This is a genomic window from Enterococcus sp. C57, assembly GCF_040887305.1.
GTDB classification, from domain to species: Bacteria; Bacillota; Bacilli; order Lactobacillales; family Enterococcaceae; genus Enterococcus_B; species Enterococcus_B hirae.
Window position 1 is genome coordinate 115,343 of sequence record NZ_JBFOFP010000006.1, and the last position, 57,671, is coordinate 173,013.

54 protein-coding genes, 1 pseudogene and 2 riboswitches (1 of these 57 cut by a window edge) are annotated in these 57,671 nt (G+C 37.2%); of the genes and pseudogenes, 42 read left to right on the forward strand and 13 right to left on the reverse strand.

Going from position 1 to position 57,671, the window contains the following annotated elements; translation table 11 throughout:
- Positions 1–67 precede the first annotated feature (67 nt).
- The 5 genes from opp3b to AB5M32_RS08880 are packed head-to-tail and all read left to right on the forward strand — an operon-like array spanning position 68 to position 5,087.
- Positions 68–1,009, forward strand: coding sequence for an oligopeptide ABC transporter permease (gene opp3b / locus AB5M32_RS08860; RefSeq protein ID WP_010720787.1), 942 nt, complete (start codon positions 68–70; stop codon positions 1,007–1,009).
- Positions 1,010–2,053: an ABC transporter permease gene (locus tag AB5M32_RS08865; RefSeq protein ID WP_010737155.1), complete on the forward strand. Its 1,044-nt coding sequence runs from the start codon at positions 1,010–1,012 to the stop codon at positions 2,051–2,053.
- Positions 2,054–2,058: 5 nt separating this feature from the next.
- Positions 2,059–3,135: an ABC transporter ATP-binding protein gene (locus AB5M32_RS08870; RefSeq protein ID WP_010720785.1), complete on the forward strand. Its 1,077-nt coding sequence runs from the start codon at positions 2,059–2,061 to the stop codon at positions 3,133–3,135.
- The gene (locus AB5M32_RS08875) at positions 3,110–4,066 is read left to right on the forward strand and encodes an ABC transporter ATP-binding protein (RefSeq protein WP_178285690.1); all 957 of its coding nucleotides are present in this window, start codon (positions 3,110–3,112) and stop codon (positions 4,064–4,066) included. Before AB5M32_RS08870 ends, AB5M32_RS08875 begins: the two co-directional genes overlap by 26 nt.
- A 13-nt stretch (positions 4,067–4,079) precedes the next feature.
- Entirely contained in the window at positions 4,080–5,087 is a 1,008-nt protein-coding gene (locus AB5M32_RS08880) for an RNA-guided endonuclease TnpB family protein (RefSeq protein ID WP_053766318.1), read from the forward strand.
- Between the two features lie 311 nt (positions 5,088–5,398).
- On the opposite strand, the gene AB5M32_RS08885 is transcribed toward AB5M32_RS08880, so the two are convergent.
- Positions 5,399–6,220 carry an NUDIX hydrolase gene (locus AB5M32_RS08885; protein WP_010737158.1) on the reverse strand — a complete coding sequence of 274 codons (822 nt, stop codon included), beginning with the start codon at positions 6,218–6,220 and terminating at the stop codon, positions 5,399–5,401.
- A gap of 102 nt (positions 6,221–6,322) precedes the next feature.
- Positions 6,323–6,601, reverse strand: a complete 279-nt coding sequence (locus tag AB5M32_RS08890; protein ID WP_010720781.1) for a hypothetical protein — start codon at positions 6,599–6,601, stop codon at positions 6,323–6,325.
- A 432-nt stretch (positions 6,602–7,033) separates the two neighbouring features.
- On the opposite strand from AB5M32_RS08890, the gene metG reads away from it, so the two are divergent.
- Positions 7,034–9,043: a methionine--tRNA ligase gene (metG, locus tag AB5M32_RS08895; protein WP_010720780.1), complete on the forward strand. Its 2,010-nt coding sequence runs from the start codon at positions 7,034–7,036 to the stop codon at positions 9,041–9,043.
- A 23-nt stretch (positions 9,044–9,066) separates the two neighbouring features.
- Here metG and AB5M32_RS08900 read toward each other — a convergent pair whose 3' ends face one another.
- The gene (locus AB5M32_RS08900) at positions 9,067–9,234 is read right to left on the reverse strand and encodes a hypothetical protein (RefSeq protein WP_178285691.1); all 168 of its coding nucleotides are present in this window, start codon (positions 9,232–9,234) and stop codon (positions 9,067–9,069) included.
- Between the two features lie 379 nt (positions 9,235–9,613).
- Here AB5M32_RS08900 and AB5M32_RS08905 point away from each other — a divergent pair, with 379 nt between their 5' ends.
- The 3 genes and pseudogenes from AB5M32_RS08905 (at position 9,614) to AB5M32_RS08915 (ending at position 10,612) form a co-directional block, all read left to right on the forward strand.
- Entirely contained in the window at positions 9,614–10,207 is a 594-nt protein-coding gene (locus tag AB5M32_RS08905) for a type IV toxin-antitoxin system AbiEi family antitoxin domain-containing protein (RefSeq protein ID WP_010737159.1), read from the forward strand.
- A 12-nt stretch (positions 10,208–10,219) separates the two neighbouring features.
- Positions 10,220–10,447, forward strand: a pseudogene (locus tag AB5M32_RS08910) (nucleotidyl transferase AbiEii/AbiGii toxin family protein); the annotation flags it as partial.
- Positions 10,421–10,612 (forward strand): P-loop NTPase fold protein, encoded by a 192-nt coding sequence (locus AB5M32_RS08915; protein WP_256736467.1) that lies wholly within the window; start codon positions 10,421–10,423, stop codon positions 10,610–10,612. The pseudogene AB5M32_RS08910 and the gene AB5M32_RS08915, both read left to right, overlap by 27 nt.
- A gap of 72 nt (positions 10,613–10,684) precedes the next feature.
- Here AB5M32_RS08915 and AB5M32_RS08920 read toward each other — a convergent pair whose 3' ends face one another.
- A complete protein-coding gene (locus AB5M32_RS08920; RefSeq protein WP_256736297.1) occupies positions 10,685–11,311 on the reverse strand; it encodes a helix-turn-helix domain-containing protein in 627 nt (208 codons plus the stop codon).
- A gap of 344 nt (positions 11,312–11,655) precedes the next feature.
- Positions 11,656–11,789, forward strand: a riboswitch (FMN riboswitch).
- A gap of 109 nt (positions 11,790–11,898) precedes the next feature.
- Here AB5M32_RS08920 and ribD point away from each other — a divergent pair.
- Genes ribD through ribE (AB5M32_RS08940) form a run of 4 tightly spaced genes read left to right on the forward strand, consistent with a single transcriptional unit; the run spans position 11,899 to position 15,229 of the window.
- Positions 11,899–12,972, forward strand: coding sequence for a bifunctional diaminohydroxyphosphoribosylaminopyrimidine deaminase/5-amino-6-(5-phosphoribosylamino)uracil reductase RibD (gene ribD / locus AB5M32_RS08925; protein ID WP_178285693.1), 1,074 nt, complete (start codon positions 11,899–11,901; stop codon positions 12,970–12,972).
- On the forward strand, positions 12,957–13,577 hold the full coding sequence (gene ribE, locus AB5M32_RS08930) for a riboflavin synthase (RefSeq protein WP_088762121.1): 621 nt from the start codon (positions 12,957–12,959) through the stop codon (positions 13,575–13,577). Before ribD ends, ribE (AB5M32_RS08930) begins: the two co-directional genes overlap by 16 nt.
- Complete coding sequence (gene ribA / locus AB5M32_RS08935) at positions 13,574–14,749, forward strand: GTP cyclohydrolase II (protein ID WP_178285694.1); 1,176 nt, start codon at positions 13,574–13,576, stop codon at positions 14,747–14,749. The genes ribE (AB5M32_RS08930) and ribA overlap by 4 nt, the downstream gene beginning before the upstream one ends.
- Positions 14,750–14,767: 18 nt before the next feature.
- Positions 14,768–15,229 carry a 6,7-dimethyl-8-ribityllumazine synthase gene (gene ribE, locus AB5M32_RS08940; RefSeq protein ID WP_178285695.1) on the forward strand — a complete coding sequence of 154 codons (462 nt, stop codon included), beginning with the start codon at positions 14,768–14,770 and terminating at the stop codon, positions 15,227–15,229.
- Between the two features lie 178 nt (positions 15,230–15,407).
- Here ribE (AB5M32_RS08940) and AB5M32_RS08945 read toward each other — a convergent pair whose 3' ends face one another.
- Positions 15,408–15,995, reverse strand: coding sequence for a hypothetical protein (locus tag AB5M32_RS08945; protein ID WP_096708764.1), 588 nt, complete (start codon positions 15,993–15,995; stop codon positions 15,408–15,410).
- 172 nt (positions 15,996–16,167) lie between these two features.
- Here AB5M32_RS08945 and AB5M32_RS08950 point away from each other — a divergent pair, with 172 nt between their 5' ends.
- From AB5M32_RS08950 to AB5M32_RS08975, 6 genes are all read left to right on the forward strand, one after another.
- Complete coding sequence (locus AB5M32_RS08950; RefSeq protein ID WP_010720771.1) at positions 16,168–17,487, forward strand: APC family permease; 1,320 nt, start codon at positions 16,168–16,170, stop codon at positions 17,485–17,487.
- Positions 17,488–17,649: 162 nt separating this feature from the next.
- On the forward strand, positions 17,650–18,426 hold the full coding sequence (locus tag AB5M32_RS08955) for a TatD family hydrolase (protein ID WP_178285696.1): 777 nt from the start codon (positions 17,650–17,652) through the stop codon (positions 18,424–18,426).
- The gene (rnmV, locus tag AB5M32_RS08960) at positions 18,419–18,985 is read left to right on the forward strand and encodes a ribonuclease M5 (RefSeq protein WP_010720769.1); all 567 of its coding nucleotides are present in this window, start codon (positions 18,419–18,421) and stop codon (positions 18,983–18,985) included. Before AB5M32_RS08955 ends, rnmV begins: the two co-directional genes overlap by 8 nt.
- Positions 18,978–19,868: a 16S rRNA (adenine(1518)-N(6)/adenine(1519)-N(6))-dimethyltransferase RsmA gene (rsmA, locus tag AB5M32_RS08965; RefSeq protein WP_096709995.1), complete on the forward strand. Its 891-nt coding sequence runs from the start codon at positions 18,978–18,980 to the stop codon at positions 19,866–19,868. Before rnmV ends, rsmA begins: the two co-directional genes overlap by 8 nt.
- Before the next feature lie 328 nt (positions 19,869–20,196).
- On the forward strand, positions 20,197–20,661 hold the full coding sequence (locus AB5M32_RS08970) for a hypothetical protein (RefSeq protein WP_178285697.1): 465 nt from the start codon (positions 20,197–20,199) through the stop codon (positions 20,659–20,661).
- Between the two features lie 707 nt (positions 20,662–21,368).
- Positions 21,369–21,995, forward strand: coding sequence for a hypothetical protein (locus AB5M32_RS08975; RefSeq protein ID WP_010720766.1), 627 nt, complete (start codon positions 21,369–21,371; stop codon positions 21,993–21,995).
- A 171-nt stretch (positions 21,996–22,166) separates the two neighbouring features.
- Here the strand turns inward: AB5M32_RS08975 and AB5M32_RS08980 are convergent, their stop codons facing one another.
- Positions 22,167–23,276, reverse strand: a complete 1,110-nt coding sequence (locus AB5M32_RS08980; protein WP_178285698.1) for an ABC transporter ATP-binding protein — start codon at positions 23,274–23,276, stop codon at positions 22,167–22,169.
- Between the two features lie 175 nt (positions 23,277–23,451).
- Here AB5M32_RS08980 and mgsA point away from each other — a divergent pair, with 175 nt between their 5' ends.
- Complete coding sequence (mgsA, locus tag AB5M32_RS08985) at positions 23,452–23,877, forward strand: methylglyoxal synthase (protein WP_014834468.1); 426 nt, start codon at positions 23,452–23,454, stop codon at positions 23,875–23,877.
- Between the two features lie 155 nt (positions 23,878–24,032).
- Positions 24,033–24,131, forward strand: a riboswitch (THF riboswitch).
- Positions 24,132–24,168: 37 nt separating this feature from the next.
- A complete protein-coding gene (locus AB5M32_RS08990) occupies positions 24,169–24,705 on the forward strand; it encodes a folate family ECF transporter S component (RefSeq protein ID WP_178285699.1) in 537 nt (178 codons plus the stop codon).
- A 330-nt stretch (positions 24,706–25,035) separates the two neighbouring features.
- Here AB5M32_RS08990 and AB5M32_RS08995 read toward each other — a convergent pair whose 3' ends face one another.
- Together AB5M32_RS08995 and AB5M32_RS09000 are read right to left on the reverse strand one after the other, a co-directional pair.
- Positions 25,036–25,467 carry a thioredoxin family protein gene (locus tag AB5M32_RS08995; protein ID WP_094940096.1) on the reverse strand — a complete coding sequence of 144 codons (432 nt, stop codon included), beginning with the start codon at positions 25,465–25,467 and terminating at the stop codon, positions 25,036–25,038.
- A 13-nt stretch (positions 25,468–25,480) separates the two neighbouring features.
- A complete protein-coding gene (locus AB5M32_RS09000) occupies positions 25,481–26,323 on the reverse strand; it encodes a hypothetical protein (protein WP_178285700.1) in 843 nt (280 codons plus the stop codon).
- 298 nt (positions 26,324–26,621) lie between these two features.
- Between AB5M32_RS09000 and AB5M32_RS09005 the strand changes: the two genes are divergently transcribed.
- A complete protein-coding gene (locus AB5M32_RS09005) occupies positions 26,622–27,512 on the forward strand; it encodes a helix-turn-helix domain-containing protein (protein WP_081128522.1) in 891 nt (296 codons plus the stop codon).
- Positions 27,513–27,795: 283 nt separating this feature from the next.
- On the opposite strand, the gene AB5M32_RS09010 is transcribed toward AB5M32_RS09005, so the two are convergent.
- Complete coding sequence (locus AB5M32_RS09010; RefSeq protein WP_178285701.1) at positions 27,796–29,562, reverse strand: ABC transporter ATP-binding protein; 1,767 nt, start codon at positions 29,560–29,562, stop codon at positions 27,796–27,798.
- A 1-nt stretch (position 29,563) separates the two neighbouring features.
- Complete coding sequence (locus AB5M32_RS09015) at positions 29,564–31,279, reverse strand: ABC transporter ATP-binding protein (RefSeq protein WP_178285702.1); 1,716 nt, start codon at positions 31,277–31,279, stop codon at positions 29,564–29,566.
- A 386-nt stretch (positions 31,280–31,665) separates the two neighbouring features.
- Here AB5M32_RS09015 and AB5M32_RS09020 point away from each other — a divergent pair, with 386 nt between their 5' ends.
- The 7 genes from AB5M32_RS09020 to AB5M32_RS09050 all read left to right on the forward strand — a co-directional run bounded on the left by AB5M32_RS09020 (position 31,666) and on the right by AB5M32_RS09050 (position 39,098).
- Positions 31,666–34,434 (forward strand): sigma 54-interacting transcriptional regulator, encoded by a 2,769-nt coding sequence (locus tag AB5M32_RS09020; protein ID WP_178285703.1) that lies wholly within the window; start codon positions 31,666–31,668, stop codon positions 34,432–34,434.
- A gap of 76 nt (positions 34,435–34,510) precedes the next feature.
- Positions 34,511–34,930 carry a PTS sugar transporter subunit IIA gene (locus AB5M32_RS09025; protein WP_010720759.1) on the forward strand — a complete coding sequence of 140 codons (420 nt, stop codon included), beginning with the start codon at positions 34,511–34,513 and terminating at the stop codon, positions 34,928–34,930.
- Positions 34,931–34,942: 12 nt separating this feature from the next.
- A complete protein-coding gene (locus AB5M32_RS09030) occupies positions 34,943–35,413 on the forward strand; it encodes a PTS sugar transporter subunit IIB (RefSeq protein ID WP_010720758.1) in 471 nt (156 codons plus the stop codon).
- A 17-nt stretch (positions 35,414–35,430) separates the two neighbouring features.
- On the forward strand, positions 35,431–36,210 hold the full coding sequence (locus tag AB5M32_RS09035; RefSeq protein WP_010720757.1) for a PTS mannose/fructose/sorbose/N-acetylgalactosamine transporter subunit IIC: 780 nt from the start codon (positions 35,431–35,433) through the stop codon (positions 36,208–36,210).
- Positions 36,197–37,018, forward strand: a complete 822-nt coding sequence (locus AB5M32_RS09040) for a PTS system mannose/fructose/sorbose family transporter subunit IID (protein WP_010720756.1) — start codon at positions 36,197–36,199, stop codon at positions 37,016–37,018. The genes AB5M32_RS09035 and AB5M32_RS09040 overlap by 14 nt, the downstream gene beginning before the upstream one ends.
- A gap of 16 nt (positions 37,019–37,034) precedes the next feature.
- Positions 37,035–38,084: an SIS domain-containing protein gene (locus tag AB5M32_RS09045; RefSeq protein WP_178285704.1), complete on the forward strand. Its 1,050-nt coding sequence runs from the start codon at positions 37,035–37,037 to the stop codon at positions 38,082–38,084.
- 12 nt (positions 38,085–38,096) lie between these two features.
- Positions 38,097–39,098 carry an SIS domain-containing protein gene (locus AB5M32_RS09050; protein ID WP_010737180.1) on the forward strand — a complete coding sequence of 334 codons (1,002 nt, stop codon included), beginning with the start codon at positions 38,097–38,099 and terminating at the stop codon, positions 39,096–39,098.
- A 170-nt stretch (positions 39,099–39,268) separates the two neighbouring features.
- Here AB5M32_RS09050 and AB5M32_RS09055 read toward each other — a convergent pair whose 3' ends face one another.
- From AB5M32_RS09055 to AB5M32_RS09065, 3 genes are all read right to left on the reverse strand, one after another.
- The gene (locus tag AB5M32_RS09055) at positions 39,269–39,913 is read right to left on the reverse strand and encodes a lytic polysaccharide monooxygenase (protein ID WP_010720753.1); all 645 of its coding nucleotides are present in this window, start codon (positions 39,911–39,913) and stop codon (positions 39,269–39,271) included.
- A 326-nt stretch (positions 39,914–40,239) separates the two neighbouring features.
- A complete protein-coding gene (locus AB5M32_RS09060; protein ID WP_010737182.1) occupies positions 40,240–40,887 on the reverse strand; it encodes a lytic polysaccharide monooxygenase in 648 nt (215 codons plus the stop codon).
- A 133-nt stretch (positions 40,888–41,020) separates the two neighbouring features.
- Positions 41,021–41,893 (reverse strand): helix-turn-helix domain-containing protein, encoded by an 873-nt coding sequence (locus AB5M32_RS09065; protein WP_178285705.1) that lies wholly within the window; start codon positions 41,891–41,893, stop codon positions 41,021–41,023.
- A 217-nt stretch (positions 41,894–42,110) separates the two neighbouring features.
- Between AB5M32_RS09065 and AB5M32_RS09070 the strand changes: the two genes are divergently transcribed.
- The 13 genes from AB5M32_RS09070 to AB5M32_RS09130 form a co-directional block, all read left to right on the forward strand.
- Entirely contained in the window at positions 42,111–43,844 is a 1,734-nt protein-coding gene (locus AB5M32_RS09070; protein ID WP_178285706.1) for a glycosyl hydrolase family 18 protein, read from the forward strand.
- 560 nt (positions 43,845–44,404) lie between these two features.
- On the forward strand, positions 44,405–45,424 hold the full coding sequence (locus tag AB5M32_RS09075; protein ID WP_094940103.1) for an NAD(P)H-dependent glycerol-3-phosphate dehydrogenase: 1,020 nt from the start codon (positions 44,405–44,407) through the stop codon (positions 45,422–45,424).
- 31 nt (positions 45,425–45,455) lie between these two features.
- Positions 45,456–46,325: a UTP--glucose-1-phosphate uridylyltransferase GalU gene (galU, locus tag AB5M32_RS09080; RefSeq protein WP_034700586.1), complete on the forward strand. Its 870-nt coding sequence runs from the start codon at positions 45,456–45,458 to the stop codon at positions 46,323–46,325.
- A 169-nt stretch (positions 46,326–46,494) separates the two neighbouring features.
- Complete coding sequence (locus AB5M32_RS09085) at positions 46,495–46,851, forward strand: hypothetical protein (protein WP_178285707.1); 357 nt, start codon at positions 46,495–46,497, stop codon at positions 46,849–46,851.
- Positions 46,852–47,632: 781 nt separating this feature from the next.
- A complete protein-coding gene (locus tag AB5M32_RS09090) occupies positions 47,633–48,232 on the forward strand; it encodes an SIS domain-containing protein (RefSeq protein ID WP_010737187.1) in 600 nt (199 codons plus the stop codon).
- Positions 48,233–48,912: 680 nt separating this feature from the next.
- Positions 48,913–50,652, forward strand: a complete 1,740-nt coding sequence (gene yfcC / locus AB5M32_RS09095) for a putative basic amino acid antiporter YfcC (RefSeq protein ID WP_178285708.1) — start codon at positions 48,913–48,915, stop codon at positions 50,650–50,652.
- Between the two features lie 235 nt (positions 50,653–50,887).
- Positions 50,888–52,072, forward strand: coding sequence for a beta-aspartyl-peptidase (gene iadA / locus AB5M32_RS09100; RefSeq protein ID WP_178285709.1), 1,185 nt, complete (start codon positions 50,888–50,890; stop codon positions 52,070–52,072).
- Between the two features lie 88 nt (positions 52,073–52,160).
- Positions 52,161–52,385 carry a CsbD family protein gene (locus tag AB5M32_RS09105; protein WP_010720743.1) on the forward strand — a complete coding sequence of 75 codons (225 nt, stop codon included), beginning with the start codon at positions 52,161–52,163 and terminating at the stop codon, positions 52,383–52,385.
- A 758-nt stretch (positions 52,386–53,143) separates the two neighbouring features.
- Entirely contained in the window at positions 53,144–54,823 is a 1,680-nt protein-coding gene (locus AB5M32_RS09110; RefSeq protein WP_034700583.1) for a ribonuclease J, read from the forward strand.
- A 154-nt stretch (positions 54,824–54,977) separates the two neighbouring features.
- Positions 54,978–55,451, forward strand: a complete 474-nt coding sequence (locus AB5M32_RS09115; protein ID WP_034700582.1) for a YbaK/EbsC family protein — start codon at positions 54,978–54,980, stop codon at positions 55,449–55,451.
- A gap of 153 nt (positions 55,452–55,604) precedes the next feature.
- The gene (locus AB5M32_RS09120) at positions 55,605–56,285 is read left to right on the forward strand and encodes a metal-dependent hydrolase (protein WP_178285710.1); all 681 of its coding nucleotides are present in this window, start codon (positions 55,605–55,607) and stop codon (positions 56,283–56,285) included.
- Between the two features lie 9 nt (positions 56,286–56,294).
- Positions 56,295–57,626, forward strand: a complete 1,332-nt coding sequence (locus AB5M32_RS09125; protein ID WP_178285711.1) for a DRTGG domain-containing protein — start codon at positions 56,295–56,297, stop codon at positions 57,624–57,626.
- A gap of 14 nt (positions 57,627–57,640) precedes the next feature.
- Positions 57,641–57,671 carry the 5' end (the start) of a bifunctional oligoribonuclease/PAP phosphatase NrnA gene (locus tag AB5M32_RS09130; RefSeq protein ID WP_010720738.1) on the forward strand. Its footprint extends 920 nt past the window's final position, so only the first 31 of its 951 coding nucleotides appear in the window; the start codon lies at positions 57,641–57,643; the stop codon falls past the right edge of the window.

The following is a 57,671-nucleotide window of genomic DNA, read 5'->3' on the forward strand; positions in this document are numbered from 1 at the left end:
CTTTGGTTCATTCATTAATAATGTAGCGAAACATTTGTCAGAAGTCAAAAGCTAGGGGGAAACATTAGTGAATAGTTATCTAAAATATGTATTGAAACGTGTCTTCTTTATGGCCATTACGCTTTGGTTGATTGCCACAATCACGTTCTTCTTAATGCAATTATTACCAGGAACACCTTATACCAACCAAGAGCGTTTGAGTCCTGAAACGATCGCTATGTTGAATCAACAAGTTGGACTGGATAAACCTGTGATCGTCCAATATGGTATTTACTTGTCAAATTTACTTCAAGGAGATTTCGGTATCTCGTTCCAATTTAAAAATCAGCCTGTTGCTCATTTATTAGCTGGTAGAGTAGGACCTTCATTACAACTAGGACTACAAGCGATTATTTTTGGAACAGTGATCGGTACGATCTTAGGAACGATTTCAGCAATGAAGCAAAACACTTGGGCAGACACTTCTTCCACGTTGGTTGCTATTTTGGGTCGCTCGATCCCTAACTTTGTTTTTGCAGTCTTATTACAATATATTTTTGCGATCCGCTTGCATGTACTGCCGATTGCTAAATGGGACGGCTTCATTTATACGATCCTTCCAACCATTGCATTGGCTATGTCACCTTTAGCCGATTCAGCTCGTTTTATCCGAACAGAAATGGTCGAAGTATTACACAGCGATTACGTGGAATTAGCGAGAGCCAAAGGATTAAGCCGTTGGGAGATCGCCTTTAAACATGGTCTTCGTAATAGTTTGATCCCATTAATGACATTGTTAGGACCGTTAGCAGTTGCTTTGATGACTGGTTCGTTAGTAGTCGAAAACATTTTTGCCATCCCCGGTATTGGTGAGCAATTCGTTAAATCGATCACGACGAATGATTACCCAACGATCATGGCAGTAACGATCCTTTACTCATTTATGTTGATCTTTGTGATTTTAGTCGTTGACCTGCTGTATGGTTTAGTTGATCCAAGAATCCGTGTTTCAGAAGGGAGTCGAAGCTAGATGGAACTGATACCAAAACGTTATGAAACAATAGCAGATATTCCTGCAGATAAATTTCTTCCGCTACAAAAAAACACTGAAGAAGAACGAGAACAAATTGCAGCTCCATCGCTAAATTTCATTCAAGATTCTTGGCGACGTTTAAAGAAAAACAAAGCCGCAGTCGTTTCGATGATTTTACTATCAGTGATCATTTTGATCTCGATCGTTACGATCTTTGTTTCGCCACACAACCCAACGGCACAAAATATTGATTACATCAATCTACCCCCACGTATTCCAGGGTTAAATATCGATGGATTGAATGGAAAAGCGATGGTTGGTGGTGAGTTAGTCGATAAATATGCCCAAGCAAATGTTCCAGCAAATGTGAATTTCTTTTTAGGAACGGATGGTCTAGGACGTGATGTATTAAGTCGGCTATTCATGGGAACACGAATTTCCTTACTGATCGCTTTTATTGCTGCATTATTAGATGTGACGATCGGTGTTGCTTATGGGCTGATTTCTGGTCTGCTAGGCGGACGAATCGACAACGGAATGCAACGTTTCTTAGAGATCTTATCTGGGATTCCTAATCTGGTAGTCATGATTTTAATGTTGGTTGTTTTTGAACCAGGTATTTTTTCCATCGTGGCAGCAATGGCGATCACGAACTGGATTCCGATGGCTCGTATCGTTCGAGCGCAAACCCTGAAACTGAAAGATCAAGAATATGTGTTAGCTGGTATGACATTAGGTGAATCGAAATTGAAAATTGCCTTCAAACATATTTTACCGAACATTTCCAGTGTAATCATTATTCAAATGATGTTTAGTATTCCATCGGCAATTTTCTTTGAAGCCTTTTTAAGTTTCATTGGTTTGGGGCTAACGCCACCATCTGCTTCATTGGGAACAATGCTGAGTGATGGCTATAAAACTTTCTTGTACCTGCCATATCTATTATGGATCCCTGCGGCAACGTTATCTGTTATCATGATCGGCTTCAATTTACTAGCGGACGGATTACGTGATGCCTTTGACCCTAAAATGAAAGAGTGAGGAATATGACAAAAGTTCTTGAAGTTAAAAATTTGCAAATCTCATTTGATACGTACGCTGGGAAAGTCCGAGCGATCCGTGGTGTCAATTTTCATTTAAACAAAGGCGAGACTCTAGCAATTGTTGGAGAATCTGGTAGTGGGAAATCAGTCACTACCAGAAGTATCATGAGATTGTTATCAAGTAATGCTACGATCGATTCGGGCGAGATTTTATTCAAAGGAAAAAATATTGTCGATCAATCAGAAAAAGCCATGCAAAAAATTCGTGGGAAAGAAATCGCAATGATTTTCCAAGATCCAATGACTTCTCTCGATCCTACGATGACGATTGGGAAACAAGTGGCTGAATCCTTGCGAAAACACAATAAAGTTTCGAAAAAAGAAGGACAAAAAGCAGCATTGGAATTACTAAACTTAGTCGGGATTCCTGAGGCTGAAAAACGGATCAACAGTTATCCTCACCAATTTTCAGGAGGACAACGGCAACGGATCGTCATTGCGATTGCGTTGATCTGTTACCCGGAGATCTTGATCGCTGATGAACCAACAACTGCATTAGATGTTACGATTCAAGCCCAGATTTTAGAACTGCTAAAAGAAATCCAAACGAAAATCGATACCTCGATTATCTTCATCACACATGACTTAGGTGTAGTAGCAAATGTAGCGGATCGGGTAGCGGTGATGTATGGCGGAAAGATCATTGAAGTCGGTACCTCGGAAGAAATTTTTTATCATCCGCAACATCCTTACACTTGGGGCTTGTTAGGTTCGATGCCGACCTTAGATAGTGCGAATGAACGACTTTATGCGATCCCGGGTTCACCACCTGATTTATTGAACCCACCTAAAGGCGATGCCTTTTATCCACGGAATGAATATGCCTTGCAGATTGATGCAGAAGAAGAACCACCATTTTTTGAATTATCAAAAACACATCAAGCAGCAACTTGGCTTTTAGCACCTCAAGCACCAAAAGTAGAGCCACCTGAAGAAATCAAACGTCGTTGGGCGATTTTTGAAGAAAAGCAAAAAGCGAATGGAGGGATGACGAATGCCAAAAAAACTGCTAGAGGTTAATGGTCTAAAACAATATTTCAATATTGGAAAGAAAAATGAAGTTCACGCAGTCAATGATATTAGCTTTCATATTTATGAAGGGGAAACCTTTGGCTTAGTTGGTGAATCCGGTAGTGGTAAATCAACTACTGGGCGGACAGTCATTCGCTTAAATGAACCGACCGATGGCGAGATTTTCTTTGACGGAAAAGATGTCACCAAGCTAAAAGGAAAACAAGAAATGGCTAAGTTTCGCCGGGAGGTTCAGATGATCTTTCAAGACCCTTATGCATCATTGAATCCCCGAATGAAAGTTCGTGACATCATTGCAGAAGGGATCGATGTCAATGGATTGGTCAAGTCTCCTGAAGAACGTTCAGAAAAAGTGGATGAGCTTCTTCGAACGGTAGGATTGAATCCAAGCCATGGTACACGTTACCCTCATGAATTTTCAGGAGGACAACGACAACGGATCGGTATTGCACGTGCTTTAGCAGTTAACCCTCGTTTTATTATTTGTGATGAGCCGATTTCGGCTTTAGACGTATCGATTCAAGCGCAAGTGGTCAATTTATTACAGGATCTGCAAAAACAACAACAACTAACGTACTTATTCATTGCTCATGATTTATCCATGGTCAAACATATCAGTGATCGGATCGGTGTTATGCACAACGGTCGTTTATTGGAAATGGGAACAAGTGATGAGATTTACCATCATGGCGTTCATCCTTATACGGAAAGTTTATTATCTGCAATTCCACTACCAGATCCCGATCATGAAAGACAGCGGAAAAGAATCAAGTATCAACCAGAACCAGAAGATGGGCAAAAACGGACATTAAGAGAAATTGCCCCAGAGCATTTTGTCTATGCGACAGAGCAAGAAGTGGTTTATTACGCAAAAAAATTGAAACGACAAAAAGAAGCGAGCTTACTTGTGACGTCTTAGGAGGTAAGTGCTGATGCTAAAAGCCTTTAAATTCCGAATTTATCCCACGGCTTCACAAAAGCAATGGTTTGTTCAAAATTTTGGCTGTGTTCGTTTTACGTATAACCACTTACTAAAAGCCCGTCAGGAAAGCTACGCTAAAACAGGTGTCATCGATTATACACTGACTCCTGCTTCTTTAAAAAAGCAATATGATTTTTTAAAAAAAGCAGACAGCTTAGCGCTTGCGAATGCACAACTAAATCTAGATCGTGCGTTTCGTAATTATTTTAAAAAACGTGCCAGTTTTCCAAAATTGAAAAATAAAAAAAGTATGTGGCAGTCTTATACAACAAATAATCAAAAAGGCACAATTTATTTGAAAGATAAGTATCTAAAACTGCCAAAACAGAAAGAACTCATTCAGGTAAACCTCCATCGACCAATCGAAGGAGAGATTCGTTCAGCGACGATCTCCTCACGTTATAATGAAGCTTTTTATGTTTCTTTACTCTGTGAGGTTTCAGCGAAAGAAATAACAGAGTCTCGTCGTTGGATCGGTGTGGCTTATGATCCGCAAAAACTAATCGAGACATCCTCTCCAGTTGATGTACCATTACCATTGTTGAAAAAAACTGAAAAAGAAATGCAGCTGGCTAAGAGAAAATTAGGGATTAAGGGACGGGCAGCTCAGAAACGAAAAGCTCGTTTGGAACGATCGAAGAACTATCAAAAACAAAAGCGTAAAGTAATGGATCTTTATTTAAAACAAAAATTTCAAAAAGAAAATTATTTGGAACAGTTATCTGGCAAATTGATTCGTTATTATGACTATTTGTTTGTAGAAGCTGTCCCTAATGAAACTTTCTTGTCAGACTTCTCACTTCAAGATTGGTATAAATTAGTGACTAAGCTGAGGTATAAAGCAAACTGGTATAATAAAACGTTGATTTTGATCAATATGAATGAACAAACCGATCCTTTAGTGAGTAAAAAAAGTCTAGAACTAGAAAAAATCGGGAAACAAGTGATTTTTGAATAAATGAACTGGTAGGAGCGCTAGGGATCGCCTTGTTGATAAAAAACACTTGCTGTTTTTGTTTCTAGGAATTTTCTTCTCAAGAAAAGCTCACTAATTATGATAAACCAAACAAGGAGGTAATGACCTTTCTGGCTAACCTCTAAAATAAGCCGAAGAATACCAAAAGCATTGCTTTTGTGTAATTCTTCGGCTTATTTATGAGAAGTATTTATCCATCAGATGGTCATTAATGGGTGACTGATCAGGTATTTGCTGATTGCAGAAAAATCCAATAAAAATCTTTGGTATTTCAGCTTTCTGAAATCTTCATCTTATTCATAGTTTCCAGGTTTCAACTGATAAATCTTGGATGGACGCCCGATTCCTACTGGTCGTTCACCAATTTCATCAAAGTATTGCAGCATCGCTTTTTTGAAATTTGAATGATCAATCATTTTAAAATCGATCCCTAAAAATTTGGCAAATACTTTTCGGGCTTCTGTGATCGTAAAATCTTTACCTAATACTTGTAAGACTTGTGGTTCATGTTCCATTTTATTTGTCACTCGATTAAATGCTTTCGTAATGATCTCACTATGGTCAAATGCTAAAGTATCTTTGCCAGAAGATTCACTTGTCAGTAAATCTAAAGAAATAGCAACTTCATCACTCGTTAGATGGATTTTGTTTCCTTGGCGTGTCAAGGTAAACCATCGGACTTCTTCTGCATCGTCACCAGCAATCAACGGTTCTTCACCAATAAAAGCCAAGTAACTGACAGTCACGACCCAGCCTCGAGGGTCTCGGTTCGGTGTGCTGAAGGTGTGTAGCTGCTCAATATTTTCCTGAGAAATCACGACACCCGTTTCCTCTTTGGTTTCACGTAAGACACTTTCACCAGTGGATTCATTCTTTTGGACAAAACCACCTGGTAAAGCCCATGAATTTCGGTAGGGATGCCCTTTTCTTTGGATCAGTAAAATTTTTAACTGGTCTTCTTCCTTGTTGTAACACATCAACACGATATCAACAGTCAAAGAAGGTTTGTCATATTCTGGGCGTTCTTGCTTTTGATACCAGTCAAGAAAATCAGCTTCACTTGCTTCATGTTCATAATATAACTTTTCCTCTTCTTTAGAAGCAAATTGTTTCATCTTTTAACCTCCTGATGACGTTCTTGTTTAAATATACTTTTATCTTATTTTAGCAGACTCCAAAAAAAAACCAAAGTTTTCCTTGGAGAAAGACTTCTATACTTAGATAGGGAATAAAAACGGTAGGAGTAAATTGAACAAGAAGAAAAGTAAATAGATCAGTAACAGTTTTCTATTTTCTTCACGAAGCGTTACATACCCACAAAAAATGATATAAAAATTGAGAACAAAACGAAAAACTTGGGTAAATAAAAGAAACTGATTCAAGCTTCCTTGGAGGTTAAAATAACCATATAATCGTATATAAAAATAGCTGAACAGCCAGTGTAACACTGAAAGCAGTGCAATACTGATTGTAAAATAAAGATGTTTTTTTTGCATAAAATTTCAGCCTTTCTTGGACAATGAACTGTCTATTAGTCGTAAACATAAACAGCCTATTTCAGATCCACTTGCTTTTGGGTTGTTATAAAAAGGTTTATTTAGAAGGGAGAACGATGTTTTCTTCCTATTAAGCAGCTATTAAGTCGAAGCTATGTTTCGTCAAAATAAAACAACAGAACTGCTACAAGATTCCGTGACATTGTGAGAGATAACCTACATGTAAACATGCTGCTTACTAAAAACGAAACTTACTGATTCCTAGGTTTCTTCTCACACACTATTAATTATTATAGCATGTTTTACTAGGAAAATAATAAAGAGGAAAGGCATTTGTTAGAGGGTAGCGAAAAAATCGTCGCAGTCTTTTTGATTTATGGTATACTAGCAAGGAAATGAATTCGCATCATGCGATAAAGGAGGAAGAGCCCCATGGCAGAAAAGGAAACTTTTTATATTACGACGCCAATCTATTATCCAAGTGGCAAACTGCATATTGGTAATTCGTATACAACGATTGCCTGTGATGCAGTTGCACGTTATAAGCGATTGATGGGCTTTGATGTGTTTTATCTAACTGGGGTGGATGAACACGGTCAAAAAATAGAAAAAAAAGCAGCAGAATTAGGTGTTGAACCACAAGCCTATGTCGATAAGATGGCTGCGGATGTGAAAAAACTTTGGAAAACGCTGGATATCAGTTATGACAAATTCATTCGAACAACGGATGATTATCATAAAGCGGCTGTTCAAAAAATCTTTGATCGTCTAGTTGAACAAGGCGATATTTATCTTGGCGAATATGAAGGTTGGTATTCTGTTTCGGATGAAGAATTTTTCACTGAAACACAATTAGCAGAAGTTTATAAAGACGAAGAAGGAAATGTAATCGGTGGGAAAGCTCCGAGTGGGCATGAAGTCGAATTAGTCAAAGAAGAATCTTATTTCTTCCGTATGAGCAAATATGCTGATCGTCTTTTAGAATATTACCAAGAACATCCTGAATTTATCCAACCAGAATCTCGTAAGAAAGAAATGATCAATAACTTTATCAAACCAGGGTTAGAAGATCTTGCTGTTTCCAGAACGACATTTAGTTGGGGAATCCCTGTGAAAGACGACCCTAAACATGTCGTTTATGTTTGGATCGATGCGTTATCCAACTATATTACTGCATTAGGTTACGGCTCTGATGATGATAGCTTATTCCAAAAATATTGGCCGGCAGATGTCCATATGGTTGGAAAAGAAATTGTCCGTTTCCATACGATCTATTGGCCAATCATGTTGATGGCATTAGATTTACCGTTACCGAAAAAAGTCTTTGGTCACGGTTGGTTGTTGATGAAAGACGGAAAAATGTCTAAGTCAAAAGGAAACGTGGTTTATCCAGAGATGCTAGTTGAACGTTATGGTCTCGATGCGTTACGTTACTATTTACTTCGTGCTGTTCCATTTGGTTCAGATGGCGTATTTACACCAGAAGATTTTGTTTCTCGGGTCAACTATGACTTGGCGAACGATCTTGGAAACCTATTGAATCGTACCGTTGCAATGATCAATAAATATTGTGATGGGATCGTTCCTGACTATGCTTCTTTAGTGACGCCTTTTGATAGTGAATTATCAACAACAGCTGCAAATGTCGTCGGACGATATCATGATGCGATGGAAAAAATGGAGTTCAATACGGCATTAGCTGAAATTTGGGTCTTGATTTCTCGTGCAAATAAATATATCGATGAAACAGAGCCATGGGTTTTAGTCAAAGACGAGGACAAGAAAAAAGAATTAGCGAGTGTAATGATCCATCTAGCAGAATCATTACGGATCACTGCGATCTTATTGCAACCGATCATGACAGAAACGCCAATTAAAATCTTTAATCAATTAGGACTAGACCCAGAAACGATGAATCTTCAAGGCTTGCACTTTGGCGAATTTCCTTCTGGAACAAAAGTAGTTGCTAAAGGTACACCAATTTTCCCACGGTTGGACATGGAAGAAGAAATCAGCTATATCCAAGCGAAAATGTCTGAAGGAACACAAACGAATGAAGAATCAGTGAAATGGGACCCCGAAGAAACTGAGCTTGTTTCAACTAAAGACAAACAAATCAAATTTGATGTATTTGAAAAAGTGGAATTAAAAGTAGCTGAAGTCATCAACTGTCAAAAAGTTGAAGGAGCAGATAAGCTATTGCAATTCCGTTTAGATGCGGGAGATAACCAAGACCGTCAAATTTTATCAGGTATCGCTGAATTTTATCCTGATCCAAGTGAATTGATCGGCAAAAAACTAGTGATCGTAGCGAATTTGAAACCACGTAAGATGCGTGGACAAATCAGTCAAGGGATGATTCTTTCTGCAGAAGCACCAGATGGCACGTTACAAGTAGTCGAAGCGCCAAAATCAATGCCAAATGGTTCAGAAATTGGGTAAGATGAACATCCATATGATTTAGGTCAATAATCAGTAAGCGTGAATGGTGAGCCAATCATCATAAAAAGTAATGTAGTCAAATGATGTTGGTAAAGAATAATCTTAGAATAATTTGGACAGAAAGAAGAAATACTTCTTTCTGTCTTTTTTATTTGGTTGGTTTTATCCTGACGAATCATAAATCGTCGCAATAATTTTCCTTCTAACAAATGATCCTAGAGGGGACGACAAATGACAATGCGGATATTCTTCGGGCGTGAATTGAAGAGTATCTTTGCCAATCAATTAAATTTGCCATTATATTTTTTTGTTAAATCATTTACCTCGAAATAGATAGTTAGGTTTAGAATATTTAAAGTCCTTCGATAAGCTGAGTATAAGCCATTTTGAGTCCTCCTATGAATTGATTCGTCAAATTAATTCTAAAGGATTCCAGGTGTCTTTTTTACCCTTTTACATCATAAAAAAGATGTTGGCGAATTTCATCGACATCAAAGTTCATCTTGTTACAATTAAACTACCATGATATAATTTAAGTAGTGTATTTGCAACGAAAGAAGAGGTAAGTAAATGCAAGATAAATTGAAAGAATTGTTGGCTATTCGCGATGGAAATTTATCTATGAAGGAAGCCAGAAAATTTGGAATCGCAGCAACTACTGTACAAAGATTGGTGAATAAAGGAAAATTGATCAAAGTTGATCGTGGTTATTATGTAGAGGATGGTCATGGAATAGATGATTTATTTTGGCTTCAGCAACGATTTTCCAGGGGAATCTTTTCTCATGAAACGACTTTAGATATTTACCAGCTTTCTACGAATATGCCGAAATTCATTCATTTAACTTTTCCCCATGGATACAATGTTGATCGTTCAATTACAAAAGAGCAGCAGTTACAATTTCATTTCGTGAAGAAAGAAGTTTATGAGCTAGGAAAAGTAGAGGGAACTTCCTTCCAAGGGAATCCTATTACTATGTATGATAAAGAGCGTACACTTTGTGATATTTGGAATCCGAGATATGAAATTGAATACGAAATGAAATTAGCAGCATTAAAAGAGTACATGGAAGATCCATTGAGAGATCCGAGCAAATTAAGAGATTATATGACAAAACTACATGTAGAAAAAGAAATGAAATACCACATGCAAAGCTTATATTAATGGAGGGGAAAGATGACACCGACACAATTTGCATCAAAAACCAGAAATTTAGCAAAGAGTACAGGGCTAAATGCACAGTTAGTACAACGGCATTTTATGATGGATCGTTTAATTGAACAAATTTCTGAATCAAAGTACAAAAATGACTTCATTTTGAAAGGTGGCTTTTTATTAGGATCAAAATATGGAATCGATAGAAGGACAACAATTGATATCGACACGACATTTAGAAATAGCAAATTTTTTTTAAATGGAACTTGGGGATCTGGAAAAACTGAATTTTTAAATAGGGTAAGCAATCAAGCAGAAGAAAAAAATTTTATATTTTTAAAATTGTGGGAGTTGAAAGATGAGATTGTCGATAGTCATTCAAGAATGTCGTTTTGGACACACCGACATTTTTGAATGACTATTGACAGTATTTATCAAAATTAGGACTTATTAACTTGATTTTAAACTGACGAAATTAATAATAAATTAATTAGGAGAATAAGCGATAGAAATATTTTTTAAGCGAGGGTATTCGATTAAATCGATAGTAAACACTCCATCGTATGGGATAAGTTTATTTGATTTCAAAGATTTATTTTTTGTTTTATAGAGGCTAACTGTCATTTCGTCAGCACCACTTTCTACATAATACCCAGCTTCATTTCCTGTGATATGTAAAATAATTTTTAATTGATGGTCTTCAAGAAAAACTTCCTTTATTTCATGTTTCTTTAAGGTGAAAATTTCAGAATTTTTTGGAAGAACATCCTTAACAAAACTTATCGTAGGTTTTTTTGGATATAAAAGAAAAATGATAGTCCCAATAGCCACTAATAGTAATCCAGCCAAAATAACAGAGATCTTTTTTATCTTTTTTTTCTTTGTTAAATCATTATCCACGGCTTCCATTATTTTTTGATCTTCATTCAAAAGATAATCAAGAGATACACCTAAAACATTAGATATATCAATAATTGTTTGAATATCGGGATAATTTCTACCAATTTCCCAATTTGAAATCGCTGAACGACTTACATTTAACTGTTCAGCCAAATCCGCTTGGGTCAAATTCATTTTCTTCCTTTCTTGTTTTAACAGTTTTCCAAATTCCATAAAAACCTCCTATATTTCTTTTTCCTTTTTAATTATATTTAAACATAAAAAGAGGTACAATTAGTCAGAAATTGTGGAATATGACTATTATCATGATGTCACAGATTGTGACTTCATACAATCGAGATAACCAAGTTTTTGTAAACGATTTCAAAAGACGGAAAATAACAAAGCTGATATTTATGTAAAATGAATCAATTTTTAGGAGACTATTTTATAAATATGTAATACTTGTTCTAATCATATGATTAGCATTAAATAAACGAAGACGTCCATACGCCATTTTCTCTCTATTTTTTAGGTTGACACAATTAAGTTTTAAGAATATACTCTAAACGAATTGAATATTTCTTCGGGGCAGGGTGTAATTCCCGACCGACGGTGACGAGTTTACTCGAAGTCCGTGACCCACATTTTTGTGGTTGAGCCAGTGAGAATCTGGCACCGACAGTTAAAGTCTGGATGGGAGAAGAAAAATCGACTGAAGATCGGTTTTATTTGTATTAAAATCGATTATCTTTAGGTTTATTTAGTTATGCCCTGTGATTAATTTCGCAGGGCTTTTTTTGTTGAAAGGGGGAATTGATATGCACCAGTCTTTCATGATGGCTGCGATTGAAGAGGCAAAAAAAGGAAAGGGAAATACCTTTACCAATCCATTAGTTGGAGCAGCGATTGTAAAAGAAGGAAAGCTACTCTCACTAGGTGCCCATTTACAATATGGCGAGTCCCACGCTGAAGTAAATGCTATTCAAAATTGTGATTCCCCCGAAGAACTGTTTAATTCAACTCTATATGTTACCTTAGAACCTTGTAACCACCAAGGGAAACAGCCGCCTTGTACGCAAGCTATTATTCAGTCTGGTATCTCAACGGTAGTCATAGGTCAACTTGACCCAAATCCTTTAGTAGCAGGAAAAGGGAAAGAATTTCTACAAAAGCATGGGATCAAAGTAATTGTAGGTGTGGAAGAAGAGAAATGTAGAGCACTGAACCCTTTTTATAACCATTTTTTTGAAAGGGATCGTCCCTATATCACATTAAAACAAGCTATTACACTAGATGGAAAGATTTCTTTAAAGGAAGGTTCGCGGTACTCAATAACAGGTACAGAGGCAATCTCAAGAGTACGGAAAGAGCGAGGAGAACATCAAGGAATCGTAGTGGGAAGCGAAACCGTTCTAGTTGATAACCCTATTTTGTTGCCTGATATCGTAACTAACTTTCCACCAGTGCGCATTGTTTTGGATCGTAGAGGGCGGATTCTTAAAAATCCTAAACTCAATCTTTTTCAAACGACAACAAATCCAGTCTGGATATTTACGGAAAACCCTAAGCTAAAGGAGCTGTTTCCCCATGTAACTATTTTTTATACGCCTAAGTTTTCTTTTACCTTCTTTATTGAGACCATGAGAAAAAGAGGTGTTCAGTCGCTGTATATAGAAGGTGGAGCGAAAATTCATGATGCTTTTTTAGCAGAAAATCTCTGGGATGAAGTCATCAGTTATATTGCGCCCAAACTTTTTGGTGGAAACAGTCCGATGTCCTTTCATAGTGAACGTTTAGTTTCTAAAGAACAACAATTAGTATTTTTGGAAGTTGAACAGCTTGGAAAAGACATTCGAGTTAGGGGGAAACGAAAGCAATGTTCACAGGATTAATCGCCGAGCAAGGAAAAGTCAAAGAAATTAGACGAAACCAACAAATGATCCAACTCACTTTCCAAGCTTCAAACAGTATACTAAGTGATTACAAAATTGGAGATAGCATGGCAGTCAATGGCGTGTGTTTAACTGCTATTGAGGTTTCAAGCACATTTTTTAAAGCTGAAATAATGCCTGAAACTTTTAAACGGACTACTTTCTCCACCGTAAAAGTTGGAGAGAGGGTAAATCTAGAACGAGCAGTTTTGATGACACAACGCTTTGAAGGACATTTTATTTCGGGACATATTGATACTGTTACAAGATTGATCAAGAAAATAGAGAATCAAAACGCATTAATTTTGACGTTTGCTTATCCAACCAAATATGCAGGTGAAATCATTCCGCAAGGATCAATTGCAATTAATGGAGTAAGTTTAACGGTTACGGAAACAACAACAGCAAGCTTTTCTGTTAGCCTGATTCCACATTCTAAATCCTTAACAAATCTGGGGAATTTAGGTGTAGGACATCTTGTGAATATAGAAACGGATATCGTTGGGAAATATGTAAAGGCACAGAGAAATAAATTTGAGATGTACAAGGAGAAGGACTTATTATGAGGAATATTACTGAAGCAATAAAGACCTTGAAAAAGGGCGGATTAATCATTGTAGCTGATGATGAAGATAGAGAATCAGAAGGAGATTTGGTTGGTTTAGCCGAATATGTGACACCTGAGGCAGTAAATTTCATGACCAAATTTGGTCGAGGATTAATCTGTGCGCCAATATCGAAGAAGATTGCGCAACACTTATCTTTAGAAGAAATGACAACTCATAATACTGATGCGTTTGGTACAGCTTTTACGATTAGTGTGGATCATAAACATACGAAGACTGGTATTTCAGTATTTGATCGAGCTACTTCCATTAAAGCATTGGCTGATCCTCATTCGAAAACAAGTGATTTTCTTAGACCAGGACATATTTTTCCTTTGATTAGTGTAGATGGTGGAACGCTTATACGTCGAGGACACACCGAAGCTGCAATTGATTTAGCCAAATTAGCTAATAGTGTAGAGGCTGCTTATATTTGTGAGATTCTGAAAGAAGATGGAACGATGGCAAGAATGAAAGATCTGACCCGTTTATCTGAAGAATGGCAATTACCCTTAATTACGATTGATGAGTTGGTAAATTATTTAGAAGAAAATAGTCATATAACCGTAAATTTACCAACAGATTATGGTGATTTCAAATTGACTATTTATGAAGACGGAGAAAAACGGGAGCATCTATTGTTAACAAAGGGAGATATTCAAAATAGTCAGTTTCCTACATTAGTCCGAGTTCATTCGGAATGTCTAACTGGTGATGTCTTTGGTTCTCAGCGTTGCGATTGTGGGGAACAGTTACATGAAGCGATGAGAATGATCGAGGAAGAGGGGACTGGAGCTATTCTTTATCTTCGTCAAGAAGGCCGCGGAATCGGATTGAGGAATAAGTTAAAAGCGTATCAATTGCAGGAAAAAGGATTGGATACTTATGAAGCAAATACTGAATTGGGCTTTGCTCCGGATGAACGGGATTATCACTTTGCAGCAGAAATTTTAAAATCAATTGGTGTAACGTCCATTCGTTTACTTACAAACAATCCCGATAAAGTAATAGAGTTACAACAGGATGGAATTACGATTGTCGATAGGGTACCAATTGAAACCGTTCCGAAAAAGGAAAACCAAGCCTATTTAAAAACAAAAAAAGATAAGTTTCACCATTACTTATCAGTATAAAAATAAAGGAGCAAGAAAATGACAATTTTTGAAGGAAATTATTCTCCAAAGGATCTTCGAGTAGGAATTGTAGTCGCGCGTTTTAATGAATTTATCAATCAAAAATTATTACAAGGAGCATTGGATAATTTAAAAAGGCACGGTGTGAAAGAAGAACAAATTGATATTTATTGGGTACCAGGAGCTTTTGAAATTCCTTTTATTACCAAAAAGCTCAGCAAAAAGGACAGTTACGATGGGTTGATTACGTTGGGGACAGTTATCAGAGGTGCAACTACTCATTATGAATTGGTTTCCAATGAGGTAGCCAAAGGAGTCGCACATATTAACCTAGAGTCCAATATTCCAGTGATGTTCGGGGTATTAACCACGGAATCCATTGAACAAGCCATTGAACGAGCAGGGACGAAAGCAGGGAATAAAGGCAGTGAAGCTGCGCAAGGGTTAATTGAGATGATTTCTCTTTCACAACAAATTTAAGAATTCCTATTTTTTAGAGTATGATGAGTTTACTGTGTAAATAGCATTCTTCAGTTTACTAAATGTAACAAACGTAAATATTAATCTTAGTATGTTTTGCTTGAAATAGATACATTAAAGCGACCACCTAAAGTTAGAGCCAAAATCTAACTTTAGGTGGTCGCTATACAAATTGACACTATTTTTTTGAGGGTATTTTTTTGAATCGCTCTTTTAAACGAGTTGGTAACAAGAAACTTAAAAGAGTAAAAGGTATCGATACAATGTACCAAAAAATCGTTCGGCCAATCCCATAGCGTTGGTAAAGTTTTTGCAACATCAAATGGAGTAGCACTAACCCAGCGAATAAACTACTATAAAGGAACCAAGGATTATCGAGATGTGAGAGCGTCCTTAACGACATGATCATTGCAGGGTAAAAATAAAAGAAACCAGCAACTAAAGTGACTCGCCAATTTTTGGTGAAAGTACTGAGATTCAATAGAAAGAAAAGCGCAGATAAAATGATACCTAGAGGAGGAAAAAGGCTGATTAAAAAAGCATAAATGGCTCCCCATAGAATCATTCCGGGACCTTTGATCAGTGCAACTAGCAGAATCAAGCTAAACAACAAAAGCAACTGTTGAGTGAAAGTAGCAAGAATGAATGTCCCGAACAAAATCAGCGTGAACCAATGCCAAAGTGATTGTTGTTGTGATTTTCTGGAAATGGCAAAATGATCCTTTAGGAAAGATGCCAGTTTTGGGTAAGAACGATTAAATTCCATAATTGGTCCTCCTTTATCTAACCTACATTAATTATAATTGAGGTGAATGGAGGATTCATAGGTCTAAGGTGGTATCTTTCAATAAATTTACTGAAAAAAATGATGGTAAAACAAAATATTCTCCGTTATACTGAAAATTATATTAAAAACTGCGGGGAAAAGGGGAATGTGAATGAAAGGCAAGTTAAAACGAGAGATCAACTTATTTGGCGCATTAGCAACTGTTATGGGAACTGTAATTGGGGCAGGAGTTTTCTTTAAAACAGCGGCTGTTACGGCAAGTACACAATCGACTAGTTTGACCTTATTGGCATGGCTATTAGGAGGATTTTTAACGATCTGTGCTGGTCTAACGGTAGCTGAGTTGGCAACTGCGATCCCAGAAACGGGTGGTGCAGTCAAATATATTGAAGCCGCTTATGGAAAATTACCGAGCTTTTTACTGGGTTGGTCCCAAAGCTTGATTTATTTTCCAGCGAATATTGCGGCGCTTTCGATTATTTTTGCGACACAAATGACGAACTTATTACAAATATCTACGGATTATCTTCTATTAATTGCGATTATTACTGCTATTTCTGTTACTGGTTTGAATTTACTAGGAACAAAAGTGGGTACGACTGTCCAGTCTGCGACACTGATTATCAAATTGATTCCATTAGCTGTCATCGTTATTTGGGGACTGTTGACACCAGGTAGTGGAACGATCCAACTATTCCCATTCGAAGCAGGGAAAGATGTGTCTTTTGCAGAAGGCTTAAGTAGTGCTTTACTAGCAACTTTATTCGCTTATGATGGCTGGCTTGGTGTCGGCGCAATGGCGGGGGAAATGAAACGTCCCGAAAAAGATTTACCTAAAGCAATTATTTTAGGGTTAAGTTTTGTAACAGTGGTTTACTTATTGATCAACTTTGTTTTCTTAAAAACTCTGCCAATTGATCAGATTGCAGGTAACCTTAATGCAGCATCTGATGCATCAGCGGTTATTTTTGGAAATATCGGTGGAAAGATCGTGACGATCGGTATCTTGATTTCTGTTTATGGGGCACTGAATGGGTACACGTTGACCGGAATCCGTATTCCTTATGCGATGGCTTTGGAAGGTGAGTTACCTTTTAGTAAACAGTTAACGAAATTATCAAAAAAATTCACAGTGCCATATGTTCCAGCACTTTTTCAATTAGTGATTGCGTGCATTATGATGAGTTTAGGTTCATTCGACTTTTTAACTGATATGCTAATTTTTGTTATGTGGCTGTTTAGCTTATTGATATTTATCGGTGTATTTGTTTTAAGAAAAAAACAACCAGACTTACCAAGACCATACAAAGTACCTTTGTATCCCGTGATTCCATTGATTGCAATCTTTGGCGCTGTCTTTATTTTAGGGATGACTTTATTTACTCAAACAGCTTTGGCAATGATCGGGATCGTTGTCACATTACTAGGTATCCCAGTGTATTATTACAAGAAAAAACAAGACGAGCGTTAATTTAATAGTCATGTAAAAGGACTTAAGAGAGGAAACTTGCTTAAGTCCTTTTATTTACAACTAGAAATTTGCATTTCAATAAATTTGACCTGATTTTTGTCTTTCCTACTTCTGCCATAGCCACTTATATGCTAAAGTAATGAAGAAAAGGAGCGATAAAAAATGATATTTGATTCTCATACCCATTTGAATGCGGAACAATTTAATGATGATATTCCTGAAACTATTGAACGGGCCAAAGAGTTGGGCGTGACAAAAATGGCGGTAGTAGGTTTCGATACCCCAACGATCGAAAAATCATTACAGCTTAGTCACGATTATTCAAACATATATAGTATTATTGGTTGGCATCCTACTGAAGCAGGAAGTTATACTAAAGACATTGAGAAAAAATTACAAGAGCAATTAACGATGCCGAAAGTGGTAGCGTTAGGTGAAATCGGCTTAGATTATTACTGGATGGAAGATCCGAAAGAAGTGCAAGCTGAAGTTTTTCGTAGACAAATTGCGATTGCGAAAGAAATGAATCTGCCGATCAGTATCCATACCAGAGAAGCGTTAGCAGATACTTATCAAATTTTAAAAGAAGAAGATATTCGTGATATTGGTGGAATCATGCACAGTTTTAGTGGCGATTTTGAATGGGCCAAACGATTTCTTGATTTAGGAATGCACATTTCATTTAGTGGGGTCGTGACTTTCAAAAAAGCGCAAGATGTTCAAGAAGCAGCCGCACATGTTCCACTCGATCGATTGCTAGTAGAAACGGATGCGCCTTACTTAGCTCCAGTACCTTATCGTGGGAAACGAAACGAGCCAGGTTATACCCGTTATACAGTTGAAAAAATAGCCGAATTACGCAATCTTCCGGTAGAAGAAGTGGCGCTCCAAACTTGGAAAAATGCTCATCGTCTATTTAGGATCGCTGAAAATGACTAAATTAAAAATCCAAGAAATTGTAGTCGTTGAGGGAAAAGACGATACTAGAAGACTCCAAGAAGTAGTCGACGTCGACACGATCGAAACGATTGGTTCAGCGATCAATGATGAAATACTCATGCAGATTGAACATGCGCAGGAAACACGTGGTGTAATCATCTTTACTGATCCTGATTTTTCGGGCGAGAAAATCCGCAAGACGATCATGGAAGTCGTTCCTCAGGCAAAACATGCTTTTTTACCCCGTCAACAAGCACGTCCCAAAAAACAAGGAAGTCTTGGCGTTGAGCATGCTAGTGATGAGGCCATCTTAGAAGCATTGAAAAAAGTAATCACCCCATCTTTTGAGGAAGACGAAACGGAAATTACTAGACAAGTGCTGATTTCTCATGGTTTAATAGCGGGAGCGCAAGCAAAAGAAAAACGTGAAAAATTAGGGGACGAATTAAGAATTGGTTATACCAATGGGAAACAACTGGAGAAGCGTTTAAAAATGTTTCGGATCACACCAGAAGAATTTGCCCAAGCAATGAAAAAAGTGGAGGAACAACATGAGTGAACAGCGTGATATTGCGACACCTTCTAGAACAAAAGAAATCTTATTGAAACATGGATTTTCATTTAAAAAAAGTTTAGGTCAAAATTTTTTGACAGAGCCAAATATCTTAAGAAAAATCGTGGAAACTGGCGAAATCGATCAACAAACAAATGTCATCGAAGTTGGTCCAGGTATTGGAGCGTTGACGGAACAACTAGCACGTAATGCCAATCAAGTCGTTGCCTTTGAAATCGATGATCGCTTGATTCCTGTGTTAAAAGATACGTTAGCTCCTTATCCTAATGTGACTGTTGTTCATCAAGATATTTTAAAAACTAATTTAGATCAGGCAGCAACAACCTATTTTGAACAAGATTTACCGATCAAAGTTGTTGCAAATTTACCTTATTATATTACGACACCGATCATGATGCATTTTTTAGAATCAGATCTGCAAGTAGAAGAAATGGTTGTGATGATGCAAAAAGAAGTCGCTGACCGTATTTCTGCTAAGCCTGGTACAAAAGCATATGGCTCATTATCAATCGCTGTACAGTATTATATGGAAGCATCTGTTGCTTTCATCGTACCTAAGACTGTTTTTGTTCCACAACCGAATGTCGATTCAGCTATCTTGAAACTAACCAGAAGAAAGCAACCAGCTGTAGCGGTTACTGATGAAAAGGCATTTTTCCGATTGACAAAAGCAGCGTTTCAGCAACGAAGAAAAACATTATGGAATAACTTACAATCTTCATATGGCAAAGATGAAGCAACGAAAGCTTGGTTAACGACTAGTTTAGAAAAAGCTAACATCGATCCTAAACGTCGTGGAGAAACCCTCTCATTAGCTGAATTTGCTGCATTAAGTAATGCAATGGAAGAGCTGAGCGAGAAAAACTAAGTTCTAATCTAATTCAATAAAGAAAGTAAAACGCCTAAAAGTCTAGCATACTAACTTTTAGGTGTTTTGTTTATCTAAGTCCAATAAAATGAGTTGGATGGTCATCACTAATTGAAAAATAAGTAAATGACTACTGTAACCCGATTCCTGTAATCTCAGTTTAAGATCATAATCGTTCATGTATTTAAGAATGGCTAACGGTTTAGACCGAAAAATAGTTTCTTATGAAAATAAATTTTTTTAGAATAAAACGATACTATAATCATAAATGAACACGATGAATTTTCAGAACTTATTTTGATTACTAAGGAGAAAGAAGGGTGAGTTAATGAACAAAATGAACCAATCGATTGTTTTGGGGTTAACATTGATTACCGTTGGCGGATCAATTGCCCCTGTTACCAATGTATTTGCTTCAGAAAAAGCTACGAACTTTACCGCCACAAACGAATTTGACAAATACTACAACGATTTATCAAATGAAAAGAAAGCAGAATTTGAACGTTTAGTATCCGGTGCTCACTTATCCCAAGTGGAGCAATTACAAATATTAAAAGAAAAATACGAGTCCGATAGACAACCAAATCCTCGCTGGAAAATTGCCGTCATTAAAAAGATAGCCAAATGGTTAGTAGCTAAAACAGGTGAAAAAACGGTAAGTGATGTTACTAATTACTTATTCGAATGGCAAGATAATTTAGAACAAGGTGCAGAAAATTGGTTAGTGAATCATGGGTGGAATAGAACCGCAGCTCATTGGACTGTTAAGACTGCTAGCTTCATTTTCTTATAGGGATGAGTGTAAGAAAATGAAAGGAACAAAGAGACTGATTTTTTGGGGACTGACACTATTTTTTTGTGTATCTAATTTCATTAGATTATTCGTTCATGATGATTTTGGAAAAACAGTAAGAGTTTATTTCAGGGATGTTCCTGCCTATCTAAAAGTAATTTTTTTTATCGTGTTCATACTGTTGTTTTGGTGGAGCTATCCTTATAAAAAAGAAAAAAATTTTTTTGATTGAAGTAAAACAACCAAATATAAACCTGTCATAAACTTCAGTGAGGGTGGACGGGTTTATTTTTGTATTAAAATCAGCAACCATTAAAATGGACTATATTTCAAGAGGGTGAGCCCAGTGTATCTCGTTGTTTTAGTGTGTATACCTTAGGGTAGGGAATTAGAATGATACTGGGGCTAAATAGGGTTCCAGGAAATATTGTTGTTGACATGTACATAGGGCGTACTTCTTTTTTGTATTTATCTTTCATCTACATAGACAAAAATTGAAGGAGATGATGTAGCTAGCAGAGACTGTAGTTTAAAACATATTTCTTGTATAAGCTTCATTCAAAATTTACTTTATCTGGTGTCGGATAATTGAATACATGAAAAAGGCTCATTCAACATTTTTCTGATCGATGTGTCTTGACACATCTTGTTGTTAAAGTTAAAATAAGACATCATAAAGGTGTCAAGACACATTAGGAGAGAAAAAAATGAAAAAAAAATCAGTACGATCCCTGACTATTTCTGCCTTGTTGATAGCTATGGGGGTTATTATTCCAATGGTTATGCCAAAAATCATGATTCCACCTGCTTCTTTTACTTTGGCTTCTCATGTACCCATATTTATTGCGATGTTTTTTTCACCAGGAATTGCGATTACCGTTGCTTTGGGTACAACATTTGGCTTCTTTTTGACCACACCAGTAATTATTGCGCTGCGTGCATTATCTCATTTGATTTTTGCAGTGATTGGTTCTTGGTATTTGCAAAAGAAACCAGAAATCGTTTTAAAAAATGGCCAATTTACTTTAGCCAACTGGCGCTTCCAAAGTTTCAATTTTGTGATAGGTATCATTCATTCGATTGCGGAAATGTTAGTGGTTAGTGTCTTTTTCTTTGTAGGGAACATGCCAGAAACTTATTATTCTGAAGGCTATTTTTATACAGTCTTTATCCTAATGGGGATTGGTGGGTTGATCCATAGTTTAGTCGATTACAATATTGCTTATTTTGTAGCCGGAACATTGAGCAAATACTTTGATATTCCAGTTTTCACTAAAGCTAAGCAAGTAAGTCAGAAGACACCTTCAACGAAATCAATCAAGAAAATGGCTTGAAAAAAGTACCATTATCAATCAGTTTTTCCTCTTTAACTAGAGATAACTCCTTTAAAATGAATAAGCCGAAAGTGCTGTGTATGAACACAGCACTTTCGGCTTATTTGTTATAGTTCTAGCTTTTGGCATAGTTTCTGCTAAAACTTACATCAAAAGCTGATTTTTTAATTTTTATGGCAATCCGATCACTTCTTCAGTTGATTTGTCAAAGAAATGTCCTTTGCTGATATTGAATGCTAAGTCGACCATTTCCCCTGGTTTATGGAAGTCACGTGCATCGACTTTTGAAATAAATTCAGTTGTACCTGTTCGGGTATAAAGCATGGTTTCTGCACCTAACAATTCTGATACAACAACTTCTGAATGAACAACTGCTTCGGGTTGTGCTTCTAACACCACTTGTTCACTGTGGATATCTTCAGGGCGAATACCAAAAACAACTTCTTTCCCTTCATAGCCTTTTTCAACTAAGACTTTGTTTTTTCCTTCAGGGATTTTTAATTTTAAGCCATGACCGTCACTGATTACTCCATTGTTTAAAGTAACGTTGAAGAAGTTCATTGCGGGTGAACCGATAAAGCCTGCGACGAACATATTGACTGGTGTGTCATACACTTCTTTTGGCGTACCGATCTGTTGGATAAAGCCATCTTTCATGATAACGATACGATCTGCCATCGTCATTGCTTCTGTTTGGTCGTGGGTTACATAGATGGTTGTTGTTTCTAAACGTTGATGGAGTTTGGCGATCTCAGCACGCATCGCTACCCGTAATTTTGCATCTAAGTTTGATAATGGTTCATCCATCAAGAAAACTTTTGCATCACGAACGATGGCACGTCCTAAAGCAACCCGTTGACGTTGGCCACCTGAGAGAGCAGCAGGTTTACGTTTCAAATATTCAGTAAGCCCTAAAATTTCAGCAGCATTTTCTACCCGTTTTTTGATGTCTGCTTTGTCATACTTTCTCAACTTCAACCCAAAAGCCATATTGTCAAATACAGTCATGTGTGGGTATAACGCATAGTTCTGGAATACCATAGCGATATCACGATCTTTTGGTGCTACATCGTTCATCACTTTACCGCCGATGCTTAATTCTCCTTCCGAGATATCTTCTAGCCCAGCAATCATTCTTAATGTAGTTGATTTTCCACAACCAGAAGGTCCAACAAAGACAATAAATTCACGATCTTCGATTGCTAAGTTAAAATCCGTTACGGAATAATTTTCTGCGTTGTCATATTGTTTGTATACATGTTTCAGTGCCATTTCTACCATGATTCATTCCACGCTTTCTGTTTAGTTTTAATGTTGAATTAAGTATAAATGAAAGCGTTATCTATGCTCAATGGCAACTTGAACAAGAATTGATTGTCTTTTTGGGCAATATGCTACACCTTGAGGTAAAATAGAGAGTAGGAACAAGATGTTGAGAGAGGAAAGGATGATCAATATGAAAATTGCTTTAATAGCTCATGACCGCAAAAAGCCCTTGATGATCAAGTTGACAACCGCATATAAGGCAATCCTGGAAAAACATGAATTATTCGCAACTGGGACAACAGGTGGTAAAATCACCGAAGCAACTGGCTTAAAAGTCCATCGCTTTAAATCCGGTCCTTTAGGTGGTGACCAACAAATTGGTGCAATGATCTCAGAAGATCAATTAGACCTCGTGATTTTTCTGCGAGATCCGTTGGCTGCACAGCCTCATGAACCGGATGTGACTGCACTGATCCGCTTATCGGATGTTTACGAAATTCCTTTAGCAACTAATATTGGAACAGCAGAAGTACTGTTGCGAGGACTAGAAGCTGGCTTTCTGGATTTCCGTACTGTAGTTCATGAGTTAGAAAATCGACCGTTGTCTCTGGAATAAAATTCGTTATTTGCTATTGATCGTCCATTTATGTTCGTTGAATGTGTGATTTTTCACGAACATGAATTACTTTTTATTCGGGAATGTATGTTTTTTTATTTACAGTCGTGTGTGATCTATGCTATAGTTTTGCTGGGAATGACTTCCCAAAAATAAACAGAGTAGAAAATAAAGCGTTAAGTGCTGAGAGGATGGGATGTTGCCTCTTTGACGAAGGACAAGTTGTTCGCGGTTTTATTTTCGCATTCGCTGCATGTAGGATGTAGCAGCTCTTAAAGGAGATGCTAAGAAATGAAGAAAAATCGGTTAGACGCACGCATGATCGCTATCATGGGATTGTTGATTGCTTTGATGGTCACTTTATCCCGTTTGGTATCGATCGAAACCCCTTTTGTGAAGATCAGTGTCACATTTATTCCACAAATGATCATGGGGATTTTATTTGGCCCGTTTTGGTCTGGAATTGGGGGTGTATTAGCTGACTTAGTAGGAATGGCGTTATTTTCAAAAACAGCTTTCTTTATTGGCTTTACTTTAAATGCCTTTATCGAAGGAGCAATTTATGGTTTCTTTTTTTACCGAAAAGAGATTACTTGGAAAAATTCGCTATTAGCTACACTTTCGGTCACGCTGATCATTAATTTGCTATTGACTCCTTTGTGGCTAGCGATGATGTATCATGTTCCATTATTTAGTTGGATCGTCTGGGCACCAAGGTTATTAAAAACAGTCGTTTGGATTCCTATTCAAACCATTGCGATGTATTACGTCGGACGTAGTATTCCATACAAAAAGATTTTAAAAAGTATGACTCTTCACGCAAAATAGTCAACTCAGAAACCAAAGAAGCAACCTTCCCATCCCAGAAGGTTGCTTCTTTTGCTTATTTATTGTAAGAAAGGAGACGTTTATTTCTATAAAATAGTGAACAACGATTGAAAGAGATGATATATGGCCATACCACCTAGAATACTACTGATGATGGTCAAAAGGATTGTGACACTTTTAGAGGGCTTTGTTAATGAAAGATAGTAATAGGCAAGCCCAATTTGAAGATTGAAGTAGAAAATAGCACTTCCAGATCTAAAATTAGGGAAAAGTGTCATAATAATATTTATACACAGTGATATCTTTAACAATTCTTTGTACCAATTTTTTTTAGCCATTTAGGATAAACTCCTCGATTGCTTTTTCATTTTTAAGGCCAATTATTCGATCAATAACTTTCCCATCCACAATTTTTATTATGGCCGGGATAGAATTAATTCCTAAGCTGTCAGCCATTATTTCCAACTTATCCTCATTCTCTTTACGAGCGTTATCTGTATTATAATATCCCATAGATTGGTGCTGGTTGTTTAGTACTTTTCGCAAAATAGGCTCAAATTCTTTACATTGGGGGCATGTAGGTCTCCCTACATAAACAAATAAAGTATCCTTTCCATTCATTATTTTTTCTAAAGAAATACTATCCACTTCATATAAACCTTCTTTAGATGTTGCCATTTGAGTATAGACATATAAAATAGTAGGTAAACTAAAAATAATTAAAATGAAACACATCAATTTTTTTGGATTAATATTTATCATAAACACAACCAGTTTATAATTTAAAACATGCGACTACTCCACCGATGGCACCACCAGCAAGAGCGACAAAACCTGTTATACAAGCAGCGCATACTAATGGAACTGCAAGACAAGCAGCAGCACATGTAGGGGCAATGATGTTAGCAACTGCACGGCTTATTCCTAAAACAATTGCTAGACAGGCTGCTTTTTCAGCCATTCCACGGGCTTGCTTCAAATGAAGAAACTCACTTTGAACTTCTTGTAACTGTTTTTTCAATTCATTATTTGGTATAAATTTATCTTCAAGAATTTGGTGAGTCATTTCTTCGCCATTGGAAAATGTTCTAATTTCGAAAGTATCTTTTTCTGATTGAGTGATCAAAGATTCTTGGACTCCCTTAATGTTGTACATCATATCAAAGATTACCGTAACACTGCTGAATAGATTATAGTGTTCATTTGTGATTGGTACAGTCAATGAATAATAATCTTTATTTTCTCCATTTTCACTTATAATTTGTAACGCTGTAGCATTGTCCAATGTTAAATATTTTTCTGAAACATGTAATTGAATAGTAGAGTCAAGTTTAGATGAAAATACGTCCATTAGTTTGTTTTTTTCTTTCGAGCTAATTTCTTTTGCTGTTTCAGACAAAATGACCATATTTTTAACGATTGATGTAGCTTCTTTCGAATTTATACCAGGGACCGTCACTGGATTACTTTCAAAATAGGTACTAATCGTTTGTGTCACTGGCACATAGTCAGTCTCTTGAATCATCTCTGCATTGACAATCATAGAAAAGTTAGGAATGATAAAGGAAGCTAGAGTTATAACAGCAATAAGACTTATAATGAATTTGTTTTTTAACATATTTTTTTAATTCCTTTAGATGATCCAGTTTAAGTAAAAAATAGTTACTCTTAGTCGTGTGAATTCTTACATAACATTTCTTTTTTGTACTTTGCAGTAAAATAAGCACTTTGTAACAATTTAGTGAATAAAACATAATCACCAAATAACTATATTCACAAATCTCCTGATATTTTCTCCTTTACTATTATTTAAAGCGCTTTTATTAATTGTATCCATAGTATAGAATGAAAACGAGTATATTATTTTATATGGTATCAATAGTCACATTGAATTTAAAAAAGGAAGTGAACGAAGAATGGAAATTCATGAATTACTACGTAAATTTCGAAAGGAAAGGGGGTTATCTCAAAAAGAGTTAGCACATAAAATAACTTCTAGAGAATCTTTAGTAAAATACGAAAGTGGTAAAAATCAGATTCCATTGATTCCTTTATTAGCTTTTTTAAAAAAGATGAACATTGAGTTAGACGAATGTTTATTTTATTTAAATAAAATAAACGGAAATCATCCAAGACAAAAGTTAAATCAGCTACTTAGTCAATTGGAAGATGTCAAGTTACCAATTGACGACCGATTAAGAAATTTAGAATTAGATATCAAAAAAACAAAAAGCATTGTTGATAAGCGGAATTATCTAATAGCTAAAGGCTATCAATGGCATTTACTACCGAATGATGAAAGAAAGTTTACCCTACATGATAAGGTTTATATCAAAGCGATCATGAACCATCTAGAAAAAGTAGCAGAATATGGTCGTTTTGAAATAGTCACATTTACTTCACTGGCTTTTCTTTTTACAACAGAATTTATTCAAATGCAAGCTTCGAAAGTAGAAAGAATGGGTGATAACGAAAATTTTCTCTCTTCACTTTGCACGTTGTATCATGTTCTCTTTCTTTTAATGCTAGAAAGAAAAGAAAGCGGCTATTCAAAAGAATATCTAGAAAAATTAAAGATGGTTCGAGGTAGACTAGTGACACCACAAAAAACAGAGGTACACGAAAGGTTTGACGATTTGCTACTGAATAGCTTGGTCGAGCGTACAGCTAATCCTAAGCAATTAACAGATTTTTTTATGGGGATTAGGTTAATTGGTGCAACTCAACTTGAAGAGGAGTTTCTTTTAGCTTTAAAAAAATATGAGAGACTTTATGGTCTTTCTCTTTTACCTTCAATTATAGAATAAAAACCGTTGGTAGTAAGGAAGTTTTGGACAGCTAAGCTATTTAAAGATGAGCTAGGGATGAAATGTTTTGCTTTTGTTTTTTTATGAAGAAGTATAGTTTTGATAACCATTTACATATAAAGTGAGTCATGTCGCAAAGACGTTGTTCATGTTTTAGGAGTGAATGAATAGGTTCTTTTAATGCTTTTCTCTAATAAAATAATAACTGTCCCACAAAAGTTAGTGAAAAACTAGCTCTTGAGGGACAGTTACACTGATTTATTACAACTACTTTTTGATTGAGTTAACTATTTTTAGTAAACTGCGCTTGATATAGTTGATGGTAGTACCCGTCTTTTTGTAGTAATTCATCGTGGGTACCCATCTCAACGATGGCGCCTTGCTCCATGACTAAGATTTGATCGGCATTTTTGATTGTCGATAAACGGTGGGCAATCACAAAGCTCGTTTTGCCTTCCATCATTGTTAAAAAGGCATCTTGAATTTTCTTTTCCGTCAAAGTATCGACTGAACTAGTTGCTTCATCTAGGATCAACATAGGAGGGTTGCTGATCATTGTACGGGCGATCGTTAACAATTGTCTTTGTCCGTCAGAGATTTTCAGTCCTTGTCCGCCGATTTTTGTTGCTAACTTTTCAGGCAAGCGTTCCACAAATTCATACATATACGAAGCTTTGAGTGCTTGATTGATTTCTTCATCACTAGCATCTGGATTGCCATACTGTAGATTTTCTTTTAACGTACTGTCAAAGAGCCAAGTATCTTGTAAAACCATTCCAAAGCTTTTTCGCAAGCTATCTCTTTGGATATCTCGAATATCATACCCGTCGATCGTAATAGTTCCACCTGTCGCATCATAAAAACGCATCAACAGGTTAACTAACGTGGATTTACCAGCACCAGTCTTACCTACAATCGCAATCGTTTGCCCTGGTTTAGCAATAAAACTGAAATTTTCGATCAATCGTTGACTTGGTTCATAAGAAAAGGATACATGATTGAACGCTACTTCACCTTTGATTGTTGCTGGATTCAACGCATAAGCATTAGGTTCATCTGGCGTTTCTTCGGGTTGATCGATGAGTTCAAAGGCACGTTCTAATCCAGAAAAAGCGGTTTGGATCTGTGTCGTGATTCCAGAAAGTTCAATAAACGGTTTAGAAAACTGACTAGAATAGATCGTGAAACTAGAGATCACACCGACTGTAATGGCTGAGCCACTTCTTAATGCTAGTAAACCACCAACTAATCCAATCGAAAGATAAGCCAAGTGATCCACAAAACGAGAAGAAGGATTCGTCAAAGAAGAAGAAAATTGGGCACGTTGTCCTTTTTGATAAAGATCAGTGTTCAATGCTTGGAATTGTCGTTGATTCATTTCTTCTTGTTGAAAGGCTTTGACGATTTTCTGATTCCCGATCCGTTCGGTAACAAAGCCAGAGATATTCCCGATAATCTTTTGTTGATTGTCAAAGTCGTTTTGTGATGCACGGGCAACGATCCAACTCACAAGAAAAATGATCGGTGTGGAGCAAATCACGACGAGTGTCAATAACGGGCTAAGGCGTAACATAAATATAAAAGACAAGACGATGATAGCCACGCCGGCAAACATTTGGTTAAAAGCCGCAGAGATCGCAATGGAAATATTATCCATATCGTTGGTAAAACGACTAACGATATTCCCGTGTGAATTTTGATCGTAGTAACGAAGCGGTAATTTATTCAAACGTGCAAAGGCATCTTTTCTTAATTTTGCTACGGAAAGATAAGCCAAGCGATTACTTAAGACTTGGATCAGCCATTGACTGATCACGTTGATCAATACGATCCCGCCAAATAATAATAAGAGGTGGAACAATTGAGCAAATCGAACTTGATCTGCGCCGATCATTTGGTCAATACTTTGACCAATCTGTAAAGTCATTACCACAGTAGCGATCCCGTTGATGATCCCTAAAAGGATCGCAAACCAGATATCTTTTGAATAGGCTGTAAGGTAAGGAACGAATCGTTTGAGGGTTTTCCAGGATAATTTTTTTGTTTTCATCTTATTCTTCCTCCTGTGATGCGACGATTTCGCGATACTCAACGGAATCCTTCAATAAATCTTCATGTTTCCCTTGCGCAACGATCTTTCCTTGATCCATCACGAGGATCTTATGTGCTTCTTGAATCGAGCGGATTCGTTGAGAAATAATAATGACTGTCGTATCTAGTGAGGTTTGTAATGCTTTTCTTAAGTTAAGATCGGTTTGATAATCTAACGCGCTTAAAGAATCATCTAAAATCAATAATTCAGGTTTGGCAATTAACGCACGTGCAATCGTTAGCCGTTGTTTTTGACCGCCAGAAAAGTTTTTTCCGTTTTCCATTACCTTTGTTTCTAATCCTTTAGGAAGTTGTCGAACAAACTCTTCTGCTTGAGCAATTCTAAGAGCTTCCCAACATTCTTCATCTGTGGCATCTTCTTTTCCCCATTGAAGGTTTTCACGGATGGTTCCAGTGAATAGAACAGCGGTTTGAGGAACTTGTGAGATTTGGCTTCTTAAAGGATCAAGTTTCCATGAGCGAACATCCACGTCATCAAAAGCGACGGAACCTGCGCTGACGTCATAGAAACGTGGAATCAATTGAGTTAAGGTTGTTTTTCCGCTACCGGTTGGTCCAATGATCCCCAAAACCGTGTTTCGTTTCAAAGCAAAAGTAATGTCTTGTAAAGATAATCCTGACTTTTCAGTATAACGAAAGTCGACATGTTCAAATTGAACGATATTTTCGGATTGGAAATTCGGTGTCAAGGCATCTTCTGCATCTGTCAGTGTAATGTCAGTTTCTAGGACTTCTTTGACCCGATTACCTGAAGCTTCGGCCCGGGTAAAGATAACGACCAGGTTAGATACGACGATCAATGCCAGTAACATTTGATTCATGTAATTGATCAACGCAAGGACTTGACCTTGTTGCAAATGTCCGATATTGACTTTGATCCCACCAACAGTCAATAAACAAATAATACCGATATTCATGATCAATGTGGTAGCCGGTGATAAGAGAGCTGAGATATTTGAAACACGTAAGTAGTTTTTAGCTAATTCATCGGTGTCCTCATCAAAAGTATCAATTTCTGTTTTTGTGCGGGAGAATGCTCGAATTACACGAACACCGCTAAGATTTTGACTAACCGTTTCATTTAAACGATCCAGTTTTTCTTGGACTTTTTGGTACAGTGGAATTGTTTTTTTGATGATAAAGTATAAAATGATTGAAAAAATCGGTAGGATAGCTAAGAAAAACAAGCCGATTTCCCAGTCAATCACAAAAGCCATGACGACTGAACCGATACTTAGAAATGGCGCACGGATCAATAAACGGATTACCATGGCTAATGCTAATTGGAGTTGGTTGATGTCGTTCGTCATTCGAGTGATCAATGTATCTGTACCAAAATGATTTAATTCACTATGTGAAAAGGAATTGATTTTCTTGATTAGTTGATTTCTAAGCTCAGTACCAAATCCTTGTGAAGCTATTGAAGCATAATATTGACAAATGATCGCACAAATCAATCCAACAACTGACATCACGACCATCCAGATCCCCATTTGGATGATCACACCACGATCATTCATCTTTAGACCGTTATCAATCAATGAGGCCATCAATAATGGCAAAATCAATTCAAAGACAGCTTCTAAGAATTTAAAAACGGGACCCAGAATGATTTGTTTACGGTAATCTTTTGCATAACGCAATAACTGAATCATATGATTCCTCCTAAAATATATTTACCATTAGCTAAGAGAATTTTTAAGAAAAAGCCAAATAAATTTTCTCGAATTTCTTTCTTAGCTACTTAAACGGTAGGCACGGATTTAAGAGAAAGGGGAGTCAGTTGCAAGAAATTTCTGTCTATTTTACATTGATGACCCTTTGTCTTAAACGAGTACTTTCCTATGTATAAGTAGGTACTCTCACATTGTATCTTATGAAATTTAGAATGAAAAGTGAATAAGCCTTTTCATAAATGAAACTTTGAAGTGAATTAGCAAAAAAAGTCATTGACGAATCTCGTTTGTTTCTCCTTCTTTTTAGATAAAAATAGCTATTGACAAAATGAATGCGTTTCCTATGATGGAGAAGAGGTGAGAGAATGTTAAAAGAAGAAATCCAAGATTATTTAGAAAATCAAACGGCATTTATCGATTTAGCACAATTAAGTGATGTTTTTACAGCGAAATATTTAGCAGCATACTTTAAAGTGAAACGTAATACGGTCAGTCATTATCTTAATCAATTAAATGAAGCTGGCATTTTGGTTAAGGTCAATTCTCGTCCGGTCTATTACTTTCATAAAATGGCTTTTGAACAGCAATTTTTTGCTTTAAGTAAAACGTATTATGCCTCAACTGAAGAAATTAGGGCTGAACAGCCTATTTTTTCAAGAAGTAAAGATCTTTTTTCTTTAGTGATCGGTCACGAAGCAAGCCTGAAAGAAAGCATTGAACAAATCAAAACAGCTCTTTTTTATCCAGATGGTGGGCTACCTGTGTTATTAACTGGAGAAAGTGGTACAGGGAAAAGCTTCTTAGTCAATATCGTTTATCAATACTGTTTAGAACATGATCTCTTACCAGAAAATGCGCCTTTCGTGACGTTGAATTGTGCCCAATATGCCGACAATCCAGAATTGTTGACGAGTAATTTATTTGGACATGTCAGTGGAGCATACACCGGTGCGACACAAGATAAGGTTGGCGCTTTTGAGGCAGCCGATGGGGGATTATTATTTTTAGATGAAGTTCATCGACTTAGCCCTGAAGGACAAGAAAAATTGTTTACGTATCTGGATCAAGGGATTATTTATCGAATGGGAGAAACGAATCAGGGGAAAAAAGTCGATGTTCGGCTCTTCTTTGCAACGACTGAAGAAGTCACCAAACATTTTCTGCCCACTTTTATGCGTCGGATTCCTTTTAAGATTGATCTGCCTTCTTTACGTGCTCGTGGAAAAGAAGAACGATTGGAGCTGATTTATTCTTTTTTCTTAAATGAACAAAGAAAAATCGAGCGACCAATGAAAGTGAGTGGTCAAGTGCTGTCATCATTGACGAACCAAAGTTTTTCGGGAAACATCGGCGAATTGAAAAATAGCGTAAAAGTAGCTGTAGCCAAAGCATTCGCTGAACAAAAAGAGGAAGAGAGCCTATCGATCAAACTCCAACATTTACAAAGATATCTTTTGAAGGTTCCCCATCAAGACAGCCCAGCCCAATCAGCTGTGTGGATCACTGAGAAAAAAGAATTAGCTCATTTGGTTGAAAAAAGACAACCAGAACAGGAGCGAATGATCCGCTGCTTTGAACAACTATTATTGACCTTTAAGAAAAATGGCGCAACAGTAAGTAACTGTGAGGAAAAATTAAAAGAAGAAGTCGTTTATTTATTTGATTTTTTACTCTTTGAAACGAGTCGCCAAGAAAAACATGAACTACTAGTCTACTGGTTGCACTCCATTCGAGAAACGCTAAAACAAATGGAAAGTGCCTATCAGATCAAGTTTGATGGTAACAGCGTCTATGCGCTAAGTTATTATCTCTATCAAAGAAGCACAGTAAAGTGGTTACCAGAAGATGGGGAAATCGAACAATTGATCAAGGAACTAGACCGCCAGTTAGAACTAATGTATCCAGCAAACTATCACTACGCCCATCGGATCTTGGAATTGACACAAGCCAAGTTAGATTTAGAAGTTACTTTATTAGATCATATTTTATTAACGATCTATTTGAGACGGACGAAATGGACAAAAGAACAAAGTGTGCCTAAAGCAATCATTGCTGCTCATGGTTATGCTACCGCTAGTAGTATGGCAAACGTCGCTAATCGACTGTTGGGAAATGATCTGTTTGAATCCTTTGATATGCCCTTAGATGTGACTCCCCAACAAATTGCGGATGAAATGATTGATTACAGTAATCGTCATGATATCTCTAATGGACTGATCATTTTAGTTGATATGGGCTCGCTAAAAGAAATCCATCAACTATTCAAAGATCAGGTCTTTGCCCCAATCGTTATTTTGAATAATGTGACAACACCATTAGTTATCAGTATTGGAGAAAAAATGCAAAAAATGACTGATCTGGAAGAAATCGTCAAGGAAGCGGTGGCCTCCTTGGAAGCAGAGTGGACGATCATTTACCCTCAAAAAAATAAACAAAAAGTATTACTGATCACTTGCGTGACGGGGATCGGAACGGCTGTCCATATGAGTGAACTACTTGAAAAAAGTTTACCAGCAAACAGCGCACTTAAAATCATCCCTTATGAATACCAAGTATTAACACAAAGAAAATTAACGGAATCGGTTTTTTCGATGTACGATGTGATTGGCATCATTGGGACAACGAATCCTCAAATCGACACGATGCCATATCTTTCGTTAGAGTCATTGATTTCAGGAGAGAAAATGGATGAACTTGTTCAATGGCTGGCTCCTATTTTTTCATTGAAAGAACAAGCTAACTTTGATCAGCAATTTGTCCGAAATTTTTCATTAGAAAAAGTACTGGAGTCGGTGACGATCCTTGATACAGAAAAAGTGATGACAGAAATCGAGCTGTTTATGCGTGAATTGGAGATGCGTTTTGATAAGAACATCACGACGCCACAAAAGATCGCCCTTTTTGTCCATGTCAGTTGTTTGATCGAGCGATTGATCCGGCAGATCCCGATTGAAAGTTACCATGGTCAAGAACAGTTGTTACAGTGTCAAAAAGAAACCTTGGATCGAATCAAAGAAGCATTTAGTGTCATCGAAGAACATTATAGTGTCACGATCCCACCATCAGAAGTCGCTTATATTTATGATATTCTCGAAAATGTAGAGGATAAAATAGGCTCAGAAGAAGAATTTTAATCGTAAGCAAGATACCGCCACTATGTTGGCACGTATCTTGCTTTATTTGTAGTGAGAGTAAGAAAGAGGTGGAAACATGGAAAGAACAATTATTCTAGCCTCCCATGGACGTTTTGCTTCAGGGATTTTAGATTCTTTGGAACTTATTTTTGGTAAAACGCATTCGATCCTAGCGTTAGATTGCTATGGAACTGAAACGTTTGATTTAGCAAAATCAGTGCAGCAATTGATCAACGATCATCAAGGGCAGGAGTTGATCATCATCACTGACTTATTTGGTGGCAGTGTAAACAATGAATTTTTGCAGTACATTAACCGACCGAATATCTACTTGATTGCTGGTTTGAATCTGCCATTGTTGATCGAGATTGCCACAAAAATTGAGACAGCTGATTCAATCGTTGAATTGATCCATCAGGTATTGAATGATTCAAAAGAAATGATCCAATTTTGTAATGAAAGTATCGAAAAAAAAATGGAAGAAGAAGAATTTTAGGAGGGATTGGAAATGATTATTTTAACAAGAGTCGATCATCGTTTATTACATGGTCAAGTCGCTTTTTCTTGGACACAGTCAATTGGCGCAGATTGTATTTTGATCGCAAATGATGATGTGCCAAACAATGAAATACGCAAAACAACCATTAAGCTGGCAAAGCCACAAGGAGTGAAACTAGTGATCAAATCGATTGAAGATTCGATCGCTGCATTACAAAGTGGCGTAACGGATAAATATAAACTATTTATCGTAGTAGAGTCTGTGAAAGATGCGTATCAATTAGCAAAAGCTTGTCCACAGATCAAGCAAATCAATTTAGGTGGGATTAAAGCAAAGGAAGGAACGCGGAGTCTAGGTAAAGCGGTCAACGTATTACCTGAAGAAGAAAAATTGTTGGAACAAATGATCGCTGATGGGATAGAAGTAGAAATTCGTCAAGTACCAGCAGATAAAAAAATAGCAGCAAAGGAAGTCTTATGAGAAAGGAAGAATAAAAGATGATCCTACAAGCAATTCTTTTAGGTCTGGTTGCCTTTATTGCGCAATCAGAGTATGCGTTAGGAACTTCCCTGCTTTCTCGTCCGATCGTAACGGGATTATTTACAGGGATTGTTTTGGGAGATGTAAAAACAGGTATTATTATGGGAGCAACTTTGGAATTAGCTTTTATTGGTTCATTTTCAGTTGGAGCATCGATTCCACCAGACGTTGTGACCGGTGGAATCTTAGGAACTGCATTTGCCATTACTGCAGGAGCAGGAACAGAAACAGCATTACTATTAGGGTTACCAATTGCGACACTTACCCTTATTTTAAAAAATGTTTATTTAGGACTATTGATTCCGATCATGAACCACAGAGCAGATCGTTATGCGGAGGATGGGAATTATAAAGGGGTCGAACACATGCACTTACTAGCTGGTTTCGGCTTGTCATTGATGCTTGGTCTGGTAGTCATGATTTCTTATTTAGTCGGAAGTCAAACGATCGGGAATCTCTTAGCGAAAATACCAGATTTTGTGCAAAACGGATTGACCGTTGCAACTGGGTTGATTCCAGCACTTGGATTTGCCATGCTGGCACGTTTATTGATCAATAAAAAAGTAGCACCTTATTTCTTTTTAGGCTTTGCTGTAGCAGCTTACTTAGAGATTCCAGTAACAGGTATTGCCATCTTTGGGGCGATCTTAGCCGTCATTGTCGTCAATATCATGAACGTACGTCAAGTATCCGTTCAAACTTCAGCAGGGGAGGTAGAAGAGGATGAAGACTTCTAATCAAGAAGAACACAAAGTGACCAAAAAAGAATTGAATCAGGTCTTTTGGCGCTCATTTCAAATGGAATTTTCATGGAACTATGAAAGGCAGATGAATATGGCCTATGTCTTTGCCATCATTCCCATCTTGAAAAAGCTCTATCATACTAAAGAAGAAATGTCAGCAGCGCTTAAAAGACACTTGGAATTTTTTAACACGACACCACATATCGTGACCCTGATCTTAGGGATCAATGCAGCAATGGAAGAAGAAAATAAAAATGACCCAGAGTTTGATGTAACAGCTATTGATAGTATCAAAACCTCACTGATGGGGCCTTTAGCAGGGTTAGGCGATTCATTCTTTTGGGGAACGTTGCGTTTGATCGCGACGGGTGTTGGGACTTCGCTAGCACTACAAGGAAATATTTTAGGACCAATTTTATTCCTTTTGATTTTCAATATCCCTCATGTTTTGTTTCGTTACTTGGCAACAAGTTGGGGCTATCGACTAGGTACTGGATTTTTAAAGAAAATCCAAGCAAACGGAATGATGGAAAGTTTAACGTTAGGTGCTTCAATCATTGGATTGATGGTAGTTGGCGGAATGACTGCGACGATGATCGATATCAATATTCCTTTGAAAATCGGAACAGGTGAAAATGCCGTCACGATCCAAAGTATTTTTGATGATATCGTTCCTCATATTTTAAGTTTAGGTGCCTTTGGAGCAGTCTTTTATTTATTGAAAAAAGAAGTCAAACCATTGATGATTTTGATTGGATTAGCTATTTTTGGGATCGCTGGTTCATGGATTGGTATCTTTTAGAAAAGGAGAGAACAAGATGGTCACAATGCTTGATTATATTCATGAAGAAAAAACAGCTTTATCAGCGATTCTTGAAAAGAATGATTTGTCACTTCATGTGTCTTATCAAAACATGCAACACGTTCTGATTCTGGCGACAGGTTCTTCGTATAATGCTTGTCTTGCTGCAAAGCCGGCACTAGAAAGCTATGGAGACATCACTGTGGATATCCAAGAACCTTATCATTTTAATCATTATGGGAAATTGTCAGAAGAAGTTGATACAGTCATCGCTGTTTCTCAAAGTGGGAAAAGTGCTTCGACAGTCGATGCCATCCAAAAGATCCGATCATCAAAACGACGGACGATCGCTTTAACTGGAGATGATCAAAGTCCGATCACCAAAGAAGTGGATCAAGTGATTGACTTGAATATGGGCGTGGAAAAAGTGGGGTTTGTTACCAAGGGCTATTCAGCAACCGTTCTTCAGTTGATTCTCTTAGGTCTAGCGATTGGAACCAGTAAAGACAGAATAACAGCAGCGCAAAAAGAAGAAAAACTAGTTCAACTAAGAGAAATCGTGATGAAAATTCCTCAGATCATTGCGCAAACAGAACAATTTTTTGAAAAAAATGAAGCACTCTTTCGTGTAGCAAAACGATTTATTGCGATCGGGTATGGACCGAATTGGGGAACAGCGAAAGAGTTTGAAACCAAGTTTACGGAAACTGTTCGGGAACCTTCCCAAGGCTTTGAATTAGAGGCATACATGCACGGTCCGTATTTAGAAGCCAATCCTGGTCATATTCTATTCTTCTTGGAAACCGATAGTGATAGTCAAAAACGTTCCCAGCGATTAGCACAATACATGAAACAATATGTTGGACAGGTCATTGTTGTAACGACTGAAGGAGAAACGACTGAGAATCAGCTTAGTCTGGGAATCACTAGCGAAGAAGATCTTTCTGTTTTAGCTTTAGTTGTACCGATCCAAGTTTTGGCTTATAAAATTGCGACTGCCAAAGGGGTCGATTTAGGTCAAAGAATTTTTGATGATTTTGATGAAGTATTGAAAAGTAAAATTTAAGAGGTGGAGACTATGTTAAAATTCAATGAACAAAAACAAATCGAGGATATCAATGGGGCGCTAGCTTTACGTCCGCAAGTGGAACAAATCATTGACGGATTGGGAGAGGGATTCGATGCAATTTATTATTTAGGAATCGGCGGAACCTACGCATCAGCGATGCAAGCTGTGACTTATATGAATGGTAAAAGTAACCTACCTGTTTATGTCCAACATGCAGCAGAATATTACACAACTGGCAACAAACGCCTAACAGAAAAATCAATTGTTGTCTTGTCTTCAGTTACTGGTACCACGCAAGAAGTCGTGCAAGCGGTCAAAGAAATCAAAACAGTGGGTGCGACACTGATCGGGTTTATTGATACAAAAGAGAGTATTCTCGCTGAACTTTGTGACCATACGATCACTTATCCTGCACCTGGAACCGAACAAATCAAATTCTTTATGGTCGCAGATCGTTTGATGTATAATCATGGCGAATTTGAAGACTACGAAACCTATTATCAACAATTAGAAGAGCACTTAGCAGTTGGCTTAGTCGAAGCCGAAAAACAAGCAGATGCTTTTGGATTAGCGTTTGCTGAAAAACATCGTCATGATTCGATGCACTATTTTATCGGTGCTGGGAACCAATGGGGCGCTGTCTATTCTTATGCGATGTGTTATTGGGAAGAGCAAAGTTGGTTGCCTTCTAAATCGATCCACGCTGCTGAATTTTTACATGGTACGCTAGAAGTGATTGAAGAAACGACACCAGTGACGTTGTTCTTAGGAGAAGATGAACAACGTGTACTTGCAGAAAGAGTCGCAAACCTATTACCAAAAATCTGTGCAAATTATACATTGATTGATACAAAAGACTATCCAATTGAAGGAATTGACGAAAGTTATCGTGGACGTGTCCTTTCTTATTTGCTGATGCATGCGGTGACGCAACGAATCGATGCGCATATCGAGCAATTAAATTGTCACCCCTTAGAAATCAGAAGATATTACCGTCAATTTGAGTATTAAGCGACACAATCAGTTCTAAGAGGAACGATTTCGTAAAATAATAAAATAAAACATACCAATATGAATCGTCTGTCAGTGAAATAAACGGTTCATGCTGGTATGTTTTTTTGTTATGACATGGATCAAGTGAGCGATTTGATCCGTGTATTGATATGTTGATAGAAGAATTTTTATGAATTGTTTGATAAGTCAGTTAAGAGATTACGAGGTTGGATATTCGCATCAATCACATTGTAAAAGGCATTTGAAGTATCATTCACATCCCAAACGGCTAAGATGACATGATAACCGAGATGATCACCTGGAATAGTGATCGTGTGTGTTAGATTTGTGTCGGCATCTTTCCCGTGACCGTCTACCTCACCTATAAATTGAAATTCATCGCGGGATAATGGTTTGTTTGGATTCCAATTATTTTTCGTGATATAGTAATGCCATTTAGCTGTTTTATGCGCGGCAGTATAAGACCAAGTGAATTTCGTTGGACCAGTTGAAAGGTTTTGTTTTGTCCAAATAGTAGCAGTTTGTTTGTCTAATTCAAATCCTTTGACACCATTTGCGGAAGCAATTTTTCCATCTGCAGGTCCACCATTTGGGAATCCTTTAGGTGCTTCTAGTGATTGTGGCTCAGTAATTATTTCACCGTATTTTTCAAGAGCTGCATGCCAATTCTTCTTACTGTCTAATTCTCCTTGATAGGCACGACTGATAGGTTTCTCCACATAACCGTGAGCATCCACATTAACTGTCGATAAGGCAGTTAAACCAGTTGTTGCTAAAACGAGACCTAATCCTACGACTAAACTTTTTTTCATCTTGATTCCCTCCATCAATTGCTTATTATGTGAAATAAATTTTTTCACAAAAATAGTATAAAACGATAGGAGAAGAGGGTTAAATATTGTTTGTTATTGCAACAAAAAAAGTATGGTTCCTAAAAAAGTACACTCAGTTCGATATCATGAAAAAGCATTCGATAAAAGATAACTTCTTTCTGATACGCTCTTATTATTGATCGAAAAAGATCCCACGATGTTGAGCCTAGCAATACTAGAACTACCCATCGTGGGAAAGATTGAGCAAATGTTTTCAATAAACAGTAAAGAAAATGAAGAATGATTGATTGTTCAGTTAAAGAGAATCACATGGATTCATTTAAATCATTTAAGATACTACGAGGTTGGATATTCGCATCAATGACATTGTAGAAGGCATTTGATGTATCACTTACATCCCAAACTGCTAAAATCACATGATAACCTATCCGGTCATTTGGGATCGTAATGGTGTGAGTTGGACTCGTGCTAGCTTGCGCACCTTTTCCTTGGACTTCGCCGATCAATTGAAGTTCATTGCGAGAAAGTGGTTTATTCTGGTTCCAACCTGGTTTAGTGATATAGTAATGCCATTTACTAGTTGGGTGTGATTGCGTATACTTCCAAGTGAATTTTGTCGCTCCCCCTGTTAAATTTTGTTTCGTCCATAGACTAGAAGTTTGCTTATCTAATTCAAATCCTCTTGCACCATTTGCAGAAGCGATTTTTCCATCTGCTGGTCCACCTTTAGGGAATCCCTGAGGAGCTTCTAGTGATTGTGGTTCATTAATGATCGGACCATATTTTTGAACTGCGAAATCATAGCCAATGTTTTCTTTATCCAATTGACCTTGATAGGCACGGCTAATTGGCGAGATAACATAACCATGTGCTGAAACATTGACGGAAGATAATGTTGTCAATCCTGTCGTTGCTAAAACCAAACCTAACCCTAATAAAGAACTTTTTTTCATATTATAACTTTCCTCCAAAATGATTTTTATGAAAAGGTTTTCTTTTCATGAATTTAGTATAACGAGGAGAACAGTAAGCTTAGATTGTTTGTCTAGCATTACAACAAAAATAACATCTTCCGGTTCGTTATTGTTAATTAGCTTTGTTTTGTAAACTGCTTTCAATCAATGAATTTTTGAGATTACTAAAATATTCTTTAGCATTAGTCAAATCTAACCACTCAAAAAAACGAAGACCCTTTTCGATTTCCGGGATGGCTGAATGATCGCCATCTGCTAATCGATCCAAAGCCGCAAATAATTTATACTGGGCAAGATCAATTGACTGTTTGTGGTTTTGCGTTAATCTTTTCAGTTCGCATAGAAAAAGTTTTCTAAGAATCGCAGAATGACGGTTAAATGAGAGGCGTAAACCATTAAGAATAAAATTAGAGAAAAGTTCTGAATAGTAGGTAGCGTCTATGTACGTTTTCATTTTTGATACACTGGTTTGAAAGAGATGGATGATGTATTGATCATCAAAAATAAACAAACAGTTTGAAAAAATCGTTAGTTCAAAATGTCCCCAGGTTTCAATTTTTTCAAGATAATTTTTGATCACAAAAATTTCTTCTTCTATTTTCAAATTGGTATCAGTATGGTTGTAGAGGTAGTTCATAATCAATTTTCGTTGGGCATAAATCAAACGATAGTAGATGCTGCCTGTTTTTTCGTATTCGTTTAGTAGTTCTAATTCTTGTTCGTGAGTGATTTTTTTGGATGAGATGAGATAGTTGGTTAATTTTTGTTTATTCGTAAGTGAATTGCTATTAAGAAGAAATTGATACTCTTCTAAAGTAATGTTCATTCGTTCAAGGTAGTTAACTAATAGTTCAAAACTGATCTTTGTTCCTCTTGATTCAAACGCTGCAAGGGTTCCTCGTTGTGAGATACCTCGTGTCAACTGTTCTTGTGTTAAGCCACGTTCTTTTCTTAACTTACGAATCAGAGACGAATGGTTAGTCATATCTTTATCCTCCTAGTGTTTTTTTATATATATTGTAGATGTTTTTTTAAATATATCACAAATGTAATAAAATTTAAATAAAGCGTCATTTTTGCGCGCTTTTAAAGAAAAAGTGCGTAATCGATTATTTGGGTGTTGCAATACTATGCAAATAATTGTAATCGTTTTAATTGGTGGTGTAATATGTTATGTAATAAAGAATAATGGAGGCGGTTTGATGAAGAAAAAACTAGTATTATTTTCTGTAGGCGTGTTTAGTGCAATAGTAAGTGGAGGTACGACGGTTTTTGCAGCTGATGCAGCAGACACGATGCCTGACCTCGCGAATAAACAAATTGCAGTCGGATACTATCATAACTGGCAAGCGGAACAAGGCGCAGGCTATCAAGGAGGTCGTCCAGCCGACATTGATTTGGCCAAAATAAATCCTTTTTACAATGTAGTGACGGTTTCGTTTATGAAAGGAGAAGGGATTCCTACTTTTAAACCTTATAATATGACGGATCAGGCCTTTCGTGAAAAAGTAGCAACATTGAATGCGCAAGGGCGAGCAGTCATTATTTCTCTAGGAGGAGCAGATTCACATATTGAATTACATCGTGGCCAGGAACAAGCTTTTGCGAATGAAATCATTCGGTTAGTAGAAGTATATGGCTTTGATGGATTAGATATTGATTTGGAACAAACTGCGGTGGCTGCTGGGGATAATCAAACAGTCATTCCGGCGGCATTAAAAATCGTTCGTGAGCATTACAAGAAAGAAAACAAACATTTTATTATCTCAATGGCGCCTGAATTTCCATACTTAAGAACAAATGGGGCATATGTACCATACATTACAGCTTTACAAAATGAATATGACTTTATTGCCCCTCAATTGTATAATCAAGCAGGCGATGGGATCAGTGTTGGGACGGAATGGATTGCCCAAAACAATGACAATAAAAAGTATGAATTTTTGTACGGGATTTCAAAATCATTTAATGAAGGAAGCGGTGGCTTTATCCAAATTCCTGCAAGTAAACTAGCATTAGGGATCCCAGCTAACGAAGATGCCGCAGCGAATGGCTATGTTAAAGATCCTTCAAAGGTCTACCAAGTGTTTGAACAAATGACAAAAGATCAAACGCCATTAAAAGGAATCATGACATGGAGTGTCAACTGGGACGAGGGCAGAAATAAAGCTGGGATTGCCTATAATCAGTCGTTTGCGAATGCTTATCAAGGATTGTTCAAAGAGCAAGTACCAGATACTGAGAAACCTTCTAAACCAGAAAATTTAAAAGGAACTGCAACGCAATCAAGCATTTCATTAAGCTGGTCAGCTTCTACTGATAATGTGCGTGTTTCTCATTATAATGTTTATCAAAACAAACAACTCATTGGCACTAGTAACACAACCAATTATACGGTGAGCAATTTATCCCCAGACACAACCTATTCATTTACGGTTGAAGCAGTCGATACATCAGGAAATCGCTCAACATCGTCTGATGTATTAACGATCAGAACACAAGCTGGTTCACAATTACCAGCCCCTTCGATGCCAACTGGTCTAGTAGTAAAAGGTGTATCGCAAAACTCTGTGACACTCGGTTGGTCTGCAAATGATCCGAAAGAAGAGGTCATCGGCTATGAAATCTATCGAAATGGCGTTCTATTAACAACCTCGATGACACCAGATTTTATAGACAAGGGATTAATGTCTGATACGACATACACTTATCAAATCGCAGCAGTCAATTCTTCTGGTATTTCTAAGAAAAGTCAACAAGTGACAGCGAAAACGACAGCAGATAATCAAGCAGAAGAATGGAAAATTGGGAAATTATATAATATTGGTGATATTGTGACCTATAAAGGAAATCTTTACCGTTGTCGTAACATCCACATGGGACAAATTGGTTGGGAACCTGATGTGGCTTTAGCATTATGGCTGAAGATCAGTTAATAAAGTTAACAAAATAAAAAAAGAGTCAGAGTGCAGTATGTCAGGGCTATTACAATGAGGATGTAATGAGGACATACACATATAAAGCGCACTCTGATTTTTTTACATAAAATTGTCAGAATCAAAATATAAGATAAGCCACGCAACCATTTTACATGCTCTGATCTAAATAGTTATTTTCAGTTGTTCAGGATGAGAGAATAAACAAAAGAAGAAAACACACAGTTCAATCTGAATTCTGGTGTTTTCTTCTTTTATCATTTAGTAACGATCGTACAAAAGTGATGGGACAAACGATGCAACCCATATCGCTGGAATAAAAATAACTGAAACATTAATTAAAATGGCGGTGTAACAGACCACATATTCTAGCCCCCTTTCTAGTTGATTCAATGATTATTTATATGATAATTATAACGCTTTGAATGACATAAAATTAAAATGTATCTTAATACAACAATGTCAAGTGTTAAACAAACTGTTAAAACGGGAAAAATAGTTTTCAACATTTAGAGTATCTATACTATAATAGTTACTATCAACTATTTGGAGGAATATCAATGAAACAAAAAATTGCAGTTTTAGGCCCAGGCTCTTGGGGGACTGCTTTAGCGCAAACCTTAGCAGAAAACGGACATGATGTTCGTATTTGGGGAAATGTTCCTGAACAAATCGATGAAATTAATCAGTATCATACAAATAAACAATTTTTACCTAACCTAAAAATTTCCGAAACGATTATCGGTTATAAAGAATTAGCAGAAGCAGTGAAGGATGTCGATGCGGTTTTATTCGTTGTACCAACGAAAGCCATTCGTTCAGTTGCTCAAGAATTGATTGAGAAAATGAATACTAAACCAATCATCATTCATGCAAGTAAAGGGTTAGAGCAAGGAACACATAAACGCATTTCTGAAGTTATTGCTGAAGAGATTCCAGAGGAAAAAAGAAAGGCAATCGTCGTGCTTTCTGGACCAAGCCACGCGGAAGAAGTTGCTGTTCATGATATTACGACCATTACTGCTGCAAGCATTGATCAGCAAGCGGCAATCTATGTGCAAGATCTGTTCATGAATGATTATTTTAGAATTTATACGAATAATGATGTCATCGGAGTTGAAACGGGTGCGGCTTTAAAAAATATCATTGCTATCGGTGCTGGTGCCATCCATGGATTAGGTTTTGGTGATGATGCAAAAGCGGCGATCATGACTCGAGGATTAGCGGAGATTAGCCGTCTAGGAGTGGCAATGGGTGCCAATCCATTGACATTTATTGGCTTGAGTGGTGTAGGTGACTTGATCGTGACTTGTACAAGTGTTCATTCTCGTAACTGGCGAGCAGGAAATTTGCTTGGTCAAGGACATAAATTAGAAGAAGTACTTGAGAATATGGGAATGGTGGTTGAAGGAGTCTCTACCACTAAAGCTGCGGTTGAATTAGCGGAACAACTAGGGGTAGAGATGCCGATCACACAGACAATCTACAATGTATTATATAATGGAGAAGACATCAAACAAGCAGCCAAAGAAATCATGTTGCGAGATGGTAAAATAGAGAATGAATTTTCATTAAGCTAAGGGCTTATATTGAAATGAAAGGACGGGGTGTATGAAAGTTAAGAAAGCAATCATACCTGCAGGTGGTTTAGGCACGCGTTTTTTACCTGCGACAAAAGCAATGGCTAAAGAAATGCTTCCTATTGTTGACAAACCAACGATCCAATTCATTGTTGAAGAAGCATTAAAATCTGGGATTGAAGATATTTTAATTGTTACTGGGAAAGAAAAACGTCCTATCGAAGATCATTTTGATGCTAACCTTGAATTGGAATTAAATCTGCGTGAGAAGGGAAAACTCGATTTATTAAGTACCATCAAGGAAACGGAAGCTGTTAATCTTCATTTTATCCGACAATCTTACCCCAAAGGATTAGGGCATGCAGTTCTTCAGGCCAAAGCATTTGTAGGAGATGAACCATTTGTTGTCATGTTAGGGGACGACTTGATGGTGGATCAAGTCCCTTTGACAAAACAGCTAATGATGGACTTCGAGGAAACTCATTCATCAACGATTGCAGTGATGGAAGTTTTGCCAGAAGATACAGGAAAATATGGAATCATTGATCCTGGAGAGGAAGAAAAAACTGGGTTATATCGAGTAAGAAAAATGGTAGAAAAACCTACTCCTCAAGAGGCGCCTAGTAACCTTGCCATTATTGGACGCTATTTATTAACACCAGACATTTTTCCAATACTCGAAACGCAAACACCAGGTGCGGGCAATGAAATCCAATTAACGGATGCGATTGATACATTAAACCGCCATCAAAAAGTCTATGCAAGAAATTTTAAAGGGCGACGATATGATGTTGGTGATAAATATGGTTACATGCGAACCAATATTGATTATGGGTTACAACATCCAGAAATCGGCGCTGCCCTTAAAGAGTATCTGATACAACTTAGTAAAGAGTTATAATTTCTAAACTAAGGTACTTTTACTTGGTCTTATCTAGTTCGTTGCTTAAATTTTAGTAAAATACTTTTTGTTAGCTATTAAAATAAACGTCATTTTTCTTATTATGTAGTAATATAAAAGAGTTATGGCAAAATTGACTTTTAAATACAGAAAAGGTGTGTAGCTTTGTATGGGAAAATTGATTACAATCGGTCAAACACTTCTTGATGGATTGAAATGGCTGATGGAAGGAAATAACTGGTTGTTTTTGACTCCATTGGTGCTAATTTGTGGATATGTTTTCATTCAAATGGCTAGAAAAAAAGAGAAATTATTGATTTTTATCTGGTATTTAGCAACAATTTCTATTTTAAGTGTTATGCTTGAACTTGCTTTAGGTGCGTGGGAAGCTATGATTTTTGCTTTGATATTTATCGTAGGTTATTTCATCATCTTTATCCCTTATTTCTTTAGAGGCGTTCATATCGGCAAAAAAGGCAGACACACGGCTTCTCATCGCAGAACAAAACGATCAGATAAACGCTAAAAGCAGTGAGTTAAGAAAGTTGATCCATGTAGCTTGCAACTACGGTTATTGCTAGCTTGAGTTTTTCGTTAGAACAAAGCAATCGCTGGTTAAATCCATTTTATTTGGATGAGCGGTTGCTTTTTTGTCTGGTTTTAGGGTCTGAGTATACCATTTAAGGAATGGGAGTTAGCAAAAAGCAGTAGGGGAGAATCATCCTGGTAGGCTAAGCAAAAAAATGATCATGACATGTCTAATTGTGGACGGCAAATTTATTTATTTAAGTAGATATTGGCTGTTATCATTGATAAAAAATAAATCTAAAAACAAGAATCCTATCACGATAGGATTCTTGTTCAGTTAAAAAAGTTGATTTATATGTCAAGAAAACAGACCATGGTTTTTTTATTTTTTCGGACTTGCACTTGTCTGATAGATTACTTAAAATGATTGAAGATAGAAACAGCAGAATAAAAAAAAGGCTCCCTAATAGTTAGCGGCAACTAACTATCAGGGAATGACCAGTCACACGTATACACCCTGACCGATCATTTGCCATAGTCAATGCAAGGCATCGACCGTATTTATTGTACCTAATTTCTGGGGAGATTTCTACCCTTGTGTCGGTTTTTCGATGGTCGGTAGCTCGTTTATTTACTATGTCAAGGTATTGGGCAGTATGCTCAATGCCTTTTTTTATCTTTCATTTTCAAGCAAAAGGTTGATACGTCTTAACTGATTTCTTTTTTTATGTTTTAGCGCACTTGCTGTTTTTGTTGTGAAATTAAAGGTGGAGAAATAAATGAGTTTACGCTATTTTGATTATTATCAGCAACTAGAAAAGAAATTAAGAATCGAAGAACCCTTGATGGTTCAAGCTGCTTCTTTAATTGCTCGTCAAGTTTCATTAGGTGGACGTTTACAAATCTTTGCTAGTCGTACACTAAGCGGGATAGCATTTGAGTTTTGGGAGCATTTACCTGAAATGATACCGGGCAAGTTAATTGAAAATCCGGCAAATGGGATATATGAAACTTTGGAAGGAACAGGAAAAGCGATCATTGATCAGCTCTCTGTCAAACAAGCAGATATTTTTCTACTTCTTTCCAATGAAGGCAGGGATCCAAGTATTGTGGAGTTAGCTCAATGGATCAAGTCAAATGGTCATTTACTGATTATTGTTACTGGATTTGATCTCTCGCGAAGTATCAAATCACAACACAGCAATGGCTTGCGATTGTTTGAATTTGCTGACCTAGTATTGGATAACCATGCACAAATGAATGATACCGCTTTATCATTGTCAGAAGTTGAGCTTGCTCTTTGTGATAGTTCCTCTATCGCTACCATATTACTATTGCAGCAAACCCTATATTTTACAGTCTGCCAGCTGATTCGTTAGGGAACGTAAAAATAGAATGAATGGAAACATTGCCTTGAAGTAGATGAAAAAGGGACACCTTTGAATAAAACTAGGAACATTCGGCGATTTCTAAGTGTTAGTGTAAAAAGTAGAGCAAGGCAACCTCTTTTTTCAATAGTTAAAACAAGCAAAATATCACAAAGAAGAGACAAAAAAGAATTCACTTGAATTCTTTTTTGTCTCTTAATACACGTTGATGAAAGAGTCTTCCCCAAAACTCTTTACATTGCAATTATAGTACATTAGTTATGATTATTGCAATGAAGATTGTTTATAGATTAAAAAAAGTCTGAAGCAGCTATTTTTTCTAATACACTATCTGTTTTTTTATTCGTTTTTTTTCGGATAAATAATGAATAAAAAATTCTATTTATATCGAATGTTGAAAAAATATACATATTTTAAAAATGATAAAATATAATTGGTTTTTCTTCATAAATAATAAAACAAGTAAAGATATCATATGAAACTAATTGATTATATCCTTGCATCACAAAATACAAGAGAATTATTTAACTTTTTTTGGTTGCTTTTAACAAAAATAAAAAAGATTGCTTTAATAGATAATTAATGTGTTTAGCGTTTTTTTGCTGTATAATCTAATCTGATATTGATTGTTTTATTCATAAAAATTTAAAGATAGAAAGGAAGACTTCATAGTGAAGAAGCAAGTGTCTTCGGGGAAATCCAAACGGAATCTCACAAAAATGACGACACCCCATACTTATGTCATCATTTTTGGAGTGGTCATCCTTGCTTGGTTGCTGACATTTATTGTACCAGCAGGAAAATTTAGTACACAAGATATCGAATACCAAGATGCAAATGGAGAAACAAGTACGCGAACTGTATTACGCCAAGATTCATTTCGTTATGCTTATGCCTTGGATCGCTCCTATGTATTTGATCAATTAGAGAAGTTACAAAATGATCCGACGGAAAGAGAGAAATTAAAAGTCCCTGAAAAAGGGTTAGAAGAAGTGATTTCTGAAGGTGAAAAGAAATTAACGCAAGAAAAGTTAGATGAAATCTCTTTAACAGATGATGTACTTTATGACCAATTTGGCGAACGCATTTATGATACTTCAAAAAAACTCCATAAAACGGCTCGAGTATGGGGGACCGATGATTTTGGTGGTTTCGGATTTTTGAATTTTGTCTTTGAAGGGTTAGTTTCAGGAGACAAGTATGGATCGGCTGTCGGAATCGCTGCGCTTATTTTAGTTGTTGGTGGTGCTTTTGGAATTATCATGCGCACCGGGGCAATTGATGCAGGGATCTATGCTTTCATCAGTAAGACAAGGGGACTGGAGCGTTTAGCCTTACCGCTATTATTTTTTGCTTTTTCATTCGGTGGCGCGACATTCGGCATGGCAGAGGAAGTCATTCCTTTTTCTATGGTGATGGTCCCATTTGTGATAGCTCTTGGTTATGACTCGATCGTTGCAGTAACAGTCACGTATGTCGCCTCTCAAGTCGGAAATGCGACTTCCTGGATGAGTCCGTTTAGTGTAGCAGTTGCTCAAGGGATCGCTGGCATTCCAGTGTTATCGGGTGCGATGTTCCGATTGATCATGTGGGTCGTTATCACAGCGTTATCTGCTGGCTATTTGATGATTTATGGGGAGAAAATCCGTAAAAACCCTGAAAGCTCATTGACGTATAAATCAGATGATTATTTCAGAAGTCATTTGAAAAAAACAACCGACGAGAAAAAAGCGTTTATGTTGGGACACAAATTGATTTTACTTGAAATGCTCATCGTATTGGTTTGGATCGTTTGGGGTGTTACGCAAGAAGGGTATTATATCCCAGAAATTGCTTCACAATTTTTTGTTATGGGATTAGTCGCAGGGATCATTGCAGTAATCTTCAAATTGGATGGCATGCGGATCAATGATATTGCCTCTTCTTTCCAATCGGGTGCTGCTGATCTAGCTGGAACAGCAATCGTTGTAGGGATGGCAAAAGGGATCTTATTAGTATTAGGTGGCTCAGATGCTTCTGTTCCTTCTGCTTTAAACACCATTCTACATGGTATCGGTACAGCTTTAGCAGGAGTACCAGCGGCTATCGGAGCGTGGGCAATGTATATTTTCCAAAGCCTGTTTAATTTAGTCGTGACATCCAATTCTGGTCAAGCGGCGTTAACGATGCCAATCATGGCACCACTTGCTGACTTAGTAGGGGTCTCTCGTCAAGTAGCTGTATTAGCTTATCAATTAGGCGCTGGATTTATGGATGCCTTTACCCCTGTATCAGCTAGTTTGATTGGTGTCTTAGGTGTTGCACGTATCGAGTGGGCAAAATGGGCAAGATTCCAAATCAAAATGCAAGGATTCTTTTTTGTCCTAGGTACTATCTTTATCATGATTGCGATAGCAATCGGCTTACAATAGCGAAGCAATAAAGTTAAGGCTAGTGAAGAATCCACGAATCGTGTTTTTTCTGATGACAGAGGAACTCGATGCTTTTTCAAACTTACTAGTCAAAAAGTTGACTTATAGAAAGCAAGCCGAAGAGACTGAAAATAGTTTGTCTTATTTTCATTATTCTTCGGCTTTTTTATACTAAAAATAGTTACTTTTGAAACAAAGAAAACCAAAATATCGGTATCAGAAAGGATGAAGTCAAATGAAAATCATTCGTCAAATTGAGGTCTATGCACCAGATTATTTAGGGGTCATGGATGTATTGATTGCCGGGGATAAAATTATTGCGCTTGAAGAAGCGTTGACCGGTGGCTATGCTGAGTTAGAAGTGGAAGAAATTTCCGGTAGTGGGAAAGTGTTGACACCGGGCTTTATTGATTGCCATTTTCACCTTTTAGGTGGAGGTGGAGAGGGCGGTTTTCAAAATCGTACGCCAGAAGTAACTTTAAGCCAATTGACGTCAGCAGGTGTAACAACAGTTGTTGGGTGTTTGGGAACAGATGGTGAAGGTCGTGACATGACTGCGCTTATCAGTAAGGCAAAAGGCTTAGAAGCAGAAGGAATCTCAACTTACGTCTATGAAGGTTCTTATCGGTTACCACTCAAAACGGTTACGGATTCAATCATCAAAGATTTTTTGACAATTGATAAAATCATCGGAATTGGTGAAATTGCTGTTTCTGACCATCGATCATCTCAGCCTACATTTGAAGAATTTTCTCGAGCAACTGCTGATGCCCGAGTAGGAGGTATGTTGTCTGGTAAAGCTGGTATCGTCAATGTCCATTTAGGTGGAGGAAAACGTAAACTAGAGTTATTAACAAGGGTAGTTGAGGAAACCGAGATTCCGATTACGCAATTTTTACCTACCCATGCCAACCGCACGCCAGAACTTTTAACAGCTTGTATCGAGTTTGCGAAAAAAGGTGGGACAATTGACTTCACAGCGAGCGAAGATCCTGATTTTTGGGAACGAACAGATGGGGAAGTCCGCTTTAGTAAAGCTTTAAAACAGTTGATCGAAGCTGGCGTTTCCCTTGATCATTTTACAATGTCATCTGATGGACAAGGAAGTTTACCTTACTTTGATGAAAAAAATCACTTTCTTGGTATGGGTGTCGGAAGCGCAAAATCACTACTGGTAGGTATCAAAGAAGCGGTAGAAAAAGAAGAGATTCCACTTGAAGTAGCCTTGCGAGCAATCACAGTCAATCCCGCTCGTGTGTTAAAGCTGGAGCGAAAAGGAACAATCAAAGTAGGGAACGATGCTGATCTATGTATACTTGACAAAGAAACCTTAGCCATCGAAACAGTGATCGCCAAAGGACAAGTAATGGTTGAAAACAAAGAAGTTAAAGTGTGGGGAACCTTTGAAAAAACGATCTAAGAGCATACTGTTTGTCTGTTTTTCAAGTTGATGATACCCTGATAATAGTTAGATAGTTAGAAATGAGAAATTTAAGGGAGGAATTAAGATGGCAGATTTAAAAGGACGTTCTGAAGATGCAAAAGACAAAGTAGTTGGTAAAGGAAAAGAAGCTTACGGTAAAGCAACAGATGATAAAAGCAAAGAAGCTGAAGGAAAAGCACAATCACTTGGTGCTGATATCAAAGAAAAAGCTCGTAATTTAGGCGATGATATCAAAGAAGGCTTTGAAGATGTCAAAGAAAAATTCTCCAAAAAAGATGATAAAAAATAGTTTCTCCAAAAGAGAAGTTTGGTTAAAACTTTGAGAATGATCCTCTGGTTTTGTCCAAAGCGAGTTCTTAAGGAAGATTGATTGTAAAAGACGATAGATTTGGTTTATTGTGTTTTGCACCTCTTATAGTTAGTAAACGAACTTTTGAGGTGCGCCACGATACCAATTCTACCGTCTTTTTTTAGTATGCGTTCCAGCAAATCTATCGATGTACTCTCTCGAATTATGATAAGTATAATTATAAGTCAATGAACTTAATAGAGCTTTGAAGTGATTTGTAGTAAGAAAGCTTTTATTGAGATCGAAAATCCTACTATAGTTATTCCTAAAAATATGGTAAAATAGACGGAGTATGTTTGTAACAGAAGAACGGATAAAAGTAGACAGTTTGTTAAATTGAGACTGTTTTAATCAATGATTTGAGGCAAGATTGGTTGTGCTTTATAAAACCAGGCTTTTTTTCTTGAAAATAGCAGATGCTAGCGATTTATCTAATTTGTTGTATAATGATGGGGAGTAGTCGAATCCATTGTTTTCGACTTTTGTGTTAAAAATAATCGATTCATCGCTTTAATGAAACTTATTCAAAAATGGCAGAAGATAAACAAGAGGGCTGTCAATCAGCTGCTTTTTCTTGCTAAGCAATAGAAGAAGTCAGCTAAAATTTTGTGAGTTGCTCATTGAGATGAATCATCTATTTAGTTAAAGAAGAGAATCGATGTCTTTAAACTTGGACATCATAAGAAGAGGTGAAATTTGTGAGTACCATTAAAATTATCCCTTTAGGCGGCGTACGTGAAAATGGAAAAAATATGTACATCGCTGAAGTGGGAGAAGATATTTTTGTTTTAGACTGTGGTTTAAAATATCCTGAAAACGAATTGTTAGGTATTGATGTAGTCATTCCTGACTTTACGTATCTGGAAGAAAACATTGATCGGGTAGCGGGAGTCTTTTTGACACATGGACATGCAGATGCGATCGGAGCGTTACCTTATTTACTTTCTAAGCTCTCTGTACCAGTATTTGGAACCGAGTTAACGATCGAGCTTGCTAAATTGAGTGTGGGACGAAATGATGCAGCAAAAGGTTTCAAAGATTTCCATGTAGTCGATGAACACACGGAGATTGATTTTGGCGAGACGATCGTCAGCTTTTTCCGAACCACCCACACGATTCCAGACTCAGTCGGGATCAACTTGAAAACCAAAGAGGGCAGTATCGTTTACACAGGCGATTTTAAATTCGATCAGACAGCTATTCCAATGTATCAAACTGATTATGCTCGTTTGGCAGAAATCGGTAAAGAAGGCGTATTGGCATTACTTAGTGAATCAGCGAACGCTGAAAACCCAGTTCCTGTGGCATCAGAGCTACAGATTGCGGATGAAGTCTTCGATACGATCAAGTATTGGGAAGGTAGAATCATCGTTGCTTGTGTGGCAAGTAATCTACAGCGGGTTCAACAAGTCTTGGATGCAGCCGAAAAGGCACAAAGAAAAGTAGTATTGACAGGGCAAGATTTTGAGCGGATCATCCGAACAGCAATGCGTCTGGAAAAACTACAACTTCCGAGTGAAGATTTGCTTGTGACCTTGAAGGACATGAAGAAATACAAACCAGAAGAAATCATCATTTTAGAAACTGGACGGATGGGTGAACCAATTAAGTCATTGCAAAAAATGGCCAATAAAACCCACCGTAATATCAAAATCGAAGAAGGCGACTTAGTCTATATCACAACTACTCCAAGTATTGCGATGGAAACGATGGTAGCTAAAACAGAAGATATCATTTATCGTGCAGGTGGTACGGTCAAATTGATCTCTGAGAACATGCGAGTGTCTGGACATGCGAACCCTAATGATCTTCAGTTGATGCTTAATTTGATGAGACCAACTTATTTTATTCCTGTTCAAGGTGAATATCGTGAATTAGCTGCTCATGCTGATTTAGCTCATGCCGTCGGGATCCCTTACAAAAACATTTACATCACAGGACGTGGTGATGTGTTGGAATATAAAAATAAACGAATGAGTGTCGCTGGAACGATCAGTGCTGAAAATGTGATGATCGATGGTTTAGGAATTGGTGATATTGGTAATATTGTGTTACGTGACCGTAAAATCTTGTCAGAAGATGGTATCTTTGTAGCTGTAGTTACTATTAGTCGCCGTGAAAAGAAAATCGTCTCAAAACCACAAATCACATCTCGCGGTTTCGTTTATGTCAAAGCTAGTCGTGATTTGATGAAAGAAAGTGGGACGATGATCGAAGAAATCGTGGAAAAACACTTGGAAAGTAACGACTTTGAGTGGAGTAAATTAAAACAAGACATTCGAGATCAATTAGGACGCTACCTATTTGAACAAACAAAACGTCGTCCAGTGATTTTACCAGTGATCATGGAAGCAACACAACGTAGAGGCAAAAAATAATTGAAACAATAATGGTGTGGAAAAGGTCGTAATCTTTTAAAGAGGTGACTTTTCCATACCATTTTTTGTATCAGTTGAACCAAAGTTCTTGCTCGTTCTTTTTTTTCTATTTTTTTGTAAAATAAAAGAGAAGGGAATGGAAGGAAGATAGTAGATGAAAACAAAAGTAGAAGAATATTTAGAAAAAGAAAGAATTTCTTACGAAGCTCTGACATTTAATCAGACAGAATGGAATGATTTTCAAAAAATACTCAAGCAAAAACAGATTGATCAAAACAGTGTTTGTAAAACATTAGTTTTGAAAGGGGATAAAACAGGTGTAATCATTGCCGTTGTTCCATTGTCGGAACATTTAGATTACAAAAAAACCAGGAAAATTTCTGGTGATCACAAAGTCGGTTTTCCCGGAATGGATTTTGTGATGGCATCTACTGGTTATCCACATGGTGCAAATACACCGATCGGCATTTATCGTAAACACCCAGATTATCTTTTTTTAGTTGATGCATCTTTCAAAGAAAAGCAAATGTTGGTCATGTCAAGTGGCGAAATTGGCAGAAGCATTAAGATCGCTAGAACAGACTTCGAAAAAATAGTTCCTTTTACGTATGCAGAGTTAGTGGAGTAGCGTACTTAGAGTGGTTTGAGCTGATTTGCCACTTGGTACAAACTGTATTATCTGTTACAATGATTACGTATGTACTGTACTATTATTTAGGATTATTCTCTAAATGAAATCGGTTTATTTAATGTATGAAAGAAAGTAAAAGGAGTGAGAAAAGTGAAAATTACTTATCACGGACATTCATGTGTGTCGATCGAAATGAAAAATGGTGAACGCTTGATTATCGACCCGTTTATTACAGGCAATCCGTTAACAGATTTAACAGTGGATAAGGTAGAAGTAGACTGGGTTTTAGTTACTCATGGGCACAACGATCATGTAGGAGACATGGTGCCGATTGCTAAACAAAATGATGCAACGATTATCAGCATTGTTGAGATTACAAATTATGCGGAACAGTTAGGTGCCAAAGGACATGGGATGAATATTGGTGGAAAATATGAATTTCCATTTGGGATCGTAAAATTTGTTCCTGCTCAACACAGCTCAAGTTATGAGGTAGCTGGCACACCGCTTTATATGGGCGAACCTAGTGGGATTGTGATCCAAGCAGAAGGAAAAACGATCTATCACGCAGGAGATACCGCTGATTTTAGTGATTTGGCTTTACTTGCCGAACAATTTACCATTGATGTTGCCTTTTTACCAATTGGTGATAATTTTACAATGGGACCAGAAGATGCAGCGAGAGCAGCGAAACGGATTGGCGCTAAGCTAGTCGTTCCTATCCATTACAATACATTTCCTGTTATCCAACAAGATCCTCAACTATTTATTGAGAAGTTGGTAGGGAACGAAGGAAAAATAATGAGCGTTTCTGAAACGCTAGAAGTGTAGGTTAAAGATATGGCGACGAAACATGACTTGATTTTAGAATATATCGAAAGCTTACCGGTTGGAAATCGTATTTCAGTCAGAAGCATAGCAAAAGAATTAAACGTAAGTGAAGGAACGGCCTATCGTGCCATCAAGGATGCTGAAAATATCGGATTAGTTTCAACGATCCAACGTGTCGGAACAATCCGGATTGAGCGAAAATTGAAAAAACATATTGAACGACTAACGTTTGGGGAAGTCGTCAGGATCATTGAAGGAGATGTATTGGGAGGCGCAACAGGATTAGACAAAGTATTGAATAAATTTGTGATCGGTGCGATGACGAAACATGCGATGGAACGCTATATCACACCAGGATCACTGATGATCGTCGGTAACCGTTCGGAAGTTCAAAAATTAGCTTTAGAAGATGGAGCCGCCGTGCTGATTACTGGTGGATTTGACACTACCCCCGAGATTGCTCACTTAGCAGATGAATTAGCGATGCCGATTCTTCGTACGACTTATGATACCTTTACCGTAGCAACGATGATCAACCGTGCTTTGAGTGATCAATTGATTAAAAAAGACATTATGCTTGTCAGTGATATCTATATGTCAGCAGAAAAGACACACTACCTGCTACAAACAGATACGATCACCGATTATCAAAAACTATCAGAGGAAACGCACCATTCACGATTTCCAGTAGTGAACCGTCACATGCGCTTGATGGGAATTATTACTGCTAAAGATGTACTTGGTAAAGCAGATACACAAGTAATTGAGCGGGTCATGACAAAAGACCCGATCAGTGTGAAAAAAACCATGAGTGTTGCTTCTGTCAGCCATCAAATGATCTGGGATGGTTTAGAAGTCATGCCAGTCGTTTCGGATGATTTGACACTTGAAGGGCTGATTACTCGGCAAGATGTGATGAAAGCCATGCAGTTAGTTCAGCGACAACCGCAAATTGCAGATACGATCTCTGACCAAATCTCAGGAGGAATCCAAACGATCGATCGAGACCGAGACGGGAATCTTTTGGCAAATCCAAAGTTTAAATTTGTGGTTACCCCTCAAATGGTCAATGGGGTCGGTACGATTTCATTTGGTGTATTAAGTGAGATCCTTTCTGATGTTGCACAAAAAACCATGGTATTAAATCAACGCAGAAATATCATGATCGAACAGATGAGTCTCCATTATCTACGTTTAATCCAACTTGAAAGCGAATTGGATATTCGTCCGAGAGTGCTTGAAATTGGTCGGAGATCAGCCAAACTAGACATTGAAGTATATATCGAAAATACGATCGTTTCCAAGGCAATCGTTGTTTGCCAAGTAATGGAACGTTCATAGAAAGCAGGGAAATAATGACTGTCCAATCTGAAATTTTAGCAGAAA

What these genes read in the sequence shown, in the direction of transcription:
- AB5M32_RS08865 (WP_010737155.1), top strand. Translation starts at nt 1,010, where the DNA reads ATGGAACTGATACCAAAACGTTATGAAACAATAGCAGATATTCCTGCA.
- AB5M32_RS08870 (WP_010720785.1), top strand. Translation starts at nt 2,059, where the DNA reads ATGACAAAAGTTCTTGAAGTTAAAAATTTGCAAATCTCATTTGATACG.
- AB5M32_RS08875 (WP_178285690.1), top strand. Translation starts at nt 3,110, where the DNA reads ATGCCAAAAAAACTGCTAGAGGTTAATGGTCTAAAACAATATTTCAAT.
- AB5M32_RS08880 (WP_053766318.1), top strand. Translation starts at nt 4,080, where the DNA reads ATGCTAAAAGCCTTTAAATTCCGAATTTATCCCACGGCTTCACAAAAG.
- AB5M32_RS08885 (WP_010737158.1), bottom strand. Translation starts at nt 6,220, where the DNA reads ATGAAACAATTTGCTTCTAAAGAAGAGGAAAAGTTATATTATGAACAT.
- AB5M32_RS08890 (WP_010720781.1), bottom strand. Translation starts at nt 6,601, where the DNA reads ATGCAAAAAAAACATCTTTATTTTACAATCAGTATTGCACTGCTTTCA.
- metG (WP_010720780.1), top strand. Translation starts at nt 7,034, where the DNA reads ATGGCAGAAAAGGAAACTTTTTATATTACGACGCCAATCTATTATCCA.
- AB5M32_RS08905 (WP_010737159.1), top strand. Translation starts at nt 9,614, where the DNA reads ATGCAAGATAAATTGAAAGAATTGTTGGCTATTCGCGATGGAAATTTA.
- AB5M32_RS08920 (WP_256736297.1), bottom strand. Translation starts at nt 11,311, where the DNA reads ATGGAATTTGGAAAACTGTTAAAACAAGAAAGGAAGAAAATGAATTTG.
- ribD (WP_178285693.1), top strand. Translation starts at nt 11,899, where the DNA reads ATGCACCAGTCTTTCATGATGGCTGCGATTGAAGAGGCAAAAAAAGGA.
- ribE (WP_088762121.1), top strand. Translation starts at nt 12,957, where the DNA reads ATGTTCACAGGATTAATCGCCGAGCAAGGAAAAGTCAAAGAAATTAGA.
- ribA (WP_178285694.1), top strand. Translation starts at nt 13,574, where the DNA reads ATGAGGAATATTACTGAAGCAATAAAGACCTTGAAAAAGGGCGGATTA.
- ribE (WP_178285695.1), top strand. Translation starts at nt 14,768, where the DNA reads ATGACAATTTTTGAAGGAAATTATTCTCCAAAGGATCTTCGAGTAGGA.
- AB5M32_RS08945 (WP_096708764.1), bottom strand. Translation starts at nt 15,995, where the DNA reads ATGGAATTTAATCGTTCTTACCCAAAACTGGCATCTTTCCTAAAGGAT.
- AB5M32_RS08950 (WP_010720771.1), top strand. Translation starts at nt 16,168, where the DNA reads ATGAAAGGCAAGTTAAAACGAGAGATCAACTTATTTGGCGCATTAGCA.
- AB5M32_RS08955 (WP_178285696.1), top strand. Translation starts at nt 17,650, where the DNA reads ATGATATTTGATTCTCATACCCATTTGAATGCGGAACAATTTAATGAT.
- rnmV (WP_010720769.1), top strand. Translation starts at nt 18,419, where the DNA reads ATGACTAAATTAAAAATCCAAGAAATTGTAGTCGTTGAGGGAAAAGAC.
- rsmA (WP_096709995.1), top strand. Translation starts at nt 18,978, where the DNA reads ATGAGTGAACAGCGTGATATTGCGACACCTTCTAGAACAAAAGAAATC.
- AB5M32_RS08970 (WP_178285697.1), top strand. Translation starts at nt 20,197, where the DNA reads ATGAACAAAATGAACCAATCGATTGTTTTGGGGTTAACATTGATTACC.
- AB5M32_RS08975 (WP_010720766.1), top strand. Translation starts at nt 21,369, where the DNA reads ATGAAAAAAAAATCAGTACGATCCCTGACTATTTCTGCCTTGTTGATA.
- AB5M32_RS08980 (WP_178285698.1), bottom strand. Translation starts at nt 23,276, where the DNA reads ATGGTAGAAATGGCACTGAAACATGTATACAAACAATATGACAACGCA.
- mgsA (WP_014834468.1), top strand. Translation starts at nt 23,452, where the DNA reads ATGAAAATTGCTTTAATAGCTCATGACCGCAAAAAGCCCTTGATGATC.
- AB5M32_RS08990 (WP_178285699.1), top strand. Translation starts at nt 24,169, where the DNA reads ATGAAGAAAAATCGGTTAGACGCACGCATGATCGCTATCATGGGATTG.
- AB5M32_RS08995 (WP_094940096.1), bottom strand. Translation starts at nt 25,467, where the DNA reads ATGATAAATATTAATCCAAAAAAATTGATGTGTTTCATTTTAATTATT.
- AB5M32_RS09000 (WP_178285700.1), bottom strand. Translation starts at nt 26,323, where the DNA reads ATGTTAAAAAACAAATTCATTATAAGTCTTATTGCTGTTATAACTCTA.
- AB5M32_RS09005 (WP_081128522.1), top strand. Translation starts at nt 26,622, where the DNA reads ATGGAAATTCATGAATTACTACGTAAATTTCGAAAGGAAAGGGGGTTA.
- AB5M32_RS09010 (WP_178285701.1), bottom strand. Translation starts at nt 29,562, where the DNA reads ATGAAAACAAAAAAATTATCCTGGAAAACCCTCAAACGATTCGTTCCT.
- AB5M32_RS09015 (WP_178285702.1), bottom strand. Translation starts at nt 31,279, where the DNA reads ATGATTCAGTTATTGCGTTATGCAAAAGATTACCGTAAACAAATCATT.
- AB5M32_RS09020 (WP_178285703.1), top strand. Translation starts at nt 31,666, where the DNA reads ATGTTAAAAGAAGAAATCCAAGATTATTTAGAAAATCAAACGGCATTT.
- AB5M32_RS09025 (WP_010720759.1), top strand. Translation starts at nt 34,511, where the DNA reads ATGGAAAGAACAATTATTCTAGCCTCCCATGGACGTTTTGCTTCAGGG.
- AB5M32_RS09030 (WP_010720758.1), top strand. Translation starts at nt 34,943, where the DNA reads ATGATTATTTTAACAAGAGTCGATCATCGTTTATTACATGGTCAAGTC.
- AB5M32_RS09035 (WP_010720757.1), top strand. Translation starts at nt 35,431, where the DNA reads ATGATCCTACAAGCAATTCTTTTAGGTCTGGTTGCCTTTATTGCGCAA.
- AB5M32_RS09040 (WP_010720756.1), top strand. Translation starts at nt 36,197, where the DNA reads ATGAAGACTTCTAATCAAGAAGAACACAAAGTGACCAAAAAAGAATTG.
- AB5M32_RS09045 (WP_178285704.1), top strand. Translation starts at nt 37,035, where the DNA reads ATGGTCACAATGCTTGATTATATTCATGAAGAAAAAACAGCTTTATCA.
- AB5M32_RS09050 (WP_010737180.1), top strand. Translation starts at nt 38,097, where the DNA reads ATGTTAAAATTCAATGAACAAAAACAAATCGAGGATATCAATGGGGCG.
- AB5M32_RS09055 (WP_010720753.1), bottom strand. Translation starts at nt 39,913, where the DNA reads ATGAAAAAAAGTTTAGTCGTAGGATTAGGTCTCGTTTTAGCAACAACT.
- AB5M32_RS09060 (WP_010737182.1), bottom strand. Translation starts at nt 40,887, where the DNA reads ATGAAAAAAAGTTCTTTATTAGGGTTAGGTTTGGTTTTAGCAACGACA.
- AB5M32_RS09065 (WP_178285705.1), bottom strand. Translation starts at nt 41,893, where the DNA reads ATGACTAACCATTCGTCTCTGATTCGTAAGTTAAGAAAAGAACGTGGC.
- AB5M32_RS09070 (WP_178285706.1), top strand. Translation starts at nt 42,111, where the DNA reads ATGAAGAAAAAACTAGTATTATTTTCTGTAGGCGTGTTTAGTGCAATA.
- AB5M32_RS09075 (WP_094940103.1), top strand. Translation starts at nt 44,405, where the DNA reads ATGAAACAAAAAATTGCAGTTTTAGGCCCAGGCTCTTGGGGGACTGCT.
- galU (WP_034700586.1), top strand. Translation starts at nt 45,456, where the DNA reads ATGAAAGTTAAGAAAGCAATCATACCTGCAGGTGGTTTAGGCACGCGT.
- AB5M32_RS09085 (WP_178285707.1), top strand. Translation starts at nt 46,495, where the DNA reads ATGGGAAAATTGATTACAATCGGTCAAACACTTCTTGATGGATTGAAA.
- AB5M32_RS09090 (WP_010737187.1), top strand. Translation starts at nt 47,633, where the DNA reads ATGAGTTTACGCTATTTTGATTATTATCAGCAACTAGAAAAGAAATTA.
- iadA (WP_178285709.1), top strand. Translation starts at nt 50,888, where the DNA reads ATGAAAATCATTCGTCAAATTGAGGTCTATGCACCAGATTATTTAGGG.
- AB5M32_RS09105 (WP_010720743.1), top strand. Translation starts at nt 52,161, where the DNA reads ATGGCAGATTTAAAAGGACGTTCTGAAGATGCAAAAGACAAAGTAGTT.
- AB5M32_RS09115 (WP_034700582.1), top strand. Translation starts at nt 54,978, where the DNA reads ATGAAAACAAAAGTAGAAGAATATTTAGAAAAAGAAAGAATTTCTTAC.
- AB5M32_RS09125 (WP_178285711.1), top strand. Translation starts at nt 56,295, where the DNA reads ATGGCGACGAAACATGACTTGATTTTAGAATATATCGAAAGCTTACCG.